General features: G+C 55.5%; 41 protein-coding genes. 26 read left to right on the top strand and 15 right to left on the bottom strand.

Going from position 1 to position 48,782, the window contains the following annotated elements; translation table 11 throughout:
* Positions 1-524 precede the first annotated feature (524 nt).
* The 3 genes from N902_RS0106660 to gap all read left to right on the top strand — a co-directional run bounded on the left by N902_RS0106660 (position 525) and on the right by gap (position 2,665).
* A complete protein-coding gene (locus N902_RS0106660) occupies positions 525-668 on the top strand; it encodes a desulfoferrodoxin FeS4 iron-binding domain-containing protein (RefSeq protein WP_027370303.1) in 144 nt (47 codons plus the stop codon).
* 352 nt (positions 669-1,020) lie between these two features.
* Positions 1,021-1,590, top strand: coding sequence for a GAF domain-containing protein (locus N902_RS0106650; RefSeq protein WP_027370301.1), 570 nt, complete (start codon positions 1,021-1,023; stop codon positions 1,588-1,590).
* Positions 1,591-1,651: 61 nt separating this feature from the next.
* On the top strand, positions 1,652-2,665 hold the full coding sequence (gene gap / locus N902_RS0106645; protein WP_027370300.1) for a type I glyceraldehyde-3-phosphate dehydrogenase: 1,014 nt from the start codon (positions 1,652-1,654) through the stop codon (positions 2,663-2,665).
* 95 nt (positions 2,666-2,760) lie between these two features.
* Here the strand turns inward: gap and N902_RS16765 are convergent, their stop codons facing one another.
* Both N902_RS16765 and N902_RS0106635 read right to left on the bottom strand, forming a co-directional pair.
* On the bottom strand, positions 2,761-4,068 hold the full coding sequence (locus N902_RS16765; RefSeq protein WP_153304155.1) for an MFS transporter: 1,308 nt from the start codon (positions 4,066-4,068) through the stop codon (positions 2,761-2,763).
* A 103-nt stretch (positions 4,069-4,171) separates the two neighbouring features.
* A complete protein-coding gene (locus N902_RS0106635) occupies positions 4,172-4,501 on the bottom strand; it encodes a NifB/NifX family molybdenum-iron cluster-binding protein (protein ID WP_027370299.1) in 330 nt (109 codons plus the stop codon).
* Between the two features lie 12 nt (positions 4,502-4,513).
* Between N902_RS0106635 and N902_RS18665 the strand changes: the two genes are divergently transcribed.
* Positions 4,514-4,930, top strand: coding sequence for an NfeD family protein (locus N902_RS18665; protein ID WP_027370298.1), 417 nt, complete (start codon positions 4,514-4,516; stop codon positions 4,928-4,930).
* Between the two features lie 44 nt (positions 4,931-4,974).
* Here N902_RS18665 and groL read toward each other — a convergent pair whose 3' ends face one another.
* Together groL and groES are read right to left on the bottom strand one after the other, a co-directional pair.
* Positions 4,975-6,639 carry a chaperonin GroEL gene (groL, locus tag N902_RS0106625; RefSeq protein WP_027370297.1) on the bottom strand — a complete coding sequence of 555 codons (1,665 nt, stop codon included), beginning with the start codon at positions 6,637-6,639 and terminating at the stop codon, positions 4,975-4,977.
* A gap of 23 nt (positions 6,640-6,662) precedes the next feature.
* Positions 6,663-6,953, bottom strand: coding sequence for a co-chaperone GroES (groES, locus tag N902_RS0106620; RefSeq protein WP_027370296.1), 291 nt, complete (start codon positions 6,951-6,953; stop codon positions 6,663-6,665).
* Between the two features lie 535 nt (positions 6,954-7,488).
* Here groES and N902_RS0106615 point away from each other — a divergent pair.
* The 3 genes from N902_RS0106615 (at position 7,489) to N902_RS0106605 (ending at position 11,082) form a co-directional block, all read left to right on the top strand.
* Positions 7,489-7,938 (top strand): 4Fe-4S dicluster domain-containing protein, encoded by a 450-nt coding sequence (locus N902_RS0106615; protein ID WP_034622015.1) that lies wholly within the window; start codon positions 7,489-7,491, stop codon positions 7,936-7,938.
* On the top strand, positions 7,931-9,787 hold the full coding sequence (locus N902_RS0106610) for an aldehyde ferredoxin oxidoreductase family protein (protein WP_027370294.1): 1,857 nt from the start codon (positions 7,931-7,933) through the stop codon (positions 9,785-9,787). Before N902_RS0106615 ends, N902_RS0106610 begins: the two co-directional genes overlap by 8 nt.
* A 119-nt stretch (positions 9,788-9,906) precedes the next feature.
* Positions 9,907-11,082 (top strand): iron-containing alcohol dehydrogenase, encoded by a 1,176-nt coding sequence (locus N902_RS0106605; RefSeq protein ID WP_027370293.1) that lies wholly within the window; start codon positions 9,907-9,909, stop codon positions 11,080-11,082.
* A gap of 366 nt (positions 11,083-11,448) precedes the next feature.
* Here N902_RS0106605 and N902_RS0106600 read toward each other — a convergent pair whose 3' ends face one another.
* Complete coding sequence (locus N902_RS0106600; RefSeq protein ID WP_027370292.1) at positions 11,449-12,411, bottom strand: ABC transporter substrate-binding protein; 963 nt, start codon at positions 12,409-12,411, stop codon at positions 11,449-11,451.
* 469 nt (positions 12,412-12,880) lie between these two features.
* Between N902_RS0106600 and N902_RS0106595 the strand changes: the two genes are divergently transcribed.
* The 15 genes from N902_RS0106595 (at position 12,881) to N902_RS16750 (ending at position 31,533) form a co-directional block, all read left to right on the top strand.
* Positions 12,881-13,081, top strand: coding sequence for a hypothetical protein (locus tag N902_RS0106595; RefSeq protein WP_027370291.1), 201 nt, complete (start codon positions 12,881-12,883; stop codon positions 13,079-13,081).
* 21 nt (positions 13,082-13,102) lie between these two features.
* Complete coding sequence (locus N902_RS0106590) at positions 13,103-13,555, top strand: response regulator (RefSeq protein ID WP_027370290.1); 453 nt, start codon at positions 13,103-13,105, stop codon at positions 13,553-13,555.
* Positions 13,556-13,586: 31 nt separating this feature from the next.
* On the top strand, positions 13,587-14,126 hold the full coding sequence (locus N902_RS0106585; protein WP_027370289.1) for a DNA-binding transcriptional response regulator: 540 nt from the start codon (positions 13,587-13,589) through the stop codon (positions 14,124-14,126).
* Complete coding sequence (locus N902_RS0106580; RefSeq protein WP_027370288.1) at positions 14,123-14,716, top strand: CBS domain-containing protein; 594 nt, start codon at positions 14,123-14,125, stop codon at positions 14,714-14,716. Before N902_RS0106585 ends, N902_RS0106580 begins: the two co-directional genes overlap by 4 nt.
* A gap of 2 nt (positions 14,717-14,718) precedes the next feature.
* Complete coding sequence (locus N902_RS0106575) at positions 14,719-15,162, top strand: response regulator (protein ID WP_027370287.1); 444 nt, start codon at positions 14,719-14,721, stop codon at positions 15,160-15,162.
* A 104-nt stretch (positions 15,163-15,266) separates the two neighbouring features.
* Entirely contained in the window at positions 15,267-16,874 is a 1,608-nt protein-coding gene (locus N902_RS0106570; RefSeq protein WP_027370286.1) for an SLC13 family permease, read from the top strand.
* Between the two features lie 81 nt (positions 16,875-16,955).
* Positions 16,956-18,440 carry a sensor histidine kinase gene (locus tag N902_RS0106565; RefSeq protein WP_034622014.1) on the top strand — a complete coding sequence of 495 codons (1,485 nt, stop codon included), beginning with the start codon at positions 16,956-16,958 and terminating at the stop codon, positions 18,438-18,440.
* Positions 18,418-19,839, top strand: a complete 1,422-nt coding sequence (locus tag N902_RS0106560) for a sigma-54-dependent transcriptional regulator (RefSeq protein ID WP_027370284.1) — start codon at positions 18,418-18,420, stop codon at positions 19,837-19,839. The genes N902_RS0106565 and N902_RS0106560 overlap by 23 nt, the downstream gene beginning before the upstream one ends.
* 57 nt (positions 19,840-19,896) lie before the next feature.
* The gene (locus N902_RS0106555) at positions 19,897-21,567 is read left to right on the top strand and encodes an NAD-dependent epimerase/dehydratase family protein (protein ID WP_027370283.1); all 1,671 of its coding nucleotides are present in this window, start codon (positions 19,897-19,899) and stop codon (positions 21,565-21,567) included.
* 435 nt (positions 21,568-22,002) lie between these two features.
* Entirely contained in the window at positions 22,003-24,744 is a 2,742-nt protein-coding gene (locus N902_RS16755; protein WP_051564389.1) for a bifunctional acetate--CoA ligase family protein/GNAT family N-acetyltransferase, read from the top strand.
* Positions 24,745-24,959: 215 nt separating this feature from the next.
* On the top strand, positions 24,960-25,259 hold the full coding sequence (locus N902_RS0106545) for an HPr family phosphocarrier protein (RefSeq protein WP_027370282.1): 300 nt from the start codon (positions 24,960-24,962) through the stop codon (positions 25,257-25,259).
* Between the two features lie 215 nt (positions 25,260-25,474).
* Positions 25,475-25,843 (top strand): hypothetical protein, encoded by a 369-nt coding sequence (locus N902_RS0106540; protein WP_027370281.1) that lies wholly within the window; start codon positions 25,475-25,477, stop codon positions 25,841-25,843.
* Positions 25,844-26,142: 299 nt separating this feature from the next.
* The gene (locus N902_RS0106530) at positions 26,143-27,453 is read left to right on the top strand and encodes a sulfite exporter TauE/SafE family protein (protein WP_084287939.1); all 1,311 of its coding nucleotides are present in this window, start codon (positions 26,143-26,145) and stop codon (positions 27,451-27,453) included.
* Between the two features lie 43 nt (positions 27,454-27,496).
* The gene (locus N902_RS0106525) at positions 27,497-28,222 is read left to right on the top strand and encodes a hypothetical protein (RefSeq protein ID WP_027370279.1); all 726 of its coding nucleotides are present in this window, start codon (positions 27,497-27,499) and stop codon (positions 28,220-28,222) included.
* Positions 28,223-28,911: 689 nt separating this feature from the next.
* A complete protein-coding gene (locus N902_RS16750) occupies positions 28,912-31,533 on the top strand; it encodes a PEP/pyruvate-binding domain-containing protein (RefSeq protein WP_034622011.1) in 2,622 nt (873 codons plus the stop codon).
* Between the two features lie 220 nt (positions 31,534-31,753).
* Here the strand turns inward: N902_RS16750 and N902_RS18660 are convergent, their stop codons facing one another.
* From N902_RS18660 to N902_RS0106480, 7 genes are all read right to left on the bottom strand, one after another.
* On the bottom strand, positions 31,754-32,416 hold the full coding sequence (locus N902_RS18660) for a sensor histidine kinase (protein WP_027370278.1): 663 nt from the start codon (positions 32,414-32,416) through the stop codon (positions 31,754-31,756).
* Positions 32,413-32,784 (bottom strand): response regulator, encoded by a 372-nt coding sequence (locus N902_RS0106505; RefSeq protein ID WP_027370277.1) that lies wholly within the window; start codon positions 32,782-32,784, stop codon positions 32,413-32,415. The genes N902_RS18660 and N902_RS0106505 overlap by 4 nt, the downstream gene beginning before the upstream one ends.
* Positions 32,781-34,511, bottom strand: a complete 1,731-nt coding sequence (locus N902_RS0106500; RefSeq protein WP_034622008.1) for a sensor histidine kinase — start codon at positions 34,509-34,511, stop codon at positions 32,781-32,783. Before N902_RS0106500 ends, N902_RS0106505 begins: the two co-directional genes overlap by 4 nt.
* 35 nt (positions 34,512-34,546) lie before the next feature.
* Positions 34,547-34,882: a NifB/NifX family molybdenum-iron cluster-binding protein gene (locus tag N902_RS0106495; RefSeq protein ID WP_027370275.1), complete on the bottom strand. Its 336-nt coding sequence runs from the start codon at positions 34,880-34,882 to the stop codon at positions 34,547-34,549.
* A 117-nt stretch (positions 34,883-34,999) separates the two neighbouring features.
* Entirely contained in the window at positions 35,000-36,415 is a 1,416-nt protein-coding gene (locus tag N902_RS0106490) for a sigma-54 interaction domain-containing protein (protein WP_027370274.1), read from the bottom strand.
* 50 nt (positions 36,416-36,465) lie between these two features.
* Positions 36,466-36,903: a hypothetical protein gene (locus tag N902_RS0106485; protein WP_034622004.1), complete on the bottom strand. Its 438-nt coding sequence runs from the start codon at positions 36,901-36,903 to the stop codon at positions 36,466-36,468.
* 9 nt (positions 36,904-36,912) lie between these two features.
* Positions 36,913-37,905, bottom strand: a complete 993-nt coding sequence (locus N902_RS0106480) for a sulfite exporter TauE/SafE family protein (RefSeq protein WP_084287933.1) — start codon at positions 37,903-37,905, stop codon at positions 36,913-36,915.
* Positions 37,906-38,682: 777 nt separating this feature from the next.
* On the opposite strand from N902_RS0106480, the gene N902_RS18655 reads away from it, so the two are divergent.
* The 3 genes from N902_RS18655 to N902_RS0106465 all read left to right on the top strand — a co-directional run bounded on the left by N902_RS18655 (position 38,683) and on the right by N902_RS0106465 (position 41,806).
* Positions 38,683-40,329: a diguanylate cyclase gene (locus N902_RS18655; RefSeq protein WP_051564388.1), complete on the top strand. Its 1,647-nt coding sequence runs from the start codon at positions 38,683-38,685 to the stop codon at positions 40,327-40,329.
* An 84-nt stretch (positions 40,330-40,413) separates the two neighbouring features.
* Positions 40,414-40,944: a tetratricopeptide repeat protein gene (locus tag N902_RS18650; RefSeq protein ID WP_027370271.1), complete on the top strand. Its 531-nt coding sequence runs from the start codon at positions 40,414-40,416 to the stop codon at positions 40,942-40,944.
* Positions 40,945-41,380: 436 nt separating this feature from the next.
* Positions 41,381-41,806, top strand: coding sequence for a hypothetical protein (locus N902_RS0106465; RefSeq protein ID WP_027370270.1), 426 nt, complete (start codon positions 41,381-41,383; stop codon positions 41,804-41,806).
* Between the two features lie 44 nt (positions 41,807-41,850).
* Here N902_RS0106465 and sppA read toward each other — a convergent pair whose 3' ends face one another.
* The 3 genes from sppA to rimO form a co-directional block, all read right to left on the bottom strand.
* Complete coding sequence (sppA, locus tag N902_RS16730) at positions 41,851-42,759, bottom strand: signal peptide peptidase SppA (protein WP_051564387.1); 909 nt, start codon at positions 42,757-42,759, stop codon at positions 41,851-41,853.
* Positions 42,752-44,524, bottom strand: a complete 1,773-nt coding sequence (locus N902_RS0106455; protein ID WP_084287930.1) for a 30S ribosomal protein S1 — start codon at positions 44,522-44,524, stop codon at positions 42,752-42,754. The genes sppA and N902_RS0106455 overlap by 8 nt, the downstream gene beginning before the upstream one ends.
* 146 nt (positions 44,525-44,670) lie before the next feature.
* Positions 44,671-45,975 carry a 30S ribosomal protein S12 methylthiotransferase RimO gene (rimO, locus tag N902_RS0106450; RefSeq protein ID WP_027370268.1) on the bottom strand — a complete coding sequence of 435 codons (1,305 nt, stop codon included), beginning with the start codon at positions 45,973-45,975 and terminating at the stop codon, positions 44,671-44,673.
* 132 nt (positions 45,976-46,107) lie between these two features.
* Between rimO and N902_RS0106445 the strand changes: the two genes are divergently transcribed.
* Positions 46,108-48,618 (top strand): mechanosensitive ion channel domain-containing protein, encoded by a 2,511-nt coding sequence (locus tag N902_RS0106445; RefSeq protein WP_027370267.1) that lies wholly within the window; start codon positions 46,108-46,110, stop codon positions 48,616-48,618.
* Positions 48,619-48,782 lie beyond the last annotated feature (164 nt).

Here is a 48,782-nt window from a genome sequence, read left to right as displayed (position 1 = left end):
GGGGGCAGGGATCCCCCTTTGGCGGGGCTTAGAAAATACCGGGCCGAAAGTGGGCACACAGAAGAGATGGCAAACTCCAAAAATCCACAGGCTACGTCGAAGAGTCTCCTTGTCGTCAGCGATTCTCATTGTGAATCTATGAATGCCCGGTCCCTGCGGTCAGCAGCATGGAGAATGACAATTTCATCCCAACAACCCGGGATTGCTTCGCTTCCCTCGGAATAACTGTGAGGACTCACCCAAATCAGGAAATCGTATCTGTTTTGTGATTAACACACACAAGCAAAAAGCACAAACCACGCAAGCCACTACTTTATGGATCAAGGCGTAATCAGCCCATTCTTTTTTCATACCACAAAGGGATAAAATTGCATCTATAAACCAGTGTATAATGAAAAGGCATCTTTATGTATCCCCCCTTGGCAAAAGAGTTCAGAGGATTTATGAGAAGAATAATGGCATGATAGCTCCAGATAACTAACTGTCTGTTCCAACCTGGTGAAACTCAAAACAAGGAGGGCAGTATGGCAGCCAAAGGCGAATTTTACAGATGCACGCTCTGCGGACATGTTGTTGAGGTCAAGCAGGACGGAGAAGGAGACTTGACCTGCTGCGGCATGCCCATGGAAGGATTGACCGACAACGAAGCCCAGACCTTCAAGGACTAATCCTTTAGGGTCTGCAGTCCATCCTTAGACTGCCCGTGTGCATGCCGGGGCAGTCTAAGGATGGTTCACGCTTGAAGTGAGTGCAATCGTGCTCAAGGCCCAGGACATCTCACCTCGACCCGTTCATCTGCTGGCTGGAGGATTCCCCACCTCATGCACCTCTCCCAGGGCCGGATGAGACGCATCGCATCCTGGCCCCAGGATCTTGGAATGCAGCATATCGCCCCCAGCCACTGTACAGGAGACCATGCTGTGGAGTACTTTCAACCTACCCGGGGCCCCAGCTTCATCCCCAGCGGATGGGGCCCGGATTTCCATCAACGGACAGCCTGCAACCTCAAAGGAGTAAAAAATGCCCCATAAACAATCCATGGACTACTTCCGAACCCTTTACGAAGTGGTCAAGGCGGTCAACTCCAGCCTCAATCCCAGGACCGTGCTCCGGCAGGTGGCGGAAAAGATCAGCTGGGCCATGGACGTCAAGGCTTGCAGCATTCGGCTCTTAAGCGAAGACCGCAAATATCTCCAGGCCGGAGCCACCTACGGGCTGAGCCAGCAATATCTGCGCAAAGGCAAGGTTGAGGTGGACAAAAGCAAGCTGGACCAGGAAGTTTTGGACGGTCACAACGTCTATGTATGCAATGCCTGTGCAGACGAACGTTTCCAGTATCCGGAAGCTGCCCAGGCCGAAGGCATTGCCTCAGTCATGGCCGTACCGCTCAATCTGCAGGGCCAGGAGATTATCGGGGTTCTCCGGGTCTACTCCAGCTCCGAACGGGAGTTCAATCAAGAGGAAGTCGAGTTCTTGAACGCCATGGCCGATCTGTGCGCAATATCCATCCACAACGCACTGGCCTACGACAAGATCAGATATGAGCATGAACTCTTAAATCGCTATACATATCAGCTTTTTGAAGATTAATTCCTCGCCGTCCCGGCAATTCGCGACACTCTGCAGACAACCACTGAAGGGGATATCCTCTATGTCCAAACTGACAATCGGTATCAACGGCTTCGGCCGAATCGGCCGGCAGGTGCTCAAGGCCCTGCGGACCAAGTACGCTGACTCTGTGCAGGTTGTGGCGGTCAATGACCTCTTTGACGCAGCCGAAAATGCGAACCTGCTCAAGCACGACTCCACCTACGGCCGGTTTTCGGAACCGGTAAGTGTGGACGGGAACGTGATCCACCTGGGGGACTGGGAAATCCAGAACTTCGCCTATACCGACCCCAAACGCATCCCGTGGGAAGACCTGGGGGTGGACCTGGTGATTGAGTCGACCGGGATCTTTCGCACCGGTCCTCAGGCCGCCGCTCACCTGGAGGCCGGGGCCAAAAAGGTAATCATCACCGCTCCGGCCAAAGAGGTGGACCGGACCATCGTCCTGGGGGTCAACGGGCAGGAATATTCGCCCCAGACCGACCGGATCATATCCAACGCCTCCTGCACCACCAACTGCCTGGCTCCGGTAGCCTGGGTGATCCACCGGGCCTTCACCATCCGGATCGGATCCATGTGCACGGTACACGCCTACACCAACGATCAGCGCATACTGGATCTGCCGCACAAAGATCCCCGCCGGGCCCGGGCCGCGGGACAAAACATCATTCCAACCACCACCGGGGCAGCCAAGCTGGTCGGGCAGGTCATCCCGGATCTGGCAGGAAAGATCGACGGTTATGCCATGCGGGTGCCGGTTCCCACGGTCTCGGTGGTCGACTTTACCGCCCAGGTGGAAAAGAACACCAGCACCGAGGAGCTGCACAGGACCTTGGAGCAGGCGGCGGAAGGGGAACTGAAGGGGATCCTGGGATACAGCCGGGAACCCTTGGTGTCCTCTGACTTCATCCTCGATCCCCACTCCTCGATAGTGGATCCGGAGTTCACCTCTGTGCGGGAAGGCAATTGGGTCAAGGTCATGGCCTGGTACGACAATGAGTGGGGCTACTCCTGCCGGGTGGCGGACCTGGCGGATATGATACGAGAAAAGGGGTAGAGGAATATGGCTTCCAATGGACCAAGGCCCGCTGGGAATAGTGCCTGCCGTATGCCCCGGGGACTAAGGGGCGGCCTCGGTGCTCGCCTTTATCCTCAGTCCTTTGTCCCCTGCAGGCTGGGGTCTGCAATCTGCCCTTCCCGGGTGAAGAGATAGAGGACGAAGACAGCGGCCATGCATCCGGCACAGAGCAGAAAGGAAAAGTGAAAGGCCTCCTGGGAGAGGGCCTGCGCGGCAAAGGTGGTCTGCATCAGCACCCCGAGCCCGTGGACAAAGGATGCGGCCCCGAACATGGTGAACAGGTTGATCCCGGTCATGGCCGTGGCGGACAGATGCCCGGGCATCCGTTCCTTGATGTGGGTGTACATGATCCCTCCGGTGCTTCCGGAGATCCCGAAAGCGGCGAACAGAAGGGCAAAAACCGGCCAGGAGGTATGGGCTGACTGCCAGGAGAGGCCAAACAGGGTGGCCCCCATGCCCAGCAAGCCAATCAGGATCACCCTCTTCCGGTGCTGGATCCGGTCGGACAGGGCTCCCCACAGCGGTCCGGCGGCAATGAAGGCCACGTTCAGGGCCAGGATGATATTCCCGGCCGTCATGGGAGACAGACCGATGCCCTGCATCAGATAGGGGCCGGCCCACAGGGTCTGAATCGCGGCAAATATCCCGTACCGGCAAAACGTGCCCACAGAGATGAACCAGTAGTCGCGGGTGCGGAAAAGTACGCCCAGCCCGCGGAGCAGCTCCGGCAGCCCCGGACTGTATCCCCGGTGCTCGCTCTGGGGTGGCCTGTCCCGGACCAGGAGGAAAAAGGCCAGGGTCAGGAGGGCGTGAACTGCGGCAATGACTGTAAACGTCCACCTCCAGCCCATTGCCTGGATCAGCACGACCAGGGGCGAGGAGGCCACAATGCTCCCGGCCGCACCTATGGAAAACAGGATGGTGCTCAAGGAGGCGAATTGGGCGGGGCTGAACCACAGGGTCAAAAGCTTGAACGGCCCCATGAGATTGCAGGCCATGCCCAGCCCCAGCATCCCCCTGGCCAGCACAGCCAGACCCAAGGTTTCGGCCCAGGCGAACAGCAGGGCCCCGGCCACACCGAACAGAGAAAGAACGCTCATGGTCAGCCGGGGACCGAACCGGTCCAGGGTCAGCCCCAGGGGGATCTGAACCAGGGCAAAGACATAAAAAAACGCCGCGGACAACAGGCTCAAATCCGAAGCATTCAGCCCTAAGTCCCGGATCAGGTCCGAGCTGATCACCGCAGTGGAGGCCCGGTAGAATTGGGACAGGAGAAAGAAGATAGAGGTCAGGGCAAAGACGGCCCAGCGGTTGGTAAAGGCAGTGGACATGGTTTTCGTGGTTCGCAGACGCCGGCTGTAGAACTGTAAGGTTTGCCGCAAAAGCTCATGAACACAACTCCATTTCTTGTGTCCAGGAGCCGTTTTCGCTCCCTGTCAACTGTCCTGTCCGCTCATTGAGCCTGAGACAATGCTGAACCTCGAGTTAAAGCGCCCGCAAAGTCCCGGCCAGGAAATCCTGCACCGCCTGCTGCACACTCTGGGCCTCACTGACATAGACCGGCATGTCCTTGCCCTGGAGATATGATACAGCCTTGGGGCCGATCTGGCTGGTTATCACCGCCCCGGCCTCTGTCTTGACCACATCCTGGGCTGCACGGGTCCCAGCCCCCCGGCCGGCGACCATGTTGTGTTCATTGGATATGGTCGTGATCTGTTCGGAGTCGGTATCGTACAAGACAAAGTACCTGCACCGGCCGAACCCGCTGAGGACATCGTCCAACCCCGTACCTTGACTGCTCAGTGCCAGTTTCATAATCCATCTCCTATGCTTAAAACCGGATGGTCCAAACGAACTGTAGTCACCTACACCCTGCTCCAGCTCCCAGGGGCCCTGCTCGTGGCTCTGGCGCTTGTGGTTGCCCACGCCCGGTTTGGGCTCCCGGCCGGGGCCGCATGGTCCATCCTCGTCCTGTGGATAGTCAAGGACAGCATTCTGTTTTTCTTTCTCTGGCCAGCCTACGACAAGCACAACACGGATGTCTACACCCTCATCGGCCGGCAGGCATCTGCTGCCACAGACCTCAGCCCCGGGGGGCGAGTGCGCCTCAGAGGGCAGACCTGGCCGGCCAGGGCAGAGCCCTCAAGCTGCCCCATTCCGGCGGGCAGCCGGGTTGAGATCCTGGACAGGGAGGGACTTGTGCTCATAGTCCGGCCGCTGAAAACAGAAAAAGCCGGGGCGTAACGCCCCGGCTTTGTGGCTTTTTGCGGCAGACGGTGGGAAAGGGCTTACATGCCCATGCCCATACCGCCCATTCCACCCATGCCGCCCATACCTGCGGCTCCGGCACCGGCTCCGCCTTGGTCGTTGTCTTCCGGCTTTTCAGCCAGGGCGGACTCGGTAGTCAACAGCAGGGAGGCGATGGAGGCCGCGTTCTGCAGGGCGCTGCGGGTGACCTTTTTGGGATCGATCACCCCGGCCTGGACCAGGTCCTCATATTCGCCTGTGGCCGCATTGAATCCGTACTCAGGCTTGGAGCTGCCCTTGACCTGCTCAACCACGATGGACCCTTCAAATCCGGCATTGGTGGCTATCTGGCGCAAAGGTGCAGCCAGGGCCTTGCGGACCACTTCCACTCCGGCCTTTTCATCCTCATCAGCGGCCTTGACTTCGTTCAGGGCGTCCTCGCAACGAGCCAAAGCCACACCGCCGCCGGCCAGGATACCTTCTTCCACCGCTGCCTTGGTGGCGTTCAGGGCGTCCTCAACCCGGGCTTTCTTTTCCTTCATCTCAGTTTCCGTAGCCGCGCCGACATTGATCACAGCCACTCCGCCGACCAGCTTGGCCAGACGTTCCTGCAGCTTCTCCCGGTCATAATCCGAGGTCGTGTCCTGGATCTCGGTCCGCAGCTGCTTGATCCGGGCCTTGATTTCCTGGGTGTCGCCCTGTCCGCCGACAATGGTTGTGTTTTCCTTGTCCACGGTAATCCGGTCGGCCTGACCCAGATCATTGAGGGTTATGTTCTCCAGGCTGTGCCCGGTATCCTCAGAAATAAGAGTGCCGCCGGTCAGCGCAGCGATATCCTGCAGCATGGCCTTGCGCCGTTCACCGAATCCAGGGGCCTTGACCGCGCATACCTGCAATACGCCCCGCAGCTTATTGACCACCAGGGTAGCCAGGGCCTCGCTCTCGATGTCCTCGGCGATGATCAAGAGCGGGCGGTTCTGCTGGCCGACTTGTTCCAGAATGGGAACCAAGTCTTTCATCACCGATATTTTCTTGTCGTAGATCAAAAGCAGGGGCTTTTCCAGCTCTGCGGTCATGGCTTCCTGATTGGTGACCAGGTAGGGGGAAAGATACCCGCGGTCGAACTGCATGCCTTCGACCACATCCAGGGTATTTTCCAGGCCCTTGGCCTCCTCCACTGTGATCACGCCTTCCTTGCCCACTTTGTTCATGGCTTCGGCGATCAGGTTGCCGACAGTGGCATCATTGTTGGCCGAGATGGTCCCAATCTGGGCGATTTCTTTCTCTTCTCTGGTGGAGTGGGCCATGGTGTCCAGTTTTTTGGTCACTTCCTGGACCGCTTTGTCGATACCCCGCTTGATGGACATGGGGTTCCGCTCGGCAGCCACCAGCTTGAGTCCTTCATTAAAAATGCAGTGGGCCAGGATGGTGGCGGTTGTGGTCCCGTCTCCAGCCATATCGCTGGTTTTGCTGGCCACCTCGTTGACCATCTGGGCACCCATGTTCTCGAACTTGTCTTCCAGCTCGATCTCCTTGGCCACGGTCACCCCATCCTTGGTGATGGTGGGGGAGCCAAAAGACTTTTCAATGACCACGTTCCGGCCCCTGGGGCCCAGGGTCACCCGAACCGCATCGCTTAACTTTTCCACACCCTGCTTCAGACCGTGCCGGGCGTTTTCTCCGAAATAAATATCCTTAGCCGGCATATGTACTCCTCCTTGTTCCCTGTTTACGATTCAACTTTGGCGATGATGTCTTCTTCCCGCATGACCAGATGATCTTCTCCCTCGATGGAGACCTCGGTTCCGGCAAATTTGCCGTACATAACCCGATCTCCGGGCTGAACAGACATCTCCATGCGCTGGCCCTGCTTGTCCAGCTTCCCCGGGCCGACAGCCACCACGTCGCCTTTCGTGGGGCGTTCCTTGGCGGTATCCGGGATGATGATTCCACCGGCTGACTTCTGCTCCTCTTCCACTTTCTTGATCACAACTCTGTCCTGGAGAGGCTTAAGAGTCATGGCAACCTCCTTATTGGCTTTGGTCTCTTAGCACTCACCACAAGCAAGTGCTAACAGATGGCCACCATATTCATCTCAGCTCTGAATACAAGGATTTATATATTCCATTACAAGAGATTTATATGATATACAAAGAATGAATAGATAGTTGCTCTCATTTTTTTCATATTTTGGCCTTTTGCTTGATTGTTGTACTATTTTAATCGGTGACCACTCGAAATCAGGTCCCATACAGAGCCACCCCGGTTCAGGTCCTGCGCAGGTCGGGCATATTCGATCCTGTTGGTACAGGTTGCAGCTATTCCCCGCAGTCGCGGACCTCAACAGAGGTTAACACAGTACGTAGCCAATCATGCCTCTCTGCCGGCGATACATTTCTGATGACGATCTTCATTTTTGCAACAGTTGATTAAACAACCAAGATTTTTCACATCTGACTTGACGGAAAAGAGTTTTATGGTAGTGTATATTGTTCTTATCAGTCAGGACATTCATCTTTTCAGTATAGGTTAACATTTTTTTCCAAGGGTATTTTATGACGCAGACGCTTCAATCAGCGAAAGGTTTGCGCCTGATCGCTCACTTCGATCTCTGCACCGGGTGCGAAATCTGCCAGCTGGTATGCTCCGAACGGCTCTTCGGAGGCTTCAATCCCAGACTGGCCGCCCTGCGCATCGAGCACAGGCGAGAAAATCTGGTCCACGAGCCCATCTTGTGCGAGCAGTGCCATAATCCGTTTTGCCAAAACGTCTGCCCGGTGCAGGCCATCAGCCTGGACGAGGACACCGGGGCCCGGGTCATCGATCCGGACACATGCATCGGCTGCGGGTTGTGCGCTTCCTATTGCCCGCGCCAAGTCATTGTCCAGGACAGGGAGAGCGGGAAGTCGGTCAAGTGCGATCTGTGCAACGGAGATCCATTGTGCGTGCGGGCCTGCCCCACCGGCGCTCTGGAGCTTATAGTGCAGGGAGGTGACCATGCCTAAGGCCTGGATGGGAAAATTCTTGTTTGTCGATCTTGGCTCTGGATCCTCCTGGACCCAGGAAGTGCCGGACTGGATGCGCTCAAAGCTCATGGGCGGCAAGGCGTTCGGAGCCAAGCTGCTCACCGACCTGACCCCTGCGGGCTGTGATCCGTTTGCTCCGGAGAACCCGCTTATGATCATGACCGGCCCCCTGACCGGGACCAGCGCTCCATCAATGCGCGGATGCGTGGTGACCAAGTCTCCGCTGACCGGAACCTTCCTGGACTCCTATTTCGGCGGCTACTTTTCTCCGGAGGTCAAATACGCGGGCTACGACGGGATCATCATTCTGGGCCAGGCCCAGGAACCGGTCTATCTGTGGATAGACGATGACCGGGTTGAAGTCCGACCCGCAGCCCACCTCTGGGGACAGGACGCTTTGGAAGCCAACGCAGCGGTCAAGAGCGAACTGAACGACGAGACCGTCAAGATCCTGAGCATCGGTCCCGCTGGAGAGAACCGGGTCCTGTACTCCCTGATCAGCTGCGAATACAACCGGCAGGCGGGCCGGGGCGGCGCCGGTGCGGTTATGGGGTCCAAGCACCTAAAGGCCATTGCTGTTCGCGGAACCAATACCGTGACCATCCATGACCCTGAGGCCTTTCGGGCCGCAGTGATCCAGGCCAACGCCGATCTGGAAAAATCCGAGGACGTCCAGGCCATGCGGGACGGGGGAACGGCTCCGGCTGTGGACTTTGCCAACGAGACCGGGCTCTTGCCCTCACGCAATTTTCAGGACGGATCCTTTGAAAAGGCCTCGAATTTGAGCGATATCGGCCAGTCCAAGCATCTGTGGCTGAACAGCGCCGCCTGCCTGGGCTGCCCCATCCGGTGCAGCAAGATGGGCGCGGTGCGTACCGGGAAATACGCCGGGTTTATCACCGACATCGTGGAATACGAGTCCGCAGCCCTGATGGGCTCGAATCTGGGCATTTCCGATGTCCGGGCCGTGGCCCACCTGGTCAAGCTCTGTGACCGGTTCGGCATGGACAGCATGTCCACCGGCGGAGTGATCGGCTTTGCCATGGAGGCCGGGGAACGAGGACTTCTCGAATCCCCGGACGGGATCAGCCTGGAGTTCGGCAACGTCCAGGCGGCCGAGTACCTGATCCGGTCCATCGCTTTTGTGGACAACGATCTGGGTAAACTCCTGGCTCAGGGTGTCAAACGAGCGGCTGCGGCCTTGGGCGGAGATGCATCAGCCTTTGCCCAGCACGTCAAAGGCCTGGAATCACCCGCCTGGGGCCCCCGGGGTGCAGCCGGAACCGGCTTGGCCTTCATGACCGCAGACCGCGGAGGCTGTCACCAGCGCGGGCTGCCCGCTCCTTTGGAAGTGACCGGGGGAGAATGGGAAGGCAAGCCGGTCCAGGCCCTGGCCGTGGAAGGCAAGGCCGATATGCTCATCCAGATGCAGAACTATCTGGCCGGGACCGATGCCCTGGTCAAATGCGATTTCGGTGGCTTCGGGGTTCAGCCGGAAACATACGCCGCACTGCTCAGCGCAGCCACTGGGGAGAGACATACAGCCGACGAATTCGACCGCCTCGGGGAACGAATCTGGAACCTGACCCGGAACTTCAACCTCCGGGAAGGCCTGAATCCAGCAGATGACACCCTGCCCAAACGATTCATGCAGGACCCCCTTCCCAGCGGGCCAAACAAGGGACACCGCTTCTCTGCCCAGGACATGGCCTTTATGCTCAAGGACTATTACTCCTTGCGGGGCTGGGACCAGGCCGGTCGCCCGACGGAAGAAACCCTGAAAAAAGTCGGGGTGCAGGATCTGCCGAAGTTTGAAAAGAGCAGTTAATACTCGTATCAGAGAAGAGTCAGCCTGTATCGCTGAGTTGGAGAAAAGATTTCGTTCATAATCAATCCGACATCTTACATCGATTAACCGATAACCCAACAAAACAAAGGAGATCCGACATGGACAACTATTACAATCTCAGAGAATTCCAGTGCGCAACCAAGGCCAAACACGGTGTGGGGGCCCTGGCTTCCCTGCCCGATTCCCTGCGTGAGCTGGGGGTCAAGAAGCCATTGATCGTGACCGACCCGGGCGTGGTCGGAGCCGGCCTTTTGGACCGGGTGACCAAGGTTTTGGAAGATGCGTCCATTCCCTACGGCGTCTTCGATCAGGTGGTGCCCAATCCCTACGTTTCCACTGTGGGCGACGCCAGCAAACAGTACGAAAAAGAAGGATGCGACGGCCTGATCGGCCTGGGCGGCGGAAGCTCCATGGACACGGCCAAAGGGGTGGGCGTGGAAGCGACCCATGAGGGCGACGTCTTGTACTGGGAAGCGGCTAAGCGGGATCTGGAACGGCGCATCGCCCCCCTGATCACCATTCCGACCACAGCCGGAACCGGCAGTGAGATCACTGTATGGGCCGTGATCACCGATCCGGACCGCAAGTTCAAGTTCAATGTGGGCGGCCCGCTGATGTCCCCGCACATTGCCATTGTGGACCCGGAGCTGCACATGACCATGCCCCCGCACGTGACCGCGGGAACCGGCATGGACGCCTTGTGCCATGCCATTGAGTGCTATACCTGCCACTTCTCACAGCCGCACACCGACGCCGTAGCCCTGCTGGCCATTGAGTACTGCGGCAAGTATCTGCGCCGGGCCGTGGGCAATGGGCAGGACATGGAAGCCAGGTACTATATGGCCATGGCCGCTCATTTGGCCGGCATCTCCTACGGCACGGAGAGTGCGGGAGCAGTTCACGCCCTGACTCAGACCCTGGGCGGCATCAAGCCGGAGATCCACCACGGACCGGCGGTAGGGGCGACCCTTGGTGCCTTCATGGAATACAACTGGATCGGCCGCCCTCAGAAGTTCCGTCGCGTAGCAGAGGCCCTGGGCGTGGAAACCACCGGCCTGAGCGATCGGGAAGCCTGCCTGCTGGGCGCTCAAGCCGTCTACGACCTGGCCGAGGACACGGGCATCCCTTCCCTGGCCGAGCTTGGGGTCAAGGAAGACGATATTCCGAAGCTGGCCAAGGAGGCCTACGGCGATCCGCAGACTCCGGGCAACCCCCGGGACATCGACATCCAGGGCTACGAGTGGATGTACAAGCGCTGCCTGGGCTGCCTGTAAAATTAAGGCCGGGGTCATCCCCCGGCCTGAATTCTCATCGCATGTGCATAAGAAAGCCGTCGGGTCCAAACCCGGCGGCTTTCTTATTTGAGACTTGATGCAACCCCGGTCGCTGGTTGAACGTCCGGGGCCACCAGTCACGCGCAGACGCGTGACTGCCCAAAGAAAGAGAATGATTATTCGCCCCTACCAACCTCACGCCAGCACAGTGCTGATTTTCATATAGGGATCATCGAGAACACATTAACACATTGTTAGGGACGACTGACATTTGCCCTTTTGGGATTTTCGGGATCCCCACAACACGTTTCATACTCGATCAATGCGGCAAATCTGACGTCTGACCTCTGGCTTCTGACATCTGAACTAAAGCCCCATGGCCTCCTTGGCGGCCTCCAGGGCGTCCCGCTTTCCGTCAGCAGTCTTGACCACGTCGGTTTTGTAGGTCCCGCCCTGATCAAACCACCGCTCCAGCAGTTCCGGCTTCTGCTTGATCAGCTTTTTTCCTGCCTCCGCATACTCCATGCCCTGGTTCAGAACATATTCGGCCATCTGGGCCTGCTCTTCCACCGTAAAGTAAAAGTTCTCGAAAAACTGACCGACATTCGGATTTTTCCAGGCATACCCTGGACGGCAGATGGTATGCACTGTGGCTGCGCCCTGATCCGGGCCCCAGTATTTCTCGCCGCCGTGCAGAAGCTTCATATCGATGTTCAGGTTCATGGGATGCGGAATCCAGCCCAGCCAAACAACCCAGGGGTTGCCCCGTTTGATTTCCCGCTTGACCTGAGTGAGCATACCAGCCTCGCTGGAGGGCATCAGCTCCCAGTCGCCCAGGCCGTAGGCATCATCCTCGATCATGTCCAGGATGACCTGATTCCCGTCATTGCCGGCCTCGATCCCATAGATCGTGCCCCCGAACTTCTCCTTGTGCTCGTCCAGATCCTTGAAGTGCTTGACTCCGGCCTCATAGGCCTCTTTGGACACTGCCACGGTATACTTGGCCCCGGACAGATTGGTCGTGACCAAGTCTATTGTCCCGTCCACCATATATTTGCGGATCATCTCCCGCTGGGTGGGCAGCCACAGCCCAAGGGCCACGTCCCGTTGTCCCTGGGATACGCTTTGAAACATAATGGGAACAGAGGCAGTGATCACGTCGGTATTATACCCGATCTGCTCCAAGAGATAGGCCGCAGTCTCTGTCTTGGCCGTCACCCCGGTCCAGTTGACCTGAACCAAGCGGACTTCCTGTCCCTTTTCTGCCCACGCAGGGCCGGATACACCGAGCAACACCAAGGCCAAAGTCAACAGCAATACCTTTTTCATCTTTCTACTCCTGTTTTTGTGTTCTGTTGCCGAATGCAGACACCTGCAATCAGCAAGTTCAAACAGTTACAAACTTATGATTCATAGATCACTATCACTCAAAACCGACGGCTGTCAACACGACATCTTTGCCCGGCATACCTCCGTACCATGAAGTCCAGATACTCGCATCATCTTCCCATCATCCCCGACCAATCGCTCCAGAGCAGCGCATTAATTTTATATTGTTTCAAATTGATTTATACCATTTGATTCATTTCGTCTTATTTAGACTCAGCTTGCTGCCCTTGTTCTTGCAATCTCAGGTGCATTCTTGCCGTCCTCTTGTTAAAAGCATAATTTTCAAGATGTTACCAAGAAATCCGCCAAACAATGATCATCTGGTACGCTGCGTGCAAAAAGACTTGTGAGGGCAAGAACACGCGGATGCACAGCTCAATACGTCGTGAAGCACACGAGGAGGTTTTGTATGAAACGGATTCTGGAAAAAATCGACACTTTGTTGATGGCCAGTGTCATGGCTGAGGCCAACGCCCATGAACTGGGCAGGCAGTATCTTCGCTCCGGGGCATACTCAGAAAGCAGCTCCCGGCAAGAAAGTCTGCAGGACTTTTTATCCAACGTAGGCCTCGATTCTGTGCAAGTCTACTACGGAATCGCCAGGTTGTAATCATTCCTAAAGGAGCAGCTCATGAAAAACATTAAGGTTTTGCTGGTCGACGATGAAAAGGATTTCGTCAACTCTTTGTCCGAGCGGATTCAAATGCGGGAGCTGGACTCCAAGATCGCTTATGACGGGGAACAGGCCCTGGAGCTGGTTACAGACGAAATCCCGGATGTGGTGGTTCTGGACTTGCGCATGCCCGGCATCGATGGGCTGGAGGTACTGGAGCGGCTCAAAAAGAAGTACCCCAAGGTCCAGGTCATTATTCTCACCGGTCATGGTTCAGACGAGGACGAGAGAATATCCAAGCGCCTTGGGGCGTACGACTATCTCCAGAAGCCGGTCAGCATCGACAAGCTCATCCGTTCTATCAAGGGCGCGTATCAGAACCTGCAGGACACCATGAGTGCAGCAACCTATGCAGAAGCTGGAGACATGAAATCGGCTCGCGAAATGATGGAGAAAACACGAAAGAAATAATAAAAATGAGCAAAAGGCACGGGTGACGGGCATGAAGGTTCTTCTGGCGGGGACGAACCTCGGATTTCTTGATCATATGGCCGAGATCCTGGCTTCTAAGGTTGAAGAGATTCGACAGGTCACAAATGAAATTGAGCTCGAGGCCTGTTTGGTTAAGAGTACTGACGTTGTCCTGCTCGATCTCTTCGACCTCAAGGCCAGAGGAATTTCCTTTATGCAGCGCATCAAGGCTGCCCAGCCCTGTGCCCAGATTATCTGTTTGATACCCAAGGGAGATATCAAGCTGTCCATAACCGCCATGCGAAACGGGGCCTTTGATGAGCTTCAATCTCCCTTTTCCTGGCCAGCCCTGCTCTCAAAGCTGTCTGCAGCCCACGAAGAGAAGGCCAGAGTGGAAAAAAAGAGCGGATTTTGGAGTTCGGTTCAAGACCATTTTGTTGCCGGAAGCCTGGCCCAGATAGCCGGGCCGGACATGGGTCGAAATTGGCTGCACGCAGAGACACGAAGCAAGAGGAAGAAAAGCGCTCGGAACAGTGCGGCTCAGAATCCCGATCCCCAGGAGGAACAATGAAGAGCGTTTCCGTGCAGGACCTTATGATCCCGCTGCATGAATATGCCACTGTGCACGAGGAGGATCTTTTGCATCAGGCGGTCCATGCCTTGGAACAGGCCCAGAAGAACTTTCTGGCCGCATCAAAAGAAAGGCGCTATCCCCATCGGGCTGTCTTGGTGGTCAGCCAGGATGAGGAAGTGGTGGGCAAACTGAGTCAACTGGATATCCTCCGTTCCCTGGAGCCGAAATATGATCAGCTTGTTGACTCCAGAGCTATGAACAGAACAACGACTAGTGGATTCAGCCTCTCCTTTCTGCGCAGCATGGTCTCGGACTATGGGCTTTTTGACCGCCCTCTGGTTGACCTGTGCCGGAAAGCAGCTTCCATCAAGGTCAAAGACTGTATGCTTACGCCGGACACTGGAGAGTTCGTTCACGTGGATGATACGTTGGAATTCGGGGTGCATCAGCTTATTGTAGGCCAACACCAATCCCTTTTGGTCCTGGAGAAAAAACGCATCGTGGGCATCCTCAGACTTGTTGACGTCTTTCATCAGATTGCCGAACTCCTACAATCCTGCGCTATTACTCCTCCTCAAGGAGAGTGAACATGAAGATACGAGTACTTGTTGTTGACGATGAAGAGCAGTTTGTGCAGCAGCTCGCGGAAAGGCTCCGCCTCCGGGACTACGATGTGAACACGGCCTTAAACGGCGATCAGGCCCTGAACACAATTCAGCAGTACAACTTTGACGTTGTCATCTTGGATGTAGCCATGCCGGGAATTGACGGCATCGAAACCCTCCGGGAGATAAAAAACATTAAACCGTTGACCGAAGTAATTATGCTCACAGGTCATGCCACAGTAGAATCGGCCATTGAAGGCATGAAGCTCGGTGCCTTTGACTACTTGATCAAGCCGACAAACACCGAGGATCTCGTGATGAAAGTCAACAGCGCCTATGCGCGGAAAGCAAATCACGAAGAACGCATCCGGCAGGCCAAAGCGAACGAGATCTTCTCATCGCCTCTCTCAGTTTTTCGTGACAAATAATTAGATATTTCAGAGCATTATAAAACTGGCCCTGGCCAGAACAGGTGAAGTGCGTCCAAAGTCAGGCCTGACCGGCGCCTTGCAGGATACGGAGGAATCACAGCATGAGTCACGATGTACACACTGGCAGCGGAGCAGGCATTTTGTCCAACAAGCTCCTCTGGCTTGGCATAGGCACTGCTTTGTTCGTGTTTATTGGGTTTGTCCTGCCGACTCCGCAGAGTCTGGTTACCATTGTTGCTGACAATGGATTCGCGGATCAAATGCAGAAATGGGGAATCGCCGACTCTCCGGAGCAGGCTGCCCAAAAGACAATGACTGTTCTGGGCATTATCCCCATGGCCATTATATTTTTTGCCACTGAAGCCATCCCCATCGGTCTGACCGGCCTCCTGATGCCTCTATTGGCCTATTTTCTGGGCCTTTTACCCAAACAAATGATCGGGGAGACATTTGCCGGAGACGCGCCCCTTTTCCTCCTCGGCGTCCTGGCCATGGGGGTGGTGGTGGTCGATGTGGGCCTGCACAAACGGCTTGCCACCTGGATCCTGGGGTGGACCAAGGGATTTTATGTCCCTGTGTTTGTTCTCTGTGTCAGCATGGCAGTGATCGGATCGTTTATCTCCGCCCACGCCATGTGCGCCTTCATGACCCCAGTGATGATGGCCGTGTACTTCGGCGCTGTTGCAGCCAACAATTCCACCGGCCGTCTGGAGCACGATCCGGCCCTGGCCAAGTTTCTCCTCTTTACCCTTTGCTTTGCCCTGAATGTCGGCGGCGTCGGCTCACCGGCAGCCGGGGGGCGCAATGTGATCATGATGGGCTTCTGGGAGGGATATGATGTACCCATGGATTTCTTCACCTGGATGAAATACGGATTTCCCATGGTTCCCATCCTGGGGCTTATGGTTGCAGTGTACATGCTTCTTTTCTTTTCCCGCAAGATCAAGCACAAAGATCTAACCCCTGGATTGCGGGCGATGAAGGACGAAACCAGGCGCATGGGCCGGATGAAGTACGCGGAGTTCGTCACTCTGGGCATGCTGGTGCTCATCCTCGTGCTCTGGATATTCGGCGGTCACGACCTCGGCCTGGGGGGGCCAGCCCTTCTGGCCCTGCTCATTCCGGTTATCTTTCGGGTTACAGAATGGCGAAAGATCTTAAACGGCATCTCCTGGGATGCGTGGTTCATGTATTGCGGGGCCTTGACCCTGGGTGCCCTGCTCAAGGAAAGCGGGGCTGCCCTGTGGCTGGCCCAAAGCGTTCTCTCCTCCTTGAACTCCATCGGAATCAGTGAGGGCTTTGGGCTGTGGGTCGGCCTCTCCGGTTTCTCCGGACTGATGACCAATTTCATGTCCGATGCCGGAACCACCGCCCTCCTGGGGCCCATCGTCATCCCCATCGGGGTTATGTCCGGACACATGGCCGAACCGTGGGCCTCCGGGCTGGCCGTGGCCTTCGCCACCTCCTTTGCCCATTTCCTCATTGTGGGCACCCCGAACAACGCGATCGTCTACGGCCTGGGCACGTACCCGGATACCGGAGAACGGGTCATCGCTCCGATCGACTTCGTCAAGTACGGGCTGCTGCTCTGGATCCTTTCCCTGCTTGTGGTCTGGATCATCGGCTTTTTGGGCATCTATCAGGTCATAGGTTTCCCGGAAGGGATTTTGGACACGGCCAGGGCAGTGCTGGAAAGAAACAATATGTAGCTGAACTCGGGTCCCGGCCGGCGGCGGACGGAAAAGCCGCAGCTACCGGGCCCCCGATTCAGTGCAAAGGACGGTATATGCATGCATCTCAGCCTGCGCCAAAGAATCTTCGCTTTGATCACCAGCATGGGGCTCATTACTGTCGTCTGCGGCTGCGCCATTCTCTGGTATACGCGCTATATCGACGATGCCGTGAACACCGTGGTCCAGCAGGAGGTCAAAGCATTCAGGGCAGTCCAGGAAATGCAGGTTGCGCTGCTGCGTCAAAAGGAGATCGAAACTACTTCCAGAGTGGTTGGTGAACAAAAACAGCTCCGGGAGCTGGGCACCTATCGGCAAATTTTCCTGGGCTCTCTTCAGCAGGCTGCAGAGCTGGCCCAAACCCCGGAACAAAAAAGGATGCTGGGGCTCATTGAATCCGCATACACTCGATACATTGAGCTCAAAGATCGAGACCTCCAGCAATATCCCCCCCAGGGAGGTGGTCAGGACAGCTCCGGGCTGCGCACTGATCAGCGGGCCCTGTTCCTGGAGGTCCAAAACAAGTGCGAAACCTACAAGCAGATGCAATGGAACCACATCCGAGAGGCCAGACAGGAAAGTGAAACACGGACCGAGTCGCTGCGGATAATAGCTGTTTTTGCAATATGCTGCTTTGTTCTTCTCTCCGGGTTCTTGGCCCTCATTCTCTACCGCCAGATCTTGGACCCCATCCGGCAGTTGGCCTATGAAACCGGGGGGAAAAACCGTGAAGACGAACATAACGAGGTCCAGTCCCTCAGTTCCAGCCTGCATCGATTCCTGGAGGACTTTGATTTCGCCCACAACGAGTTGACCAGGAGCAGGGAACACCTGGAGCAGGCGGAAAAGATGGCCTTGGTGGGCAAGTTGGCGGCAGGCATGGCCCATACCATCCGCAACCCCTTCACCTCCATCAAGATGCGTCTGTTTTCCCTGAGCCGGAGCCTGGATCTCTCGGAGAACGACAAGGAGGATTTCGATGTTATATCCGGAGAGATCACCCGCATCGACAACATCGTCCAAAATTTCCTGGAATTCGCCCGCCCCCCCAAGCTCAAGATGCAGGAATGCCGCATCCAGGACATTGTCCAATCCGCCCTGCAGCTGCTCAAGCACCGTTTGCAGTCCCACAACGTGCAGGTCCATTTCCATCCAGGCAAAGACATTCCCTTGGTCTGGGCCGATCCGGAGCAGCTCAAAGAAGCCCTGATCAATCTGATCATCAATGCCTACGAATCAATGACCGGAGGAGGATGGATTGAAATCACCCTTAAAACGCGAAAAACGGACGAAAGCAACCAAACTGCGGTCATCTGGATTCAGGATAACGGAGAAGGCATCTCCGCCGCTATCCAGGATCGAGTCATGCAGCCATTTTATACCACAAAGGAAGACGGCACCGGCCTCGGTCTGAGTATCGTCACCCGGATTGTGGAAGAGCATGGAGGGTCCATGCAATTCGTCTCCAGGCCGGGACAGGGGACAACTTTTGAGATTGCCCTGCCGGCCAAGGAGGACAGCCATGAACAAAATTCTGATCATTGACGACGACGAGCAGCTTAGCAAAAGCTTTGCCAAGATCCTGGCTCAGGAAGGGTATGCCACTGAACAGGCCTTGTCCGGTGAAGACGGACTCCAGAGGATTCGAGCCAAGCGCCCGAACCTGGTGGTCCTGGACGTTCGTCTCCCGGGAATGAGCGGCATCCGCACCCTGGAACGCATTCATGAGCATGACCCGAAGCTGCCGGTGATCATCTGCACCGCGTACGGGACCACGGAAACCGCTATAGAAGCCATAAAGATAGGAGCCTTCGACTATATCTACAAGCCATTCGATGTCCCGGAGATGCTCAAAACTATTGCCAACGGGCTGGAGGCCGGCAGGTTCATGGCCACCCCCGTAGAGATGGACCCAGAACCTGCCCAGACCAGGGAAGAGGCGATTATCGGCCGGAGCAACGTCATGCTGGGTGTGTACAAGGCAATCGGCCGGGTTGCCTCCACTGACGCCACTGTCCTCATCAGAGGAGAATCCGGGACAGGCAAGGAACTCGCGGCACGGGCCATCTACCAGCATTCAAAACGGGTGAACCGGCCGTTCCTGGTCATCAATTGCGTGGCCATTCCGGAAAATCTCCTGGAAAGCGAGCTTTTCGGATATGAGAAAGGCGCCTTCACCGGGGCCGTCCACCGCAGGGTAGGCAAAATCGAACAGGCTCATCAGGGAACTGTTTTTTTGGACGAAATCGGGGACATGCCCCTCTCCATTCAGTCCAAGCTCCTCCGCCTGCTCCAGGAACGAAGTATAGAGCGCTTGGGAGGCAGGGACGTCATTCCAGTCGATGTCCGGATTCTGGCCGCCACAAACCGGGACCTGGAGCAGGCCGTAGCTGATGGACGCTTTAGAGAGGACTTGTATTACCGGCTTAAGGTAGTCACAATCACCATGCCCCCTCTGCGGGACAGGCTGGAGGACATTCCGACACTGACCGAATATCTGTTGGGCCGCTTCTGCATGGAGATGGATCTGGACAATCCCGGGGTCAGCCCCTATGCCCTCGAGGCCTTACAGACCTACCGTTGGCCGGGAAACATCCGCGAGTTGGCCAACACCCTGCAGAAGAGCCTGATCTTCAACCGGGGCATGCCCATCCAGGCCGAGGACATTTCCTTTCCCGCCACCGAGAGCACGTCCTCCGCAAAGCCTTACTCTACAGAGGAATCTGTGCTAGGTTGGATCAAAAACATGTTCCATACCAAGCCGGACAACCTGTTCGATGTATGCATGGAACAGCTGTCGGCCCTGGTGATCAAGGAAGCACTGTCTCTCACTAAGGGCAACCGGTCCCAAGCGGCAAAGATTCTGGGCATGTCCCGGCCCACCCTGCACTCTAAGATGGAAAAGCTGGGAATTACTGTCGAATCCACTGTGAACAGCACGTGATCTCCCGATCATGAATGTATCCCAGGCACCACTCCTCGCCCGCCCCCCGGAGACGACATGCTGCACACTGAACAGCGTAGGCCATATACAACGGTTATTACCGGAGCTTCTGGATTCATCGGCCGCCATGTAACCCTGGCCCTGAGCAGGCATTGCCGTCTGTATTGCCTGGCCCGGCGCAGCCAGACCGAAGCGGACATTCCCTGCTCTTCCCAGATAAGCTGGATTCAGGGGGATATTGCGGACAAAGCGCAAATGGAGCAAATTGCCGAATATATTCATTCCCAGGGCGGAGCGGACTGCGTCCTTCATTTGGCCGGGTATTACGATTTCAGCCAGCAGGAAAACCCTGGATATGAAGCGACCAATGTGACCGGCACCAGGAACACCCTGCAGCTGGCCCATACAATTCAGGCCACACATTTCATATTCTCCAGCTCCCTGGCTGCCTGTGAGTTCACCCCTCCGGGACATGTTGTGGATGAATCCACACCGGTCTCAGCCCAGTTTCCCTATGCCCGAAGCAAAAGTCAGGCTGAACGCATCATCCGCGAACACAGAAGCGACATGCAGGCATCCATCATCCGCCTGGCTGCCGTCTACAGCGACTGGTGCGAATTCCCCCCGGTCTATTCCCTTCTGGAGACCTGGCTCTCGGGAACAATCGTCTCCAGAGCCCTGGGCGGGCGGGGAAAATTTGCCATCCCCTACATCCACATCAATGATGTGATCGCAGCTGTGATCAGAATAATGAACAAGGCCAACCAGCTGCCGGCTCTAGGCGTCTACAATGTGAGCCCGAATGGGGCTACTTCCCATCAGGCCCTGTTCCGGGCTGCGACCCAATACTACTTCGGCAAGGAACGCAGTGCATTCCATGTCCCCAAGCACCTTGCCTGGGGGGCCCTGCATCTCCAGTCATGTTTTTTCCGGCTCCTGCACAAAGAGCCCTTTGAACGCCCCTGGATGGCCAAGTACATCGACAAGCAGCTGAACGTCCGGGCCGATGCCACCTATCAAAAGCTCGGGTGGCGCCCCACCCCCAGATATCATATCCTTCGCCGCTTGCTCTTTCTGGCTGAAAACAAGAGGGCTCACCCCAACACCTGGCTCTTCCGCAATGAACGCATGATAACCCAGCGCACCCCTCAGCGCCGCAGCCTGCTCATCCACCGGACCCTGCAGGAAAACCGGGAGAGAATTGTCTCGGAAGTCGTGGACAAATTGATCGCCGGGAAACAGAGGTCCAAGTTCCCTCACCTGTCGAATGCCCCTCATTCCTCCCTGCACTGGTTTACAGATTTCATCTTTCAAATGGTCAATTTTTCCATCAAGACCAGGGACCGATACATCCTGTCCGAGGCGACGCAAGCCATTACCCCCTATTGTTATGCTCAGGGATACACCCAATCAGAGCTCAAGCATTATATGCATATATTTCAGGAGACGCTGAAAAAATACCTCCTGGCCCAGCCCAACCTCGGCCACTTTGCGGATCGCATCCATGACTTTATTGACTTGAACCTGCAGTTCATCGTTGATGAGATAGAAGACGATTACGAAACCATGATCCACAACGAGTCCTCCGGTATGCAGGTCAAGCAAGCTTCGCCCCAGGCTGATCTCAAAGAGATATTCCGTTTCGCCCATCGAGTAGAAAGCCTCTGCGGCGAGCCGGTTATGGAGCCGGTTCTTGTTCCACCCCCTGCCCAGGAAAAACCGTCATAGCATGAACCGGAACAGACGGACTCCGGCACGTCTTGACCAAGACCGGAGGTCACCTTTCACTGTCCGGAAGACACCATCTTTTGCCAGACTGGAAATTTTTTCGACACCGGCGTAACCATTCAGACCCCTTTGCACCAATATATACAAGCAACAGCCTGTCCTTTCTCCTCACCATCCTGTGCATCCAAATGCGGACCAATAGCCGTGTACTTTGTGTCCGCTGAGAACGCCCCAACGGACCATCAGAATTCTGCACGGCTTTGGCCCACAGCACAGTTCTTGGTACAGGACTTGCTTAATTATCCATGATGTCCCGCACAGGAGGTCCACTCATAGCCCCATTACCTCCGCCTGGGCCGGTACTGCGAACACCCAGTCCCTCCCCAGGGCATTGGATGGATCTTTGCATATAGGTTTGCTCTTTAGGAGAACGCAATGTCTATCTTCAACCTGGATCGGGTTTTCGCCCCCAAATCCGTGGCCGTAATCGGGGCTACAGAGCGGGAGGGAAGTGTCGGCCGCACTGTGCTCCAAAACCTGCAACAAGCCAAATTTCCGGGAACTATCTATCCGGTCAATCCCAGAAGATCCACTGTCTTGGGGCTTCGGTCCGTACCCGCGGTCCAGGATATTGCAGACGGCATAGACCTGGCGGTGATAACCATCCCCATTGCCCAGGCACCGGAAGCAATTGAACAATGTGCGGCTGTGAATTGTGCCGGCGCAGTCATCTTGTCCTCCGGCGGGAAAGAATTGGGGCACAAAGGGCTGGAGATCGAAAGCAAGATCAGGTGCGCGGCCGCCAACGGCGGCGTACGGATCATCGGCCCCAACTGCTTGGGGATCGTCAACACCACTGCCAGGTTGAATACAACCTTCGCCAACCAGACCCCGCTGTCCGGAAAACTGGCCTTTATCTCCCAAAGCGGGGCCATATGCACAACCATTATGGACATGGCCAGGCGGAACAGTATTGGGTTCAGCTATATCGCCAGCCTGGGTTCCATGCTGGATGTGGACATCGGGGACATGATCGATTTTTTGGGCACCCGTTCCTATGTCTCCAGCATCGTCATGTATGTGGAGAGCCTGTCCAACTTCCGCAAGTTCATGAGTGCAGCCCGCTCCGTGGCCCGGGTCAAGCCGATTGTCGTCCTCAAGTCCGGGCGCAGCGAGGCCGGAGCCCGGGCGGCCAGATCCCATACCGGAGCCATGACCGGGGTGGACGCAGTGTACGACGCCGCCTTTGAGCGGGTGGGCATCGTCCGGGTCAAGACGTTCGAAGAACTCTTCGACTGTGCAGAGCTTTTAGCCAAGCAGCCCAGACCCCCAAGCCCCAGGCTGGCTATTGTGACCAATGCCGGGGGACTTGGGGTCATCGCTATAGATGCCTTGGCCGATTATGGACTGGAGCCTGCCCAGCTGTACCCGGAGACAATTGACAAGCTCAATCAGGTCCTGCCTGAGCACTGGAGCCGAAGCAACCCTGTGGACATCCTGGGCGATGCTTCCCCGGAACGCTATCGTCGGACTGCGGAAGTCCTGATGCATGCAGAAGAGGTCAAAGGGTTGCTGTGCATCCATGTCCCGCAAGCCATATCCAAGCCTCTGCATGTGGCCGAAGAGCTGGTCGACGTCTTTGCCGGCACCAAGTTCCCTGTATTCACGGCCTGGATCGGGGGCGAGGAAAGCGTCCAGGCCAGACGCGTCTTTCACAATGCCAACATCCCCACCTTTGACACTGCTGAACGGGCAGTCCGGGCCTTTATGGACCTCTATCGCTACGACCAAAACCTGGAAGCAATCCAGGAAGTCCCTCCCAAGCTCCCCCGCAAGCTGGATGTTGACCCGAAAAAGGCCGAGGAAATCATCCGCACAGGATGCGAAAGCCGCACTCCCTACTTGACTGAACTCGAAGCCAAGCACTTGCTGGCCGCCTATGGTCTTCCGGTCAATACAACCAGATTGGCCCAGAGTTCGTCCGAAGCTGTGCACCTGGCTCGGGAAATCGGATATCCGGTGGTCCTCAAGATTCAGTCCAAGGACATCCTGCACAAAAGCGAAGCAAAAGGCGTCCAGCTTAATCTTCGAAACGATGCAGAAGTGGTGGAAGGATACAAGGATATACTGGCCAGTGCTGCACATTACAACCCCAGGGCCTGCATTGAGGGGGTTACTGTGCAGCGAATGCTCCCCAAGCCGGATTACGAGATCATCTTAGGAGCCAGAAAAGATCAGGACTTCGGGCCGATTATCATCTTCGGCATGGGCGGGATCTTCACCGAAATCTACCAGGACCGATCCATTGGCTTGCCGCCCCTCAACCGTCTGCTGGCCAAGAAGATGATGAAGCAGACCAGGCTGTATCGTCTGCTTCAGGGATATCGAAGTATCCCGGCTGCAAACTCCCTGGCCCTGGAAGAGGCCATGATCCGCTTGGCCCATCTGGTCTCCGACTTTGCATACATCGAGGAGCTGGATATCAACCCCCTTATCTGCATGGGCCAAGAAATTATAGCCCTGGACGCCAGGGTGGTTCTCAATCCAGAACCAGCGGTGCCCACCCCGTTTCATCTGGTTATTAGCGCCTACCCCAACCAATATGAAAGCTATGCCACGACCAAGAACGGGCTGGACATCTTTATCCGTCCCATCAAACCTGAAGATGCCCCTCTGCTCACCGATTTCTTCAAGACCCTCTCCCAGCAAACCGTGTACTTCCGTTTTTTCCGTCCCTTGAAACAGCTTCCTAAAGACATGCTCGTCCGCTTCACCCAGATTGACTATGATCGGGAAATTGCCTTGGTCGCCCTCCACGAATCAGAGGGCGGAGAAGAAATGCTGGGAGCGGCCAGGGTGATCAAGGAGCACCATGCCAACAGCGGTGAGTTTGCCGTATTGGTCAGCGACTCGTGGCAGGGTCAGGGCATCGGAGCGGCTCTGCTCAAAACCTGCCTGACCATTGCCCAGGAACGAGGATTGCAAAGGGTCTGGGGATGTGTCCTGTCCGGCAACACTCAAATGCGGGCTTTAGGCAAAAAACTGGGATTTGACATCAAACGTGACCAGGGAACCACTGATTATATCTTGAGCATTGACCTCCAGCATGTCGATCTGGTCGGAGAAAAAGCCACACCTCAGGCACAGCCATCTCATGTATCGGACCTAAGGACATAACAAGACTCAACTGCAAAAAGTCGAAGACTGGGGTTAAACGCACAAATTAAAATTTGCAACTGTTTGATTTCACTCAAAACTTTCAACTTAACACTTAACACTGCCTGCAAAAACATATTTTTTGCAGGCCCATCTAACAAGCACACCATATTCAGCAAAAAGCGTCTAGCTGCCGCTTCCTCCGACACCTAAGCAGCCCGAAGGAGCTTTTACCCATGCCCCATGCCGGTTCCCATACCTCTTCTGTCCAACAGAACCTGTCTGTCGATGTGTATATCGCCAACAAGCAGGGGTTGCACTTGCGGACCTCCGGCCGCTTGGTCCAGCTGGCCAATGCCTATAATGCTAAAATCACCCTGACGTGCGGAAACAAAAAGGTAAATGCATCCAGCGTGCTGGATATTCTTTCCTTGAGCGCCGGCCAGGGGAGCTGCCTGACCATTCAGGCCGAAGGTCGTGATGCTGGCCCGGCCCTGCAGGAGATCACCCGTTTTTTGGGTTCACAGGAACTCTAGCCGCTGCACGGCCTGCACACCTCCAGACAAACCTCCATGCCTACGGGGACGTAGGCACGCCTGCGCTAACGAAGCATGAAAAAAGGATCCGGGCAGACACAAGGTCTGCCCCTACGGTGCAAAATACACTTGGGGGGCGAAGCTTGTCTGCGCCCGAAACCGATTCGTGTAACTCCAATTGATTACACCGGTTTTTTCATACAAAGGCATTCCTCATGATGGCTTCCGTCTGTCTCTTTGTTACCGACCGGAACACAAATGCCCGTCAGCTCATGCACCGCGAACTTCTGCGCGACGGATACAAGGCCTTTCCAGTCTGTACAGTTCAGGAGCTAAAACAAAAGTTGCGCAACCTTTCCTGCGACAAGACTGTGCTGATCCTTGATCCGGAGTGGACCGAAGATCGTTTGGATGATTGCCTAGAGAGCATCCGACGGATGTGCCGGATGACCAGGGTCATCATTCATTTCCGTTCAAATGATGGGCCCAAACTGCCAGATTGGACCCGGCGGATTGTGCACAAGGCAGAAAATGTTCAGGAGCTTCGGCAGATACTGCTCCAACCCAGCTGCGAACATGAATAGCCACCGGCAAAAAGCTCATTTTCCAAGGTGTAAAAAAACCAGACAGCATCCGCACCATCTTGTTGACCTCCTAGCTAAAACAGTCAACAACGTCCTGCATTTCCAACATGTTACGCTCCTGCTGCCCAATCTTTGAATTGGCATCGGTATTGCTTTTCATAGAGTAGGGGCTTTCGTGGACGCTTCTTTGTCTGTATCCAGGGTCCATTTTATGCCCCTCATTTTCCACATTTGTCCGAAATGCCGGGAACAGAGCGGATACTATATATGCAATGCACTCAAAGAACGGAGGAAAGGCAATGAAAGGAAAGACTTCGTGGGCCCGAAAGCTCTATCACGGAATGTATGCCGCAGCCGAGCATCAGGCCAGATGGGATTATGAAACATCCATGACCATTCTGCGCAGCCGCAAGCGACTTTGTATCCTCGGCCTGCTGCTCATCCCCGCCCTCCTGGTCTCTGTCTCCCTGGCTGCGGATATCGGCCCCCTTCCGGAGATTGTCGGGGGGCACAAGGCCTATGCCCCAGCCTACTATACACCATCTATCTTTGCCGTATCCATCCTCATCGGGCTGGCCGCTGGCTTGATCACCGGCTGTATCGGAGCCGGCGGCGGATTTATCATCACCCCGGCCCTGATGAGCGCTGGGGTAAAGGGAATTTTAGCCGTGGGCACAGACCTTTTTCACATCTTTGCCAAGGCCATTATGGGCACCACGGTGCATAAAAAGCTGGGCAATGTCTCGGTCAAGCTGGCCTTGGCCTTTCTCATCGGCTCCTTTGCCGGAGTTTTTGGGGGCGGGATACTCAACAGGCTCATCTATGAAATCAACCCGGTACTGAGCGATCTGTTTATCAGTATCGTCTATGTCGTTCTGCTCGGCTTTCTGGGCTCGTACGCCCTCCTGGACTTCCTTAAGCTGCGTAAGGCCGGTGACGCCGACAGCGCTTCGGCCCATGCAGGCAAATCCAAACCCTCCAGTACGGGTTCAACCGCCCTGGCCGCCAAGCTGCAATCCACCCATATCCCGCCCATGATCACCTTTGACGAGGACCTGGTCCCGGGCGGAAAAAGGATTCCCGCTCTCTTTGTGGCCATCTGCGGCGGCGCGGTAGGGTTTCTGGCCGCCATCATGGGCGTGGGCGGTGGGTTCGCCACCTTTCCCATGTTTGTGTACATCCTGGGGGTCTCCTCTTTTACCACTGTGGGCACGGATATCCTGCAAATCATCTTCACTGCCGGCTTTGCCTCTATTTCTCAGTACGCCATTTATGGCTTTATTTTCTATACCCTGGCCATGGGCATGCTCATCGGATCCCTTTTGGGCATCCAGGTCGGTGCCTTGACCACCAAAGTGGTCAAAGGAATTTACATCCGCGGCTTTTATGCCACCGCCATTCTGGCCGGTTTTCTGAACCGGCTTTTTGCCTTACCTGGAAAACTGGGAGAGATGGAAGTCATCCCCATTTCTCACGGCTTGACCCAGATCTTAAACGGTATCGGAAATATTGTCTTTTTTGTGATCATCGGCTTTTTCGGAGTGTGGGTCTTTACCAAATTCCTGAGCAATCTTCCCGCTCTTCGGGAAGAAACAACAGCAAGGTCATAGCCCCATACATACGGGACCCAAATCCGAATGGAGGTAGACAGATATGATCGTTTACGACAAGAAGCACATGACCTGGGGTGTGGTCATGACCGCCATCTTTATCGGCATACTTTGGTTTATGTTCTCCAACGCCTTTGAAGGCCGGAGCCCTGGAGAGAAAATCAACGCCTTTGAGGCCTCGGACAATCTCTTCAACTCCATAGCCAAGGACTCCACGAACTATTTTCCCACTCTTTTAGAGGAAAACGAGAAGTTCTTGGACCACAGCATCAGCCTAGAACTCAACCTGCCGGATGAGGCTTTAGCCGAGAAAGGCAGTCAGCTGCTCCAGGCTGCAGGGACTTCAGCCCAGGCCGAGGGGACCCGAATCAATGTTCAGGGACAGCTTGGCCACATTCTCAAAGCCGCGCTGTTCGACTCTCAAGACCTGTTCAACAATCAGGAGCAGCAGCTGACGAACAAGTATGGCCTGAAAGGGATGAAGGTGATCTATGTCTGGTGGCATATCTCAAATGCCCTGGAAAAGAGCCTGATGAAGGCCAGCGATTTCAAAGCGGCCAAGTTTGTGAGCCGGGCCAATAAGCGCGGGGTAGAGGTGGGCTATAATTTTTACGGCATTCCCAGCCAAAGCGCTACAGATAAGGCCGGGCTCCTCACTTTTTCCCTGATCTTTTATATCCTGTATACCTTGTGGTGGGGCTTTGCCATCTTCTTTCTTTTCGAAGGTCTGGGCCTACGCATGAGTTCTGGAGCCAAACAAGAAGTGTAAACAAGAAGCCTTCATCCCATCTCCTTCCTCCTTATCCTCTCCTTTGAGGCCGTACGGCCTCAAAGGAGAGGATAAGGCCGTTTGGTCTTGCATCCTATTGTCAACAATTTCAGTTGAATCCGGCCTGTTCTGGAACTCGTATGAAACAAGAGTCCAGAAGAGATATTTATGCCTCGCTCTGCTCGGCCTTGTGGGCGAAGACAAGCTTCGCCCCTACGAATTCAACCACGACTGGGGTAACAGCCGTTTTTTCGTTACGAGGGTCCCCCCTCGTAACGTCTTTTCTTGGGGCTCCAGCCCCCTTCTACACCATCTCTGTAGAGCCTGAGACCAGAGAAGAAAAAAACAGATGGCCGGAGCCATAAGACAAAGACGTCCCCAGGGAGGACCCTGGGGACGAAGAAAAGGTACAAAAGGGCGAATGATTATTCGCCCCTACGACATGCTGATCCATACGTTTCATACTCGATCAACCCGGCAAAACGTTTTTTGGGCGCTTTGGCCCCAAAATAGGTCAGATTTGCCGGAGGCAAAGCTGACTACTAAAACCTGAACACCTCTGGCAACCTCTCCTTATGCTGGTGATGCTTGGTTCAAGTCTACGTATCAGCTCATCTTCTCTGCCCTTTATTTTATCCTCCATCTTGATTATTATTTCCTCCATGCACACGACACTCTTTACTAAATCCATGAACGCTCTTAAAAGGCGATTCCTTCCGTCCCATCAACAGGAAGAAGAGACCCAGGACGAAGCGGAGCTTAAGCGTCTGTTTCAGCAGCGGTACGCTGATTTCAGGCAGTTGCTGGCTGCCAACGTCCGGGCCATGGACATCATGAATGAGCTGGAACGGGTTCTGCGCGGAGACAAGCCCTTTGGCATAGTCTTCATCCGCTCCACCTGCACTCAGCTGCTGACAGCAGTCTTCCGGATTATCCGCTCTTTGAACCGCCTGGCCCCTCAGAGCTATAATGACCTGTTTACCGTCTATGACGATATTGAAATTAAGATTGAAAGAGTTCTGGAACAAAGAAAAAGCCGGGACTCAAGCGAGCTGGTCATATCTCTGGATAGGCTGCATGCTGGACAAACAGCTCTGGCCGGCTCCAAAATGGCCAACCTGGGAGAACTCAAACAGGCTCTGGGTCTGGAAATTCCATCTGGATTCGTGATCACCACTTCCGCATATCTGCGGTTTTTGGAATACAACACCCTCCAGGATGAAATAAATTCCAGGCTTCAGTCATCACGTTATGACCTTAATGGACACGCCCTGGATGACGGTCCAGACGACGAAACTCAAGGACGTACCTCCTGGCTGGAACTGAGCTCCCAGATCCAATCACTTATTAAAGAAGCCCCCCTCCCCCCTGAACTGAGCCAGGCCATGCAGGAAAACTTTGCTGCCCATTTTGCCAAAGACAGCGAGACCAAGTTGGCAGTGCGCAGCAGTGCCCTGGGGGAGGATGTGGCCCATTCCTCCTTTGCCGGCCAATACCGATCATTGCTGAATATAGACAGCGATCAACTGCCCCGGGCCTACAAAGATGTGGTGGCCAGCAAATATACTTTGCAAGGGATTTCCTACCGCTACCACCGGGGTATACGCGATGACAGCGTGCTCATGGGCGTGGGCTGCCTGGAGATGATCTCCACCTCAGTCAGCGGTATAATGTATACTCAGAATCCGACGGTGGAAGGGGACCAGGCGGTGATCATCACCGCGGTGTACGGACTGCCCAAAGGAGCGGTGGACGGAAGCCTTCCCACCGACACCTTTGTCCTGGAGCGCAATCAAAGCTTAGACCTTCGAGCCCAATACCTGGCCCACAAAACAGAGCAGCTTCTGTCCAGCCCCAGCCAAGGGGTGGTCAGTTCCCCAGTGCCAACCGATCAGCAGGATGAGCCCTGTCTGAGCATGGATAGATTGCAATCCCTTGCCCAAGCGGGACTGAAAATCGAGGCTCACTTTGGTTTGGCCCAGGATATTGAATGGGCCATTACTGAAGATGATCGCCTCATCTTCCTGCAAACTAGACCATTATCTTTAGGGCATAAAGATACACCTCAGGAACAAAGCAATTTGACCCCTCTCCTGCAAGGCGGCCTGACTGCCAGCCCAGGTGTAGGTAGCGGGGAAGTGTTTCATGTGGAAAACGAGACCGATCTGGTTCAGTTTCCGGAACATGCCGTTTTGGTTTCTTCCAAATCCTTGCCTCAATGGGCCCCGGCCTTGGCCCGAGCAGGAGCTATGATTACCGAGCACGGCAGTGTAGCCGGCCACCTGGCCAATATCGCCCGGGAATTCGGGGTGCCGTCCATTGTGGGACTCCAGGAAGCCGCAAGCCAGTTGTCTAATGGACAAATGGTCACTGTGGATGCCGATGCATGTAAGATCTATTCTGGACAGACAAATGGAGGCACCGCAGGCCAGCGCAAACCGCACAGGCCAATTCAGGGTACTCCAGTCTATGATCTGCTGCAAAGACTTTCCGAGCATATCCTGCCCCTGCACCTTGTGGATCCGGAAGCTCCCGAGTTTCGGGCCCGAAACTGCCGTACACTGCATGATATAACCAGGTTCGCCCATGAAAAGGCGGTCCAGGAGATGTTCGAGTTCGGGGTCCAACATCAGTTTTCCCCCCGGGCCGGAAAGCAACTGAGGACTACAGTACCCATGCAGTGGTGGGTCTTGAACCTGGAAGACGGGTTCCGGGAAGAGGTGAACGGGCGTTATGTTCACCTCAGCCAGATTCAGTCAGTTCCCATGCTGGCCTTATGGCGGGGGATAACCGCCTTTCCCTGGCAGGGTCCTCCCAGCCTGGACCGCAGAGGCTTTGTCTCGGTCCTGTACCAGGCAACCATCAATCCCGAGCTGAACGAGACCGCGGCCACCAATTTCAAGGTCAAAAACTACTTCATGATCTCCAAGGAGTTCTGCAATCTGTTCTCCAGATTCGGTTTCCATTTCTCTTCTGTGGAGGCCTTGGTCGGCACCCGGATCAGGGAGAACTACATTCGCTTCCAGTTCAGAGGGGGGGCGGCAGACTATTTCCGACGGGTGAAACGAACCCAGTTCGTTGGGGCCCTGCTCGAAAACTACGGGTTTCATGTCCGGTTACGGGAAGATGCCCTGGTAGCCAGAATGGACAATTATGAGGCGGATTTTTTGATTCAGCGGCTAAAGATCGTGGGCCACCTGATCATCCATACCCGGCAGCTGGACATGATCATGGACAATGACGCCATTGCCGAGCAGTACAGGGAACGAATGCAGGCCGAGCTGGAGGAGGTCAAGGATCTGAAGGCTTGAGGCGGGACAGACCATTTGGCTGTTCGACGCAGAAAGTGGAATTTCATGCAGAATGGAAGGCAAACGTCAAAGATCCACGGGCTCCATGCAATCCCAGATCGCGCTAAGGATGATTAGCGCTACAACGAAACTTGGGATATTTCCATCAGTTATTTCGCTGTAGTAGTATTTTCATGCTTCGTAAGCTCAAGCGGGCCTGGGTTTTGGCAGGGCATGTGGCTCAGTACGTCTCGATCTGTCTGGGAAGGGCGATCACCAGTTCTTTCCCCTGCAAAGCGCACGTCCCTTGCAGGGCAGAAACCGCATCCTGCAGACTGGTCATCTGGTCCTCTTCAGCTGCACCCGGTTCCACGCTCCAGCCGGAGACAGTAATCTGCACCCCGTCTGTAGCGTCGCGAGGCCGAAACACAATCTCGTCTCCGGCTTGACTCTGGGACATGGCCCACTCCAACGCACAAAATATGCACTGCATGCACTCAACGGGCCGAGTGTTTACATACAGCTTGGAGGCGCCCTGGTCCAGGCGCACCCTCATGCTCGCATTCTTAACCAGCCGGCTGCTCAGGGCAAATACCGCCTGCATGCTGCGGATCACATCCACCCCGTCCACTTCCTTGTCCGGAGCATGGGCCAAGGTGTTTAAGAACGTGCTCAGCTCCTGCCCCCGCAGGATCTGTTGACCAATATCTTCCAGGACCTTGCTGAAGCGTTGGGCGTGCGCGTCCAGCCCCTCCTGCTTCAGATTCAGCAAGTCGTGCATCAATCCAGTGGACTCATTGATTATGGCCAGGATATTCTTGATCTCATGGGAGTAGCTGGCCACCACCCGGCCCATGAACACCAATTGCGTATCCGGATGCCGCATATCCTTGCTGGCCGTCATGTCCGCTTACCTGCCGCTTCCTGAAGTTTGCCTATCAGCTCATCAATGTTCAGCGGCTTCATCATATAGTCCATGGCCCCGAGCTGCATGCCCTTGATCCCTTCCTCGGTAGACCCATATCCGGTAAGCAAAAGCACCGGGAGGTCCGGGTGCTGGGACTTGATGCGCTTGAGCACTTCCAGGCCGCTCAGCCCAGGCATCTTAAGATCCAAGACCACAATATGGGGCGGATTGTTTTCCACTGCGAGCAGACCATCTTCACCGTTATCTACAGTCTGCACGGAGTAGTCCCTGAGCTCAAGGCGTTCAGCCAGTGCCCCGGTGAATTCCTGCTCATCGTCGACCAGCAGCACTTTTATCCCTGTCATACAGTCCCCTCAACATTCCCGTATTTTACTGGCAGATAGACAGTAAACGTTGATCCAACCCCCTCTTCGCTGGCCACTTTAATGTCTCCGCCGAGCTTCTTGATAATCCCATAGGTAATGGAAAGCCCCAACCCGGTCCCGTATCCTTTCTTAGTGGTGAAAAAAGGTTCGAATATGTGCCGCAAAGTTTCATTGGACATTCCGCAGCCGTTGTCGTCAATGGACATGGCCAGTGTATTGTCATTGATCTCCCAGGTGCGGATCTGAATTCGCCCCTCGTGATCCTGGACCGCAGCCAGGGCGTTGCTGATCAGGTTCAGGAAGACCTGTTCCAGCTGGCCTTGATCCGAGTGGATCTTGGGCAGTTCTTCAGCCAGATCCAGCTCAATGCGGACATTGCGGTCTTCGGCCTCCTTCTCCAGAAAGCCCAGGACTTCACGCAGGATCTGATTGATATCCAGGATCTCATAATGCGTTTCCAGACGCCGGGCAAAACCCAACAGGCGATAGGTAATGCCCCTGGCCCGTTCTACAGACCTGATGATGGATGCGACCAACCCAAGGAACTTGTCCTTATGCCTAAAATCATCCGTCCTCTCCAGAACATCCTGCATTAAGCCGGCCTTTTCATTGATTATGGCCAGGGGGTTGTTGATTTCATGGGCCACACCGGCCGCCATCTGCCCGATAGAGGATAGCTTTTGACTGTGCTCCAGCTCCCGGAAAGCGAGCTCCCGGCGTTCGTCCGCCTGCTTTATTCGGCGAACCAGCGCCCCGGTCAAGCGGAATATGACAAAGGCGATGAGGATGAGACTGACGCTGAACACAACCAGCATCTGCCCTTTTAAGGCATACCAGGAGCGCAACAGGAGACTGCGCTCCTTGACCAGAAAGAGCACGAATTCCTGCTTGGAGAAATAGACATAGGAGAGAAATATCTCCCGTCCGTCTGGATCGGTCATTTCCAGAACCGTGGGCTGAAAAGACTTGGGAGGCAGCTCTATGGGGGACTTGTCCAGAACCCCGCCATAGAACTTGGACGGGGTCTGGATGATCCCTTCCTGGTTGAGCAAAAAGGCGTCACTGTCCGCCTCCAGTCCCATGGACGCGATGATGTCGTTGAAAGTATCTATGTCTATAGACGCCCGTATGACCCAGTTTTGGCCGTTCGGGTCCCGTCGCTCCACGGCCACTATAAGGTGGGGAAATCTGCGGTATCCCATGAACACATCGCTGATATACGTGCCCTTAATCCGCACTTCCTGGAACGAATGCGTGCCTGTGTAATCCTTGCCCTCCAGGTCGTAGGGCCCGACATAATTGATCTGCATCCCGCTGGGATCAATCAGACCAATATCCACAAACCCGCTAAAATTCTGCTGCATGGTATAGAAGATGTTGCTGAGCTGTCCCTCCTCCTTAAGCTGGTTGATGCTGTAGGCATTGGCGATATACTTGACTGCGCTCAGCCTCTCCTGCAGAAAGAGCTCGAATGAATGCTTGGCCTTGTTTTCCAATACCCTGAGCTGATTGACCGTCTCGCTGGTCAGTGCGCTTTGGTATTGATGGAAGTTGATCAGCAGCATAATGGACAGAGGAATCAAGGTGACCAGAAACATGAGTACGGCCATGTTCCGGCGGAGCTTGACGTACCTGTCCTCGCTGACCTGATCAGGAAGGATGAACAGGCGATGGAAAAGCTGGATGATTCTCTCTTTGGCCTGCATGTATTTCCGGTCCCCCTGCTTTCCACTGCCCCGGTTCAGCGTTCGAGCAATACAGCGCCGTTGTGGAGCCGGCCTTGTGCAAGGGCGTGCAAAGCCTGATCCACAGAGGCGATCACGGAATCAATGACCCGGACCTTTTTCCACTGCAGATAATCGAAGTACTGGCTCTCTATGCCGTTGCATAACACGGTGTCCACGTTTTCGGTAATAACCAGCTGACACATGTCCTCGGGCGAAGGGTGGGCCAGGACCAGGATCCGTTCCTGCTCGATTCCGCCCTGTTCATCAACCCTCCCAATCCATGCTTCGGTGCATAAATCGAATCTGGGAGCAATGCATTCACCCGATATTGGTATCAAAATCTTTGCCATCGCTGCCACTTTAGATATTATTTTGCAAATACAGCCAGTTACAGCAGCTGCCTTGCCCTCTACTCATCCCTCACTCCATGGACTGTCTCGATAATTGTCTATTTGATTCAATATATACTAGCTGTCTATACCATAATGTTTCATCTTGCGCCAGAGGGTGCTTCGCCCCCATCCGAGAATTTCTGCGGCCCTGCGCTTTCGGCCTTTGGCTTTATACAGGGCGTCCAAAATCATCTGCTGCTCCATTTCCGGCCAGGATTTGGCCGCGGGCTTGATCCGTTGGGCCCCTGCTTCTCCTTCTGAAGAAGGAGGCGCAGAATCTGTTTTGCCATCCTCTTCATATCGATCGAACATGTAGACCGGGAGATGGCGCAGCTCAATAACCGTTCCTGTACATATATTGACCGCAAATTCGACAATGTTGCGCAGCTCGCGCACATTGCCCGGAAAAGGGTAGTGGAGAAGAAAATTTCTGCTCTCCTGACTTAGCCCCTTGATATTTTTTTGGAACTTATCGGAAAAAAACCTCATGAAGTGATCCAGAAGGAGCTGGATATCTCCCTCCCGATCCCGGAGAGGCGGTAGCTGCAGGCGGACAACGTTAAGACGGAACAGTAAATCCTGCCTGAACTTCCCCTCCTGGACCATTGCCTGCAGGTCCCTGTGGGTGGCAGCGACAATGCGTACATCCACAAAAATTCCCTTGGCACTGCCCAAGGGATATATTGTGTGATCATCAAGAAAGGATAGGAGCTTGACCTGCAAAGACAGGGGCAAGTCTCCGATCTCGGTCAAAAAGAGCGTTCCGTTGTGCGCCAACCGGAACCTGCCTGGTTTGTTCTCTGTCGCCCCGGTAAAGGCCCCCTTTCGATGTCCAAAGAGCTCGGTTTCCAAAAGGGTCTCGGGCAAGGCCCCGCAATTAACCTTCACAAAGCTCCCTTTGCTCCTGGACGAATGCTGATGAATCATCTCCGCCAGTATATCCTTCCCGGTTCCGGTTTCCCCGGTGATCAGCACTGAAGAGTCAGTCTGAGCAATCCCAGGAACCATCTGAAAGATCTGCTCCATCTGCGGACTGCGCCCAATCAGAGCGCCAAAGCCGTAGGCTTCGCTTCGCAGGGCCTCCTGGGCCTTGGTTGCCCGCAAGTCCTCAAAAGACTCCAGCCAGCCGGCCAATTCACCCTCAGAGTCGACAACCGGAGCGAAATTGATCCGGACAGGAATCCGTTCCCGGTTGCGGTCGATTATATCACCTTCCCGACATACCGGCTCAGCATCCACTCCCATCGCGGCTAACGGACAGTGTGATCCGCACAAGCTACTGCGCAGGACATGGCGACAGGGTATTCCTTTGGCCTCCAGGCTGGAGACTCCGGTCAAGGCCTCGAGAGAACGGTTTAAAAAAACAATGTGCTTGAACCTGTCCAGCAAGGCAACGCTGACAGGGATCCTGTTCATTAGGTGGGAAAAAGGGACCGGATACTCGGCAAGACCATGGACATAAAGCTGGGGAGTTTCGGTGTTCTCATCCATGCAGTCACCTGGCTGCCCAGTCCGGCATGGCCGGACTGGGCAGCAATCATTTAATGCACAGAAATCAGTCCGCCAGCGGACATAGCCAAAATGACCGCAATAATCAAGGCGAAAACCAAGAAAATATACGGTTTCTCCTTGTTCGCGATCATCCCGACCACCGATCCCCAGGCCCCGATCACGCCGGCCAGACAGCAGATGCCGATGCCCAGCATGGCGATGGCGTCGCTCTTGGCCAGGACCTGCAGATACCAGTGCCCGTGCATGACCTCCGAATTGGCCGCCTCTTTCCAGATGACCGTTGTGTCCTTTCCGGCAAACAAGCCGTCAAGGACAACCTGAGGATCGAAAAATTGATTTATGCCGATGAGATAGAGCACTATGCCGACAATGGACACCCCCATGCCGATCAATGCGATCCAATAGGCGAACTCGCCGTAGATAATGCCCGACAGCAGGGGTTTGGGTATTTGTCTTTCTTCTGTCATCACGTCCTCCTACATCATCCCTATTGCCTTTTGTACCAGCCTGATTCCGGAAAACAGCATGACCGCAATAATCAGGTAGCGAATAAATCCGGCTTTGACCTTGAGCATGAGCCTGGCTCCGATCAGAGTGCCTACAATAAGTCCGATCATGCTGGGAACGGCGAACAGGGGGAACATGCCACCGCCCACGATATAGGGCCAAACCGCGGCCGTATCGCCAAGAGAGATCATCACCTTGCTGCAGGTTGCGGCCACTTTCAACGGGGCCATCATGACCAGATTGAACACCGGGACCATGGCCCAGCCCGCGCCAAGACCGAAAAGTCCGGAAATCAGCCCCACACCGCAAAAAAGGACCATCCCTAAAGCCACCCTGGTCAGCTTGTAGTCCACTACCTTGCCCAGAGATGCCTCGTAATAGGGCATAGCCAAACCGAGTTTAGCTGAAAACTTGTCCATGTAGCTGACTTCTGGATATTCCGATTTTCCGCCAAAAAAGATGAACAGCATGGCGATGCCGATAACGATGAGCCCCAGGGCGCCGTTTATGAAGGCTTCGCCGCCCTTGCCCATATGGGTCTGAATATATCCGGCCAGCAAGGCCCCGATCACGGCAAAGACCGTGTAGGGCACAGCCCCGGTAAACAGCAGCCGGATATTGGCGATTCCCCGGCGGAGAAAAGGCCTGGCCGCCACCAGGGCCCCGGCCATGGCCACAAACAAACCGGTGGACCGGATGATGTACGAGTCAATAGGAGTGAACCCCATGAAAAGAGGGGTAAAGATCACTCCGCCTCCGACCCCGGCCAACACTGCAAACACACCGATTGCTATACAGATGAGCAGCATGCCGATAAAAAACATCAACGGGCTCATGCCCATGGGCTCGATGCCGGAAGCGGCATGGATGGTCCCCACGCTGGCCGCAATCGCCAGGACGACAAAAAGGGTCCATCCCACCCCTTTGAGAATGGTCTTTCTTTTGGCCAGAAACGCTTTCATGCACCTTCTCCTTCACAGATCATGCATTTGTCCTTCTAAACTGGGCCGCTAAGTTCCAGGCCTGGCCGGAGCAATGTCCTCTGCAGCTTCCGAACATATCTCACCCGAAAGAAGCTGCCGGCCCAGACCTTGAGTTGCGCTGAGCTCTTTGCCCTGGATTCCATGATTCGATCACCTTACATACGTTCCATAATCACCCCCTTTCGCTCTAAATACCTCCCCAGCCTTGTGAAAATTTACACAATTAGTTTTCTTCGGTTTAATGCTTTTCGTGTTCGTTGTCAAAAAAAAATTCACATCTTTTCATAATGTGCTATAATGTTGCACTAGCCGCCTCATCCAGCCCGTGTGCACCTCTTTTCCATCATCCCTTTCTTCTGTGCACTTTCCTGCATTCCTCAGCCGGGGAAAACCGCAGTCTTTCCTCAGGGAGCACAAACTGCGTCCGATGCAGGGCGTCGCCACCCTCATGATCGGAATTTAGACTCATAGCCCGGACAATCAGGCCTGAAGAGATTTACAACCAACATAGGCATTTTTTTTGCAAAAGCTTATCACTACCCCGAAGGTCTTTAGTAGACATGTGGGCTGTCAATACAGGCAACCACCTTCCCCTGGAGTAAATACGTGAGTTGGCGCCAGAACGAACATTGTGAATTCCCTCCCGGCTTCCCTGGCGACCACCCATTTGCCGTATTTTCCGCTGATGGAGATCTTCTTCAGGCCAACCCTGCTTTTTTGCGCCTCTGTCCCCGGCATGACTCCCCCACGGAAAACATGAACCTGTTTCAGGACTTCATATTCAGCACCGAAACCAAGCAAAAAGTCCAATCTGATCGCTTCGCCACCTGCCTGGCCGTGTACCGGCCCTGCTCCTCGGTCAAACCTCCGGACGACTGTGCCGGTAAACTGGAAATGACCCTCATCCCTCTGGCCTGCGCGGGGCATATCGCCGTTCTTGCCCAGGCGCTGAGCATTCGCCAGCAGGGGGTGATGACCATGGAGCATCTGGATACTTATCAATTCATCACTGACAAGCTTGAGGATATTGTCTTCCTCCAGGACCAGACGGCCAGAATCATGTATGTCAATGAAAGCGTCGTCCGCTTACTGGGATACCGGCCCGGAGAGCTCATCAACCGGGATGCTGCCTCTCTCTACCATCCGGAAGACAAAGATGACGTGGATGCCGCTTTCCAAAATCTCCTGCAGGGCACCGGGGAGGCATCCTTCGAGGCCCGGATGCGCCATCATCACGGGCACTATACCTGGATCGAATCCCGGGCCAAACACTTTCAGTCCAACGGGCTGCACATCATTTTGACCATCAACCGGGACATCACCCAGCGCAAGCAGACCGAAGAGCAAATCAAATTCATGACCTTTCACGACTCCCTGACCGGCCTGTACAACCGCAATTATTTTGAACAGGAAATGATCCGCATGGCCGAGGGCAGGCACACTCAAATCGGACTCATCATAAGCGATGTGGACTGCCTGAAGTTCATCAACGACACCATGGGCCACAAAAGCGGAGATCAGCTGATCCAAGCCGCCGGAGAAACAATCCTCAGCTCCTTTCGGGCCAGCGACATGGTGGCCCGCATCGGGGGGGACGAGTTTGCGGTTCTGCTGCCGAACGCCACCCGCAATGACCTGATTCGGGCGGTGAAGCGGATCAAAAAGAACATGCAGCGCTACAATACACAGCACCCTGAGCTCCCCCTGCACTTGTCCATTGGCTACTCCCTGACCCAAAAGCCTTCCTTTGACATGCACGCTTTGTTCAAGACGGCAGACGACGCAATGTATCGAAACAAAATGTTGAACAAAAAACGGCACAAGTCCGACGCCTTTCATATCCTTCTGACCATTCTCAACCATTGGGACCCGGGCAACACCCAGCGCAGACGGATGCTGGTGCATATGGTCCAGGAGATGGCCTCCTACATGAAGCTCTCGCCTCAGGAGACCGAACTGCTGGTCCTCTTTGCCAAGGTGTACAACATCGGACTGTTGGGGCTTCCCCATGAACTGGCGGCCAAGGATACGCCCTTGAACCAGGAGGAACGTGCCCTGCTCCACAAGCAGGCGGAAAGCGGATACAGGATCGCTCAGCACATCAACGAGCTCCAGCCCATAGCCGACTGGATCTACAAACAGCACGAATGGTGGAACGGACAGGGCTACCCCACTGGACTGCAGGGCGAGGACATCCCCCTGCCCTCCAGGATCATGGCCGTGCTCAGGGCCTATACCGCCATGACCACTCCCAGGCCCTACCATCCTCCCAAATCCCATCCCCAGGCCGTGAACGAGCTGCAAAAAGGCGCCGGGATCCAGTTTGATCCCAGCCTGGTGCGCACCTTTATCAATAGCCAAGCCGCAAGCCGGATATCCGGCACCGAAACCTCCAAGCCCTGACCTCCCCCTTGCCTCGGAGCCCATTCCGGGCTACAACCTGCCCCTGACAGCACCTGCGGCAATGCCGTGGAAAAGGAGAGCGGGATGGCAGGATTTTTTCCGAAGCGCACATTCTCCAGGCGGGATATGCTCATGGCTCTCGCGGGGCGCATGCGGCAGGACGCAACCCCCGCTTCCCTCACCGGACGGGACCCGCTGGCCAGAACAATAGACAGGCTTATAGCCCGGGAAGACTTCGAGCACGCCGCGGACAAGCTCCGGGAGTTGCTGAACCAAAGCCCGGACCATGTCCAGGCCCGGCGCAAGCTCGGGTACTGCCTGCTGCGTACCGGCCGCCACCAAGAAGCAGAGGAAGCCTTTGCCCGCATCCTCAACAAACATCCCAGGGATCCGTTTGCCCTTCTCTATCAAGGGGTAACCATGGCCCAATGCGACAGGCTGTCCGAGGCCGTTGCAGTCTGGCGCCGATACTTCAACACCGATCAACCAGTTATTCAACGGGCCGTGAACCTGCAGGTGGCTCTCTTCGACTCCGGTGGGCCAAAGGATGGGCGGGAAGCCGCAGAACACATCCTGCAGGCGGTCACTGATCAGCAAACGCTGAATCAGGACTAGATTGATGCGCCTGCCAAAAATATGTTTTGCAGGCAGTGTTAAGTTTCAAGTTCAAAGTTTTAAGTGAAATCAAATAGTTGTAAATTTTAATTTGTGCGTTTAACCCCAGTCTTCAACTTTTTGCAGTTGAGTCTAGATTGTCTGTCTCCCTTCCTTGCCTTAGAATCAAAAGTGGATTACGTTCGAGGCTCGCTGCGGCTGCTTGGAGCCGATTCCCTGCTGGTCAAAAACCCCCTCTGCGATACAGGAAGGCACATTTGGTTCTTCGACGCTGACTGTAAAATCACACAGCTTGCCGCAGACGCTCATGACCAAAATTCTATTTTTTGGTCGTGGAGCTCCCAATAATGACCCTCTTATGTGTGAACGCAGGCACTTGGGCTGGCCTGCAGCCCCCCTGCTCAGCGCACGCAGAGAGGACAAAGGTGGACGAGGTATGAAGGAAAGTTTTAAGAAGCTCAAGGTGCTGGCTGAACGGATCGCAGAAAACGACGACCGGGTTCTGGAGGTCTTTGTCCACTCCGACTCGCCTCGGGACCCCCTGCAGGGTGACGAGGTGGATCTGGTCTGTCATCTGGCCGATCCGGGCATAACCCAGGATCTCAATGCCTACAACGATCAGGGGTTTGCCTGGGGTCTGGATATGGCCGAGCGCATCCAGCCTGTCCGGGAAGAACAGGGCATCGAGGCAGAGGTCATCGTCTCCCCGTTTAACTTTCAGATGCACGACTCTGGGGAGTATGGCGAATACTATTATTCCCTGTTCCTAAAGTCTGGATTCGATCCCGTACTTGAGGTGGCGGACAAGCAGAAAAAGAACCGGGAAGAGCAGATGATCGACGGCATGGAGGACGGGAACTAGCGTTTTCCGGCCTTTTTCTGGCTATGATCAGCCTCCCCGGCCTTTTATTGGGCCCCGCCCGGAGAGTAGAGGTAGAAAAACCCGGTCTGCTGAGCTTTTCCTATCTGATCCGCAGACCACTGGGCGGCCCGGCCCAGTATCCAGGACAGGATGGACCGGGATTTCTCCGGTCCTTCAACCGTATGAATATTGCCTGTAATTTTGGCCATATCCCGCAGTTGCTCCATGGCCGCCTGCCTGCTGCCCAGGGCGTCCACCAGCCCGGCCCTATGGGCCTGGGCGCCGGTAAAGGCCCTGCCGTCAGCCAGCTTGCGCACCTTGGCCATGTCCATATTCCTGCCCTGGGCCACGGCCAGGACAAACTGCTCATGCAGATCCTGAACCAGCTCTTGGAAGTATTCCCGCTCCCGCTGACTCAGGGTCTCTGTCGGTGACCCTGCGGCCTTGAGGTCCCCGCTGGTCACGGTTTGATCCTTGACCCCCATTCGTTCCAGAAGCTGGGCAAAGGAAAGCATCTGGGCCATGACCCCTATGCTCCCGGTGATGCTCCCGGGATTGGCCACAATCCGGTCTGCGGCACAGGCGATATAATACCCCCCGGAGGCTGCCACAGCCCCCATGGAGGCAACCACCGGCTTCTTCTGGGCCAGGGAACGGACTGCATCGTAGATTTCCTGGGACGGGGCGACAACACCCCCAGGGGAATTGATCCGGAGCAGAACGGCCTGCACTGCATCGTCCTCTTCCAGGCTGCGAATCCAGTCGGTCACCGGCCTGGAGTCCACGATGGTGTCTCGGACGTGGACGATGCCCACTTTGGTTGCGAACCAGGATATCCCGCCGCTGGTAAAGGCCCGAAAAAAAGCCGCAGCCCCGAAGGTCAGGGCTACGGCCGTACATACCAGGATCAGTCCAAACAGCAGGGGATGTCTGCGACTGAACCCCTTATTCATCGTCTGAGGAGCTTTCCTCGTCTTCGAGCTTCTGGCGGATCAGGTCTCCGAGGTTGCTGCCGGTCGGAGGCAGCCCTTTGCCCCGCTGTTCCTGAGACCGCTTGCGCTCTTCCTCTTCAAGATGGGCCTTGATGGAAAGACCGAGCCGGCGCTCGTCCGCGCTGACCCGGATCACCTTCGCGGTGACCTCCTGGCCGACCTCGTACAGCTCGCTCGGGCTCTTGACCTTCTTGGGGCTGAGCTCTGAGAGGTGCACCAAGCCTTCGATTCCTTCCTGCACTTCAACGAACAGGCCGAAATCTGTAATGTTGGTGATCGTCCCGCTGACCGTGGTTCCTTCCGGAAACATCTGCGGAATCTGGCTCCAGGGATCTTCACTCAGCTGCTTGACCCCCAGGGTGAACTTCTCGTTCTCTTTGTCCACGGTCAAGACCTTGGCCTGGATAGTATCCCCGACATTGTACAGCTCTCCTGGGTGATGGATCTTTTTGGTCCAGGACAGGTCGGAGACATGGATCAGACCGTCGATCCCTTCTTCTATCCCGATAAAGATGCCGAAATCGGTGATGTTTTTGATCGGGGCCTCCAGAATGGTCCCTTCGGGGTACTTTTCGTACACCAGATCCCACGGATTGGGCCGAACCTGCTTCATGCCCAGGGAGATGCGCTTTCGATCCGCATCCACGCTCAGGATGACCACTTCCACCTCATCCCCCACATGCACCATCTGGGATGGATGACGCAGTTTGCGGGTCCAGGACATCTCCGAGATATGGACCAGACCCTCAACGCCGGGCTCCAGCTCTACGAATGCCCCGTAATCGACGATATTGGTCACCTTGCCGGTAAATTTCTGTTCCGGAGGATACTTCTCGGCAATCCCGTCCCAGGGGTTGGGAATCAGCTGCTTCATGCCCAGTGAGACCTTCTGGGCCTCCCGGTCGTAGTTCAGGACCTTGAGCTCCAGGGTGTCGCCCATCTGGACCATTTCCTTGGGATGCTTGATCCTCTTCCAGGACATGTCCGTGATGTGCAGCAGTCCGTCCAAGCCACCAAGATCGACAAACACCCCGTACTCGGTGATGTTCTTGACCTTGCCGCTTAAGACCTGGCCCTCTTCGAGGGTTTCCAACAGCTTTTCCCGCTGTTTTTCCCGCTCCTCTTCCAGGATCACCCTGCGGGAGACAATGACATTGCTCCGCTTGCGGTTGATCTTCAGGATCCGGAACTCGAACTCCTGATTGACCAGAGCATCCATATCCGGCACCGGACGCAGATCCACGTGAGAACCGGGCAAGAAGGCCTCGATGCCCTGAATCTCAACGGTATAGCCGCCCTTGATCCGCTGGATGATGGTCCCCTTCACGTTCTTTTCCTGTTCCTGCAGGGCCTCCAGCTCATCCAGAACCTTCATCCGCTTGGCCCGGCGATGGGACAGGGCGATGGTTCCTTCCATGTCGTCCTTGTGCACCACAAAGACATCGACCTTGTCCCCGACATTGACCGTGACGTTCCCGTCCCGGTCCTTGAACTCATCAGTGGGGATCTGTCCCTCGGACTTGAAGTTCACATCCACCAGGATGTGTTCGTCTCCGATCTTGACCACGGTCCCATTGATGATGCTGCCGTCTTCGATCTCCCCGAAATCGGAATGAAGATAATTCTCCAGCGCGGCCTCAAAATCGGTCTCATCCATGGACATCTCGTTGGACATTTCGTCAGTCATGGAATTGACCTCTTCGTTCTCGCTCTTTTCAGAATTCATGTCCTGGCTGCCTAAATACTCTGGTTGCGTTGTGTGCATCAAACTCATACCCCCTAGCACGGAAAAATTTGGCCACTTTTACCAGATCACTGTCCGCAATGCAACTGAAAGCAAGGCAAAAAATGAAATTTCATGCCTTCGGTCCCTCAATCCTCCTCCAGGGCCAGAGTGGAGAGGTCATAGGTCATGCTGTCCACCACCTCAGCCCAGACCATGTCTCCCGCACGGGCCTGAAGGGAGCTGACATAGCTGATCCCGTCAACTTCCGGGGCCTGGAACCAGGTCCGCCCCCGGAACAGCCCCGGCCATTCAGGCTCCGGGGCATCCACCAGCACCTGGATCCTCTGGTCCACCCACTGGGACATGGCCTCTTTGCTGATCTCTGCCTGGACCTGCATGAGCTCTTCCCGCCTTTGCTCCTTGATCTCCTCCGGCACCTGCCCCGGCAATCCGTGTGCAACTGTTCCTTCTTCCGGCGAAAAGCAGAACACGCCGAGATGCCAGAACTTGGCCTCCCGGACCAAGGCGAGCATGGAGCGGAAGTGCTGGTCAGTCTCACCCGGGTAACCGACAATCAGGCTGGTCCGCAGGCATGCGTGAGGCAGCTCAGATCGGATCCGGTCCACAACCCGCCGCGGATCTCCCACGAACGGCCGTCCCATGGTCCGCAGAATGTCCGGGTGGGCATGCTGGAGAGGGACATCGATATACGGCAGAATGCGTCCACCGGACTGGTGGATGAACCGCAGCAGTTCCCTTGTAACTCCAGAGGGATACATGTACATGGGCCGAATCCACTCCACACCCGTGCTCTGAAGCAGGGAATCAAGGAGAGGGATCAATCCGTTCTTCTTCCATCCCAGATCCCGGCCGTAGGCGGTCAGATCCTGGGCTACGAGGCACAGTTCCCGAACGCCGTGCTCCTCAAGCCTGCTTGCTTCGTCCGCCAGCTCTTGCCTGGGGATCGAGCGCAGGGGACCGCGAATGGTGGGTATTGTGCAAAATGCGCACCGATGTTCACACCCCTCGCTGATCTTGAGGTAGGCAAATCCGGGCCCTGTGGTGACCAGCCGCCGCTGGCCGGAGGGGGGGACATTAAAATGTTCGGACAGGGATTGAGCGAACCCGTCCTGATCCTCCAGGCTCAGCCACAGATCCACCTCGGGCAGCTCCCTGGCCAGCTCATTGACTCCATAGCGGGCCGGCAGGCATCCGGTCACCGCCATAAGGGGGCGCTGAGAGCTGTGCCTGAGATCGTGGGCTATCTGCAAAATGGTCTGTACCGATTCTTCCACCGCCGGCTGGATAAACGCGCACGTATTGATCAAGACCAGGTCTGCCTCTTCCGGAGTGCCGGCCGAGACATACGCCGCCCCCAGCTGTCCGAGCATGCATTCTGTATCCACCCGGTTTTTGGGGCATCCAAGGCTGATGGTATGCACTCGAATCATCTCCGCCATGGTCATCCTTCCGTCTCATCTTTCATGTCCCTGCCGCCACGCATTGATGTCTGCCCCAAAAGACGATATTCATAAATCCCAATGGAAGTGTCACTCCCAGTCACGCGCTATAAGGAAAAGATCATGCGTGTACCCTGCAAAAGCTTGCACATGCAGCCAGCTGTATGCACACTTCTGCGCCCGCTGTCCTCAAAAGCCCCCGGCCTTGCCGGCGTGTTTGCCCCCTTCCTGGTCCTGATTCTGCTGATCCTCCCCTCTGCCCAGCTCTGGGCCCAAAACGGTACCTCGGCCGAAGAAAGCGCTCAGCAGTCTCAAAACGAGGAGCAGATCTCCAAAGAACAGAAATCTCTGGCCTCCCTCCTTCAGGCCCAGAGGGAGGCCCTCCAGGAGCAGCAAACCCGCCTGCAGGAGCTGCAGACCAAGCTGCCCTCCATCCTGTCCGCGTTGGACAAGGGCGTCCACCGCCTGTCGGACCGGCTCAATGTCCTGATCCGCCTGAAGGGCTTCATCAAGAAGAACTTCAAAGAACTGGTGATCATCAAGCGCAACGTCAATCAGCTCAGCCAGGAGCTGCAAAGCGCCATGGATCCCTTAAGCAAGGCCCGGGAAGAACTCCAGGCCCTGGAAAAAAACATCCAAAGAAGACAAAAGGATCTGCGCAACCAGCTCTCCATTTCCCCCCAGGCTATCGGGCCGGATCAGGCCCGGACGGAAATCGTTCAGATCCGAAACATGCTGGACAGCATTCAGGGACTGCTCAATCAGCTGGCCCAGGGGGAAAAGCCGGCCTTGGAGCTGAACCGACAGATCCAGGAATTCGAAAAGCTGGTCAGCCAGGACCTTCAAAAATCATGGCACGAGTACTTTCTGGAGCCCAGCTTCAGTCTCTTTCAGCTGAATACCGGAACAATGGGCACCCAGTTCGAGGAATGGCAGGAAAACCTGCCGGTCTATACCCATCTTTTCGTCCTCGGCAACTTCAACTGGCCCCTGTTCCTGCTCCGCTTTGCAGGCTTTTTCACCGCATTCTATGTAGTTTCCCTCATCCTCCTGGCCCTGGTCAATGCCCGCCTCCAGGACGCCCCCCCCTTGAAGAGGATGCTTCCGGCCTCCCTGTTCATTTCCCTGGCTGCGGCCATCCTTGTGGCCAATACCTTTTTTCAGGGCAGCTTTCAATCCTTGATCATTCAATCCCTGGGGCAGATCATCCTCGGATGGGGATTGATCCTCCTTTTATGGCTGATCCGCTTCTCCATGGTCGACGAGTCCGAATTCTATTCCAACCCCCTGCGCCTGCTCTGGTTCCCCTTTGCCTTCTCCCAGATCCTGCAGACCCTTATCCTCCCTCCGTTCTTGACCGGGCTGGTGTGGATCACCCTGTTGATCGTCTTCATCGGCTTTTTCAAGCGCCACCGGACCAGGATCAATGTGACCCTGGAGCGCACCCTGTACCGCCTGACAGTGGTCCTGTTCACCCTCCTGGTCCCCCTGACCCTGGCCGGCTGGGTGCATCTGAGCCTTCTGCTCACCTCCATGTGGTTTGTCTTCTGTGTCTGTCTTCAAGTCGGAAACTGCTCTACAGGGCTTTTGCGGGCCAAGATCATCCAGTTCCCGGAAAATACCGTCGGATTCCTGGGCCGGGGCCTGGTCCAGGGAATGGGGGTCCCGGTTCTGTGGATCTTTTCCTTTTCCTTCATCATTCTCTGGCTGGGCATTACCCTGGGGGATTTCCAGTTCCTGCAGGAGCTGTCCAAGCTCAAGCTGGGCTGGGGAGTCCTGTCCATCAATCTGGCCCGGCTGATCATCGTCCTGATCGGGTTTTATCTGGCCAGCTCCGGCCTGGTTGTTCTCAAATCCCTGCTTCAGAGCGCGGCTGAACTGCACAGCTCCCTGGACTCCGGTACCGTGGGTTCCCTGAACATACTCTTGACCTACGGGGTCTGGGGCATTTATATCATTTTGGCCCTGGCCTTTCTGGGTCTGGATCTGACCAGCCTGACCGTGGTCGCCGGCGGACTCAGCGTGGGCATTGGATTTGGCCTCCAGAGCATCTTCAACAATTTCATCAGCGGAATCATCCTCTTGTTCGGACGTTCCATCCAGCCCGGGGACGTGGTCCAGATCCGGGACCTGTGGGCGGAGGTCAAGCAGATCAATATCCGGACCACTGAGGTCCAGACCTTTGACCGCTCGACCATCCTGTTGCCCAACTCAAAGCTGATCAGTGAAGAGATCACCAACTGGACCCACCGCCAGGACAAGATCCTGCGCCGCAAGGTTCAGGTGGGTGTGGCCTACGGCACCGACATCGAGCTGGTCCGCCGCCTTTTGCTGTACATCGCGGACACCCATCCTCATATCCTCAAAGTGCCGGCGCCCTTTGTCCGCTTTGCCGAGTTCGGGGACAGCTCCCTCCGGTTCACCCTGTATTTCTATGCCTCAATTGACTACGGATGGCTGGCGGAATCTGATCTTCGCTACGACATGAACAAGATCTTTCAGGAATACGGCATCACCATTGCCTTCCCCCAGCGGGACATTCATGTCCGCAGTCTGGACGGCCTGAACGACTGGGCCTCCAGGCTTGGACTGTCCGGAGAGAACGCCGAAAACAGCGATCTGACGCCAGAGTAAGGAAGGAAGAAAAGAAAAATAAGGAAAATACTCAGAACGCACGCGGAGAGCAGGGGAGATAAAGGATTGCCTGCAAAAACTCCCGGCTGAGCCCCGGCATTGTGAATGCCGCCGGTTCATGCTCACCCCTGACCTCTGATCTCTGACCTCTGACCTCTGACCTC

This window comes from Desulfovermiculus halophilus DSM 18834 (assembly GCF_000620765.1).
In the GTDB taxonomy this organism is placed as follows: domain Bacteria; phylum Desulfobacterota; class Desulfovibrionia; order Desulfovibrionales; family Desulfothermaceae; genus Desulfovermiculus; species Desulfovermiculus halophilus.
The sequence above is the reverse complement of the archived record's forward strand: the minus strand, read 5'-3'. Positions and strand labels throughout refer to the sequence as shown.

Excerpts from the sequence above, each read along its gene's own strand:
- N902_RS0106660 (WP_027370303.1), top strand. The coding sequence starts at position 525 with ATGGCAGCCAAAGGCGAATTTTACAGATGCACGCTCTGCGGACATGTT.
- N902_RS0106650 (WP_027370301.1), top strand. The coding sequence starts at position 1,021 with ATGCCCCATAAACAATCCATGGACTACTTCCGAACCCTTTACGAAGTG.
- gap (WP_027370300.1), top strand. The coding sequence starts at position 1,652 with ATGTCCAAACTGACAATCGGTATCAACGGCTTCGGCCGAATCGGCCGG.
- N902_RS0106635 (WP_027370299.1), bottom strand. The coding sequence starts at position 4,501 with ATGAAACTGGCACTGAGCAGTCAAGGTACGGGGTTGGACGATGTCCTC.
- N902_RS18665 (WP_027370298.1), top strand. The coding sequence starts at position 4,514 with ATGCTTAAAACCGGATGGTCCAAACGAACTGTAGTCACCTACACCCTG.
- groL (WP_027370297.1), bottom strand. The coding sequence starts at position 6,639 with ATGCCGGCTAAGGATATTTATTTCGGAGAAAACGCCCGGCACGGTCTG.
- groES (WP_027370296.1), bottom strand. The coding sequence starts at position 6,953 with ATGACTCTTAAGCCTCTCCAGGACAGAGTTGTGATCAAGAAAGTGGAA.
- N902_RS0106615 (WP_034622015.1), top strand. The coding sequence starts at position 7,489 with ATGACGCAGACGCTTCAATCAGCGAAAGGTTTGCGCCTGATCGCTCAC.
- N902_RS0106610 (WP_027370294.1), top strand. The coding sequence starts at position 7,931 with ATGCCTAAGGCCTGGATGGGAAAATTCTTGTTTGTCGATCTTGGCTCT.
- N902_RS0106605 (WP_027370293.1), top strand. The coding sequence starts at position 9,907 with ATGGACAACTATTACAATCTCAGAGAATTCCAGTGCGCAACCAAGGCC.
- N902_RS0106600 (WP_027370292.1), bottom strand. The coding sequence starts at position 12,411 with ATGAAAAAGGTATTGCTGTTGACTTTGGCCTTGGTGTTGCTCGGTGTA.
- N902_RS0106595 (WP_027370291.1), top strand. The coding sequence starts at position 12,881 with ATGAAACGGATTCTGGAAAAAATCGACACTTTGTTGATGGCCAGTGTC.
- N902_RS0106590 (WP_027370290.1), top strand. The coding sequence starts at position 13,103 with ATGAAAAACATTAAGGTTTTGCTGGTCGACGATGAAAAGGATTTCGTC.
- N902_RS0106585 (WP_027370289.1), top strand. The coding sequence starts at position 13,587 with ATGAAGGTTCTTCTGGCGGGGACGAACCTCGGATTTCTTGATCATATG.
- N902_RS0106580 (WP_027370288.1), top strand. The coding sequence starts at position 14,123 with ATGAAGAGCGTTTCCGTGCAGGACCTTATGATCCCGCTGCATGAATAT.
- N902_RS0106575 (WP_027370287.1), top strand. The coding sequence starts at position 14,719 with ATGAAGATACGAGTACTTGTTGTTGACGATGAAGAGCAGTTTGTGCAG.
- N902_RS0106570 (WP_027370286.1), top strand. The coding sequence starts at position 15,267 with ATGAGTCACGATGTACACACTGGCAGCGGAGCAGGCATTTTGTCCAAC.
- N902_RS0106565 (WP_034622014.1), top strand. The coding sequence starts at position 16,956 with ATGCATCTCAGCCTGCGCCAAAGAATCTTCGCTTTGATCACCAGCATG.
- N902_RS0106560 (WP_027370284.1), top strand. The coding sequence starts at position 18,418 with ATGAACAAAATTCTGATCATTGACGACGACGAGCAGCTTAGCAAAAGC.
- N902_RS0106555 (WP_027370283.1), top strand. The coding sequence starts at position 19,897 with ATGCTGCACACTGAACAGCGTAGGCCATATACAACGGTTATTACCGGA.
- N902_RS16755 (WP_051564389.1), top strand. The coding sequence starts at position 22,003 with ATGTCTATCTTCAACCTGGATCGGGTTTTCGCCCCCAAATCCGTGGCC.
- N902_RS0106545 (WP_027370282.1), top strand. The coding sequence starts at position 24,960 with ATGCCCCATGCCGGTTCCCATACCTCTTCTGTCCAACAGAACCTGTCT.
- N902_RS0106540 (WP_027370281.1), top strand. The coding sequence starts at position 25,475 with ATGATGGCTTCCGTCTGTCTCTTTGTTACCGACCGGAACACAAATGCC.
- N902_RS0106530 (WP_084287939.1), top strand. The coding sequence starts at position 26,143 with ATGAAAGGAAAGACTTCGTGGGCCCGAAAGCTCTATCACGGAATGTAT.
- N902_RS0106525 (WP_027370279.1), top strand. The coding sequence starts at position 27,497 with ATGATCGTTTACGACAAGAAGCACATGACCTGGGGTGTGGTCATGACC.
- N902_RS16750 (WP_034622011.1), top strand. The coding sequence starts at position 28,912 with ATGAACGCTCTTAAAAGGCGATTCCTTCCGTCCCATCAACAGGAAGAA.
- N902_RS18660 (WP_027370278.1), bottom strand. The coding sequence starts at position 32,416 with ATGACGGCCAGCAAGGATATGCGGCATCCGGATACGCAATTGGTGTTC.
- N902_RS0106505 (WP_027370277.1), bottom strand. The coding sequence starts at position 32,784 with ATGACAGGGATAAAAGTGCTGCTGGTCGACGATGAGCAGGAATTCACC.
- N902_RS0106500 (WP_034622008.1), bottom strand. The coding sequence starts at position 34,511 with ATGCAGGCCAAAGAGAGAATCATCCAGCTTTTCCATCGCCTGTTCATC.
- N902_RS0106495 (WP_027370275.1), bottom strand. The coding sequence starts at position 34,882 with ATGGCAAAGATTTTGATACCAATATCGGGTGAATGCATTGCTCCCAGA.
- N902_RS0106490 (WP_027370274.1), bottom strand. The coding sequence starts at position 36,415 with ATGGATGAGAACACCGAAACTCCCCAGCTTTATGTCCATGGTCTTGCC.
- N902_RS0106485 (WP_034622004.1), bottom strand. The coding sequence starts at position 36,903 with ATGACAGAAGAAAGACAAATACCCAAACCCCTGCTGTCGGGCATTATC.
- N902_RS0106480 (WP_084287933.1), bottom strand. The coding sequence starts at position 37,905 with ATGAAAGCGTTTCTGGCCAAAAGAAAGACCATTCTCAAAGGGGTGGGA.
- N902_RS18655 (WP_051564388.1), top strand. The coding sequence starts at position 38,683 with ATGAACCTGTTTCAGGACTTCATATTCAGCACCGAAACCAAGCAAAAA.
- N902_RS18650 (WP_027370271.1), top strand. The coding sequence starts at position 40,414 with ATGGCAGGATTTTTTCCGAAGCGCACATTCTCCAGGCGGGATATGCTC.
- N902_RS0106465 (WP_027370270.1), top strand. The coding sequence starts at position 41,381 with ATGAAGGAAAGTTTTAAGAAGCTCAAGGTGCTGGCTGAACGGATCGCA.
- sppA (WP_051564387.1), bottom strand. The coding sequence starts at position 42,759 with ATGAATAAGGGGTTCAGTCGCAGACATCCCCTGCTGTTTGGACTGATC.
- N902_RS0106455 (WP_084287930.1), bottom strand. The coding sequence starts at position 44,524 with ATGAATTCTGAAAAGAGCGAGAACGAAGAGGTCAATTCCATGACTGAC.
- rimO (WP_027370268.1), bottom strand. The coding sequence starts at position 45,975 with ATGATTCGAGTGCATACCATCAGCCTTGGATGCCCCAAAAACCGGGTG.
- N902_RS0106445 (WP_027370267.1), top strand. The coding sequence starts at position 46,108 with ATGCGTGTACCCTGCAAAAGCTTGCACATGCAGCCAGCTGTATGCACA.